Genomic DNA, 57671 nt, shown 5'->3' with positions numbered 1-57671 from the left:
TGAGTTTGGAGGAAGAGTTACTATTGCCGATGGAGTTACAGTTATTGGTGGAGGTAACAATAGTCAACATGCAAATCATGTTACAGGTACTATTGTCGCTGCTGGATCTGTCGCTGCTGCAAAAGGAATGGCAAATCAGGCAAATGCAAGAACCAATGAATGGAACAATGATTTACCCGAAGCAACTACAGCTTCAACAAACGGAATGTTATTATCTAATCATTCGTACGGATGGGGATTAAGAGATGCTTTCGGAAATGTTATCATGGCTCCTTGGCGATTTGGTACGTATGAAACAACTGCTAGAGATTGGGATAATGTAATGTACAACGCTCCATATTACTTACAGATAAAATCTGCTGGTAATGATGGGACTGATAACACGGCTAATACAAGCCCTTTGGGAGGTGCTGGTTATGATAAACTTACTGGGTTCTCGACCGCTAAAAATAATCTGGTAATTGCTAATGCAAATGATGCCGTTATAAGCACAACAGGAGTACTGACGAGTGTAACTATTAATACTTCGAGTAGTCAAGGTCCTACAGATGATTTAAGAATAAAACCTGACTTAACAGGAAACGGAACTTCCGTATATTCTACAGCTACACTTACTGCGACACCTACACCATTAACAAACAGTAGTTATGGTAATGCTACGGGAACTTCTATGGCGGCTCCAAACGTTACAGGAACTTTACTCTTGTTGCAGCAACATTATAAAAACATTACAAACAATTTTATGCGTGCAGCAACATTAAAAGGTTTGGCACTACATACAGCAGACGATGCCGGAACTACGGGACCTGACGCTATTTTTGGCTGGGGTTTACTAAACGCAAAGTTTGCTGCCGAGACAATTACCAAAAACGGAACTAACTCTATTATTCAGGAGCATACTTTACCTTCAGGATCTAGTTATAGTTTTAAAGTAGTTTCTGATGGCATAAATCCTCTTGTAGCTTCTATATCATGGACAGATCCTGCGGGTATAGCCTACTCTGGTAGCACGCCAAATATTGCTACAGCAAGATTAGTTAATGACTTAGATATACGAGTTACTAATGGATCTGGTACTTTTTTTCCTTACAGACTTACATCGGCTACAACAAATGGATTAGGTGATAATACCAAAGATCCTTTTGAGCGCATTAGTATTAATGGAGCGGCTGGTATTTATACTGTTACTATTACGCATAAAGGAACATTGGTAAACGCGCTGCAAAAATATTCGGTAATCGTAACAGGAATTGCATTGCCTACTACCGATTTATACATAAAAGACAGACCTTACGATACTGGTGTACAACCTAACCCTGATTTAGGCCCTATGTGGATAAGCGATGATATCTGGGTAAGACAAAACATCGATGCCGGACTTGTACATCAAAATCCGGAATTTAAATTGTCTTCTCCAAACGGAGTTTATATAAGAGTTTATAATAGAAGTACAAATACAAGTGCATCTGCAAAAGTAAGATTGTATTTTGCCAAAGCTTCTTCAGGATTAACCTGGCCTACTAATTTCGTAAACTTTAATATTGGCCCTATTAAATATGGAGATGAAATAGGAGAAGTAAGTATTCCGTCTATTCCTGCCGGAGGTAATACTATTGTAATGATTCCTTGGTATCCGCCAAATCCAGCAATATATCCTACAGACCAACATCATTTTTGTCTGGCTGCAAGAATAGAATCTCCAAATGACCCTATGGTTGGTGAATTAACAGGTGTAGGTATTGGTGTAAATACTAAAAGTAACAATAATATTGCCTGGAAAAATTTAAGTGTTTACAACTTAAATACAACCGATATTGTTCCTCCAACAACCGTATTTGTTAGAGGTATAAGATCTAAAACTGTAAATCTAAGATTTGTAGATAAAGGCTATAATGAGCAATTAAAAAATAACTTCTTTGATTTAGGCGGAGTAATAGAAGCGACTCTAGATGATAAACTATTTGAAAGAGCTCAGGCAAATGGATCTTTAAAAGGTGTTGAGATTATTGGAAAAAATAAAATTCTGATAAAATCCAGAGAAGCGTCAATTGCAAATTTACCTATTGATTTAGAAGAAACGTTTGCAATATCATTTGATTTTAGAGTTGCAACTGTCTTGCCTGCCGAGGAACAAATCACAGTCGATTTTATTCAGGAAGATGCAATAAAAAGAGAACTTGAAGGTGGAGAACGTTTTGCACTTGTAAGAGAAGGCAAACCGAACACTAAAGCAAATACCGCTCTTGCAACTGAAACTGCCGAATCCCGACTAATTACAATTTATCCTAATCCTACTAACGGAATATTTAAAATAAGTATTACTAGTGAGGAACAAGGAACTTTAAGAATAACTAACATTCATAACGTTACTGTTTTTCAAGAAAAAACTAGCAAGAAAAAAGAATTTAGTGTGAATATAGCCAATCAGATTCCTGGAATATATGTTGTTCAGTTTATATCGAATAACGGAACAGTTACTACCAAGAAAATAATTAAAAACTAATTTCATATTAATTCATAAACCTAGATTAACTCAATTAAACGGAAAAACCACGAATGTACTATTCGTGGTTTTTCTTATTTAATGCATACCATAGTGTCTTTTTAATTACGTAAACACCAATGCAGAATTTTGGCGATATTCTTTGCATCATCAACACCTCGGTGATGTGTTCCTTCTAACGGAATATTCAATAAATGCAAAGCACCATTCATTCCCGTTGGTTTTTGTAAACCGAATTTTTCTGCAAAATGGACTTTTACATTAATGTGCTCCTCTCCCATTGGGTATGAAACACCAAACGACCTACATTGTTTTTTAAGCATATTAAGATCATACTGACCGTAACTTGCCCAAGTATATAAATCGGGTTGATATTCGTCTGCTAATTTTTCAATTGCTTCTTCAAAACTTACTCCATTTTTATCCAGTAAATCCTGAGTAATAGTGGTTAATTCTGTACAAAACGGACTCACACTAGATCGTTGTGGTTTTATCAAAATTCCTTGATTTTTAGTAATCGTTCCTGTTTGAGAATCCAAGACTGCTAATCCAATTTCAATAATCTCATTTTGCTGCCCTTTCGGGACTTCGCCTTGCCAACATGTGGCTTCTAAATCTATGATAATAATTTTATCTGTAGTTTTCATTTTTCTGTTTTTTTAAATATTTTAAATTTCTATTTCATTTAAAAGAGTCTTTATTTCACGAAGATTTCCTTCAATTGACCAATGACGTTTCCGCTACCAGAAATGGTAATTTCTCCAATCTTATCAGCGATTTTCTCCACATATTCCATTTCTTTCAATTTCCACAACATCTCGTTTTCCTCCATCAACTTTGCTGTGTTTAACAAACTTCTTGTTGCGGCAGTTTCTTCTCTTCGCATAATACTATTAGCTTGCGCTTTTTTCTCGGCAACCAAAACCTGATTCATGATTTCTTTCATATCACCTGGCAAGATTACATCTCGGATTCCAGCATCAGAAATCACCAATCCCAACTCATTGATTTTAGTTGTTACTTCATCCAAAATTGCATCGGCAATCGTATCTTTTTTGGTTAACAATTCGTCTAAGGTTAAACCTCCTACGAATGCTCTCAAAGCAAGTTGCATGGCAACATACAATTGTTTTTCAAAGTCTTTGTTATCGACCAAAGCTTTCATGATATCAACAACCTGGTATCTCACAAAGAAATTAATCCTCAATCCTGCTTTCTCTTTCGTTAATAATTCCTGTCCAGAAATCTCAACATGTTGTTGTCTTGCATCAACCGTTTTTACTTCGATAGTAATTGCATTATTCCAAAAATAATGAGTTCCTGCTCTTAATTCGGTTGTAAAAGTTCCGTTTACAAACAACAATGCTTTATCATTGCTGGCAACAATAAATTTTCTTGCGTACAACCTCAATTTAGCGTTCTCCAATAAATTCATTGGAATATTTTCGGTGATATAAATTTTAGATAAATCTACTTTAGTAAATTCATTTTTTACAACACCTTTCCAGAAAGCATATCTACCTGCGGTTAAAACTTCTTTAAAGTTACCGTTTACAAATTGCAATGCAATTTCATTATCGGCAACCTCAACTATTTCTAACATAGAAGCCAATACTTCATTTTGCAACAATATATTCAACTCGTATGGCGCTTGAAATGACAAGCCCATATCATAAATCATAACATTTTTATTACCCAAAATCCAGTGAGAACCATCTTCTAATACTGCTCTCAATTTTCTATTTTCGAATACCAAACCTACTTGGTATGCATTAATTTTAATTCTATTTATCATTTTTATTTTTGTTTAAAGTTTTTTTGGTTTCATGTTTTCCAACCAGTAAAAAACTTAGTTATATTTTCTATTTTCTTGCTTCTAAAATCTTGCTTCTATATTCTAATCTCAGCTATCTTACTTCTATTCTCTTCTTTTCAAAATAAAAAACTTCATTGTCTCTCTCCTCCGAGAAAACGGACGAATAGTTTGTTATTTACTAACTCCAATTGTTTTGCGATTCTATTTTGTGAAGGCAATTCTAAATTCTAAAAAAATTACTAAAACAATCAAACCGAAAAGAAAACGAGTTTTCAAAATACATTTCTATTCGCACTGGTTTTATCATGAGTGTGAAATTTTGGACTTTACAATCCTAGTTTCACAGACAAAGACAAATCAGTTTTCTTTGGCTATGCATCTTTTTAAGAGTGATGCCCTCTAAACACAGATTTTCAGTCTGTTGACTACCAATTGTCCAACCGAATCTGAATTCGGCGCAGGATTCGAACCTGCAGCTTTCTATTGTTCTAACCAACTGAACTATCACATTGCTGTGAGTGGGAATCGAACCCACGACCGATAGAGTGAGATAGTTTTTTGGAAAACCATCAAAACCTCCAAATCAAGTTGCATAGAAAAACATAATACGCTTTCGCGAAAAGTTCTCTACAATGGTGCTATACAGAAACACGCAACAAGACTCGTTTGATATTTTTAAAACCATAAACAATCTAGTCTATGGTTTTCATTATTTTTATTTAAAAGAACGTGTTTTTATTTCCTGAGCAAATATTCAAATCAGACTACGCAATTATTCTGCGTAGCACAAAATCTTATTTTATCCATTCAATTATAGTCGATAAATAGACTTGTCTTACTTCCTCAAATCGTGTTATATTAGGAATATGATTTACTTCTAACAAATATTTAGAACCATCTTTTGCAACGATATAATCATTCCCAATCATATCCATTTGCAAAGTATTTTTAATATGCAAAGTATCTGCAAGCAAATCAGTATCTACAGTCATAAAACCAGCATGATCAGGATGAATAGATTTTAACCAAGTATCACCTTCTAATTTAATTTGCCAATACCTATCTCCTATCATCATTATACGAACAGCTTCTCCATCATAATAAAGTTCAGTAGTTGCTGTAAACTCACTTTCCCATTCTCCAATAAAACGATGTTTGTTTTCGCCACAATGCCAATTTCCCCATTTAGCAACAGTATCTTCTGTTACATTTATAGAAGCTCCTGCACTTATAAATCCTCGAGGTGCGCTAAATCTTGAAAGAGATAAAGCTTTAACCAAACAAGGAATTTTAAATCGACAGTCGAGCATAGCTGCAGCATTAGGATAACAAGCACCTTTCCAGATGGCTAAACCTGATATAAAATCAAAATCATTATCATAAATACCATAATAGACTACTTTATCTACTGGCAACATTCCTATACCATTTGCCTTTTCCATATAAAGGACTTCCTCTTTTACTATAATTTTTGGTATAGACTGATGCCAGATAATGTGTCCTGAGTAACTTGCTTTTATAGTATCATATTCTTCTTGTTCAATACCTACTAAAGCAATTCTATTGTAATTTTGTTTCATGATTTTTATATTTTAATGTTGTTTATAATTTAAACTTTTAATCTGTCACGAGCCCACTAAGCCACTAAGCTTTGATTCATTTTCTTTGCGACTTCGCGTCTTTGCGTGAAACTCATTTCTTATTTCTAGTTTTTATATTCTTTGTCAATCTCTCGCAAAGTTTAAAACCAAGGGTGTAAGAAACTCTAGTTTTACATAAAATAATCCCAAACTTGTCATTTCGACGAAGGAGAAATCTCCGCAAGAAATTAACTCACCGTTTTTTCTTAAATTGTCGAGCTACTCATGGAGATTTCTCCTTCGTCGAAATGACAAAAAATGCGCAGACCACTTTAAACATGAGTTTTTACAAAAGTTATTTACATCCTTAGTTTTAAACTTTTCCCTTTGTCCATTTGCAAAAAAAATTGTCTGAGAAGTAGGATTCGAACCTACGACCTCCCGCGTCCAAGGAGGGTAAACAACCACCGTTATCTTCTCAGTTATTTTGGGTGTTTTCGGGAATCGAACCCTGTTCTTCGGATTCACAGTCCGATATTTTACCAAATAAACTAAAAACACCATTTTTATATTCTGCCTCGAAGCCACTCAGGTTTGATTCCTTTTCATTGCGACTTCACGTCTTTGCGTGAAAATAATTTTGCGCATTATACTTTATCAATCTCTCGCAAAGTCTCAGAGCCGCAAAGTTTTAAAACCTCTGCCCCTTTGTACCTCTGCTCCTTTGAGAACCTTTGTGCCTTCGTGACAAAACTCTTTAAGCTTCTTCTAATTTTAATCGTTTAATTCCAAAATCAGATTTTCTTAATTTACACATTCTACCATCTGAAATATGGTGAAAAACAATACCTTCAATATCATTCTCTGATAAGAACTCTCTTAAATCCTCAAATGCTAAACTTGAAAAGTCAATCACTTCACTACCATGTTTAATTAAAGTATGTCTCTCTAAATTTTCAGGGTTGCCTTGTACTTTGGGTCCACATAATTCGTAAGTTCCATCTGTTTTAGTTTTCAAATTATCAAAACCTTCAAAGAAAAATTTATCTTCAGATTTTGAGCGATTGCATTTTAACCAATGCGGATGATGTCCTGAAATTAAATCTGCATCTTGACAAGGAATAGCATCTACAGGAATTGCTCTACCTTTTTTCGCATCAAACCTTTTAAATAATTCTCCATTAATAATGGCAACTGCCGTACCATCAAATTTTCTTGTTGCAATGGCATCTCCATTTATAACCCATTTATTTTCGGCGTTAATCTTATCAATTACCCGTCCTAAATCATTTGGGTCTTTTGTAAATAGTGTACTTATCTTTTTCATCTTATATTATTTTAATTTGCCCTAAAGGCATTTAGTTTAAACAGTATCAATTCTTTTATTTGTACAGGAAGAGAGATTCAAACTCTCAGAATACTGATTCTAAGTCAGCCGCGTATACCATTCCGCCATTCCTGCATAATTGTTTTTATCTTAATGTAACCAAGGTTAAAAACTTAATTTTATTCTTTTCATTCTGCGCCTTTGTGAGAAAATAGCTCGCTATCTTATCTTTAACAACACTTTGTAAATCTCTCGCAAAGACGCAAAGTCGCAAAGTTTAAAAATCTTTGTTCCTTTGTTCCTTTGCTCCTCTGAACCTCTGAACCTTTGAACCTTTGAGAACCTTTGAACCTTTGTAACTTAGAACCTTAGCAACTTCAAAAAAAATAGCGGCTCATACGGGAGTCGAACCCGTTTCTCCCGAGAGACAGTCGGGAAGGTTAGCCAGTAACCCCAATGAGCCAGTTCCTTCTAGAGAACACTTGTGATTTTGGAAGGGCTCGAACCTTCATTCAAGGTTAATTAACCTCCCTTCTACCAATTGAAATACAAAATCATTTAATTTTTGGGCATAAAAAAAGCACCCGATTAAAGGTGCTTCATAAGATTCAATAAGATATACCTATCCTATTGCCAGTATCTATGCACCTGTATTGTAATAAAACCAAGATCGAAACTCGGGTTTAGCAGTTGTACGTTATATGTGTGATGTTTGAAATCCATTTTATGTATTGTATTATATATTGAAATAATTGTTCTGGTTTGAAATTCGTTTTCCAGATTTTCTTCGGCAAAGATAAAGTCTAAAAAATCAATTATCCAAATCATTTTTTGATTTATTTTACTGATAATCAAATAGTTAAACTTAAATAAAATCCATAAAAATCCCTGTCCGCATACTTAGGCAGATTCTTAATTGTATCAAATGACTGTCTCTCATTAGATTGCTTTTCAAGATTATATTTCGCTATTAGGTTTAATCATTAAACATTTGATCCTTTATTTTTTTAATTATTTTTATTTAAAAGTTATTTTCAGTCCAATTATTAGCACATTGAGCTGCATTTTTATCACATTAAGCGACCCTAATTGTCACATTGAGCGAAGTCGAAATACTTTAAAACAAAAAAAGCGTCCCGATATCAGGACGCTTTTATATTTTTATGTTGAATTTGAAACTACAATTTACACTTCAATTCTATAAAATACATACCACATCCATAGCCTTTAGTAGGGTAAAATCCCTCTAAACGGTCGCTATTTTGTCTTAAAGACAGATAAATATGTAGATTTTTTATTTTCATTTCGAGGGCAAATGTAGGTCTTTTATTAATATAATTATATTTTAACACATAGAAACATAGTTTTCAAAGTGTAAAAAAGACGTTTCACTCAAAATAAAGCGCATAGAACTATGCGGAAAAACCATGATTTTCTAAAAAATATCTTAAGTTTTAAATTTAAATCTATGTTTCTATGTGTTAAATATTACGCTAGGAATTACATTAAACGAATCATATCTATATAATTAGTCCTGAAATAATTATCATTCAGCTAACAATTTTAACCAAAATTTTCATTTAAAAACACCCTTTATGCTTTATTAATTTTATATTTTTGAGAGTATACAAATACAAGAATCTATAAATACAAGTCAATAAAATAGCATGAAAAAACACCTAAAATACATAGATGGAAATTCCGATAAGTTTTGGCAAATAGAAGTTACAGGATTTGAATTTGCAGTAACTTATGGTAAAAACGGAACTTCCGGAACATCCCAAACAAAGAGCTTTGCTACAGATGAGGAATGCCTGAGAGTTGCAAAAAAATTATTGGAAGAAAAAATAAAAAAGGGATATTCAGAAAATGGTGACGTTACTGTAGCTCCAAAACCAAAAACGGCTAAAAGCTCCAATTCTGATGAAGTTTTACAGGAATACGACAATATTATAAAATCTAAAAACATTGATTTAGTATTGCCTTTTTTAAAGGAAAAATCAAAAGGTTATATTGAAGCTCTAAAAAAACATATCAAGAAAAATAGAAGGTTTTGGACACAATATGTAGATTTATCTAAAGAACCAGAATATCTCAAGAAAAATAAAACCAATAACAGTTGGGGATCTTCTTGGGGAACTCGCGGAGATCAAAAACAAAAAGAAATCATTACACTAAGCGCCATCGCATTATTCGATAAAGCAGATATTAATTCCTGGGATGAGGCTTTAAATTTACTTGACGAAATAGACGAAAAAAAACAAGTTTTGGATGTTTTGTTATGGGCAAAACCAAATTGGTTGGGAGCTTTTATTTTGGATAAAATAAAAAAACAAGACTGGGTTGGTTTCAATTATCATACGCTACGTAAACTAGAGGAACACGATTTATTGTCATTTAATCCTGAATTATACGCTTTAACTCTGGCGGCGACTAATGAATGGCGCTCAAAGATGAAGTCTCGAAAATTCATCGAAAATTCATTAAATGACAAATTAACCTATCAAAGGGATATTCCGGAGTTGTTTAATTATGAAACAACTCTTCATAATAATTTCTTTAGAGATAATGATACTCAAAAACATGATGAATTCCAGACATGGGCAGTTATTTATAAATCTTTATTAGACGATAAAAAGATGGATCGCGCGTTTTTTATCGAAAATGCTATCCTGATTCAAACCAAAGAATGGAACAATAACCTGAAATCTTTTTTCAGAAAAAGAATAGAAGAATTTAATGTAACCGCTGATGAACTTATTATCCATCAGGAGAATATATTCTCTTATTTGCATAATGCCTATCCTCCTATAACAAGTTACGGAATTGAGCTTGTTAAAAAAATGTATGAGCATCCGAAATTTAAAACAAAATCTTTTTTTGAATGGCTTGAACCTTTAATGATGCGTAGTGATTGCAAAGCTGCCATAAAAAGTGTGTTGCCTATTTTGGAAAAATTAAATAAATCGAATCCTAAATTAAACAAAAACATAACTTCGATTATTGCCGATGTTTTTGTAATCTCAGATTTGGCTTTACAAGAACGAGCGAGTAAGATAATTGTAAAAATTGCAACCGAAAAAGATGCAGTTCTTAAAGAAAAATTATCTTCTTACACTACTTTGATGCAAGGCAATATTAAATCGGGATTGAGTAAATTTATTGATGATGATGCATTAGTTATTGATGATTCAGTACTTGAAGAATATACATTTAATCCTAAAAAAGAAGATGTACTTATCGAGGAAGTTCAGCTTCCTAATGATTGGAATGATATCGTATTTCAGTTTGGGAACTTCATCGGATCTGAAGAAGTTCTGGACACCGAAATTCTATTGAACGTATATATCACGCAAAGGGATTTATTCCCAGCTGATTATTCGGCACAATTGCAACCATACTTTAAACAACTACAAAAAAGCTATTTTGAAAGTGTAAACAAAGATTTTGTGAAAACCTTTTTGATGGAAAAAATTTTAAACATCGAAAGCAAATTCAATGGTAAGCATAAACATTATTCCAAAATAAATACGCTGTTATTAATGCAATCCTTGCTCATTAAAGTACAGCAAAAAATAAACGAGAACTCTGCTTTACCTCTAATTTCTTTTCCTAGTCATAAACCGTATTGGGTTGCTCCAAAGGTTTTATTAGAAAGAGTTATTGCATACCAAAATACAAATGAAGAAATTGATTTACTGGATTTAAGTATTGCTATTTCGCGAATGCCAAGAGAAAATATCGAAAGCGCCATTCCTTTATTAGATAAAGTAGAAGGAGAACTGAAACAGTTACTATCCTTTTGTTTGGGAGTAAGCGAAAAATTAAACTTAAGTTCCGAATCTCTTTTTTCAAAGGTATTGGCAACAATGGGAAAAACGACCAAAGAAACGGGATTTTTATCTCTTTGGGCTGTAGCTGCAAGAACTTTTTATCCTAATGAATCTTTTACCGAATTTGAAAATACCTATCTAAAAGATGTTCCGTTTGTAGCCGCTCCATTTGTACCTGAAGTTAGATTTAAAGAAAAGTGGAACGAATGGACTAATTATCAAACCAAAGAAAAAGAAAGAACGCCATCTTGGTACGAACTACGTTTCGATTTACCTAATTACTCAAAAATTCCGAATTATTTACTGTACAGTCTGGATATATATCAGCGACCAAATAGTTGGGATTATTTACTCAATTCGGCTGGGAATACTTATTATTGGCATAGCCTAACGCCACAAAATGGAGATGCTCTCGCCATAACATTATTGCATAATTGTGGAACAGGAGATGGTGCAAAACCAGATTTAAAAGGTTTTCTGGATATTATAAATCGTCCTGAGTTTCAATTTTCGGATACTACATTGCTTTTATATGCTTGCAGTTTCTTTCAGGAAAAGAAAGATATCCGATTAATGGCTTCTGAAGTTTTGATTAATTTGGTCGAAAAACAAGCTATAGATATGGAATTATTTGCTCAGAAACTGGCGTTCCTCGCATCTGGAAAATATGGTGTATTCTTGCGATTGGTAGATGGATTAATTGCTATAAAAGATGTTTCGCCATTGCATAACGATGCTTTATTGAAGTTGTTTAATTCCTTTTTTGAGAATCTCGATCTAAAAGATAAGTTACCTACAAACTTCAAGAAAATAATTGAGAATTATCTTGATGTTTTAACCAAAACAAACCAAAAGCCATCATCTAAAGCAATTGTTTTCTTTGAGCAATGGAAAGATAATGCTTCGCTTAAATCATTGATTAAGCAAATTTTAAAATAAAGAAAAATGACAGATTTAGAATATAATTATAAAGGAATTTCGACTTACAGTAAAACCAAAGGAATCAATAATTTGGTTTTGGCACATCAAACCGAAATTGAAGAAGTTAATAATATACCGTGTTTCTTTTGGGGAAGTTTGACTGATCCTTATGTTACCGCAAAATGCTGGAGTACAATTGCCAAAGTAGTTCGTTCTAGTTTTGGTCCAGTTCCGCCAAGTCTTCGTGATCCTATTGTATCGGCAGGAGCAGAACGATTGCGTTTTGAAGGTTTCTCGTCCTGCAATGGAGTTTATGTAAGACTAGATATGAAACCCGAAGCTATAGATGGAGAGTTTATTGCCAACGGAACTACCAATGTCGACTTTAATGATCCGATGCTGAATGCGCTGAACGCCATCCAAAAAAACGAAAAAGTCACTCTTGCCGTTGGTCAGCAAGAAGTACAGGTTATTACTACCAAAGCAAAAGTTACCGAAAAGAAAGTAACCTTACCTATGCGATGGATAAAAGGCTTAACAAGTGTACAGCTTTATCTTGCCGATATGGATGTAAAATATGAATTGAATAAAATCCAGACAATTCAGTTATTCCAAAGTTTACCAAAAGGAAGTGTAAAAGGAGATTTTTTTATTACCAAAAGAGCAGGAAAATTTATGTTCTCGACTCTGGCTACAAATGATAGTGTACGAATTGGCGGAGTACAACGACTACGATTATTAGAAGGTATTCTGGCTATTGTAGATAAAATATACATCTATGAATCCTCAGATAAACAAACTTGTGCGATAGTTTCCGAATTTGGAAAAATGCAGTTATTAATGGCATTTTCTCCTGATTCTTACCGCGGATTTTCGGGTGAGGGAAATGTATTAGAAACCATGACCGAAAACTTACCGATAGAATGGGTTTATGGTTTAAATAGTTTGCTAAAATCGAATGAAACTTTTGACCCAACTATGCTTTCTATCGAAAATGATATCGATTTTGGTACTATGGACAATCTTACTTCTAATTTATCGTCGATGGGATTATTGGGTTATGATTTAAGCGAAAAAGCGCATTTTTACCGACGTCTTCCTTTTAAAACCGAGCGTATTCTATCTTTAAATCCAAGGCTAAAAAATGCCAAAAAATTAATTGATAATGAGGATATCGAAATTGTAGAACGCAGAGCCGATTATATCGAAGCCAAAGTAAAAGGTTCGGGCGTAATACACAAAGTAATTATCGAAGGAGCTAACCAAAGATGCACCTGCGATTGGTTTACTGCATATCAAGGCAAAAGAGGAATTTGCAAACACATTTTGGGTGTAAAAATGACTATTTCTTAAGAAATTAGATTTTACTCTTATAAAAAAATCGCCCTGATAAAACTACCGTTTGGACACAAATATTAGTAAACAATTTTAAACACGAATTTCACGAATTTGTACAAATCTTAATAGATTGATTTAATTAGTGAAATTCGTGTTTGTTTTGTACTTGTGTCCATACGATAGCTGATTCGGGCGATTTTTTATTTTTTAGCTTCTGTCTTAGTTTGCTTTTACTACACTAATTTTTTCTAGTGTTACTTTAGCATCTCCGCCTCCACTCTTTTTTATAATAACTTCAAAATCTTTATCAGAATCTAATAAATTGTCTGAAATATAATAGGCGAAATTAAGTTTTATCCCGCTTTCTGCTGTCGCATGATTCTTATTCATTCCGTGATCATGAGCAACTCCAAAGAAAGTCATTGTCCCAACATATATATCCGGCTTTCCGGCATAACGAAGATAAACGGTGTAATAATCTTTAGGTTCTTTGTAAACTACTACATCCAGATTTAATAGTATCTTAGAATTAATACTTTTAAAAGCTTTATTTGTGCTTTTTGCCAATGTACTAGTTACTTTCTGAGTAAAACCAGTTGACTCAAGTACTTTACCTACTTTCTGTTCCCAAATAACTTCTTCTTTAGCATCCTGAAATGCTATTTTAGTCTTTGCTTTTGTCTCATTTGCCGCTACAACCGGAGTTTTAGATCCATAAAGCAAATTATCATATTTATAATCCAGATTAAAAACGATATCGTAAACTTCCTTCATCGTATAGGTAATGCGATCTCCATTGGGAGCTATAAACTCATAAGGCCAAGAATTAGCTTCTAACTGTTCTAATGTAGGACGCTGACCATATTCTGAAACATCCCAAGATTCCCAAACGCGATCGACCATACTATGATGTAGCCAAAAAACTGGATCAAACCCTGCTGATTCTACATTTGCCATTAAACCTGAAGTATTTGTCTGGAATATTTCATTATAATAGGTTTCACTATTAGGTATTGCATATACCCCTCCTATAAGATTGTGCATATAACCATGCGGAGCACGTTCCATATTTTTACTAAATCCGCCCGTTCCGCTAAAAGAAGGATTTTTTTGTAATTCCGCAAGTGCCAATTGAATATCCTTAAGCTGATTAGGAAGTATTGGTTTACCATTGTTAAGAATAGTATACCTTGCTTTTGCATACAAAGAAGTCGATGGATCTCTTACTTCTTCCGCCAGAATGTTATCTACCGTTTGTGTACTTCCGTAATTCCAATATGGGAGCGCAAAATCAGCTTTTCCGGATAATTCGCGAACAATTTTTTCTAAATACCAAATGTACATTCTATGCCATAACAGAAAATTTAAAGCAGCACTTTCAGATCCATTATGTGTGCAATCTGCCCATGCCCATAATTTATTTTCAATAGTTTGATACTCTGGGCAAAGTTTGTTTTTTCCATTAATTGTATCTGGAACATTATGTATCGCTCCCTGATAATACCAGGAAACACCTTTCTCACAACCCATTTCCCTCATTTTTTTGAAGGCTACATTCATTGCTTCAAGATTTGCTTTTCCATTGGGCGTATTAACATTCCAACGCGTATATTTCGCATTGGCTTTGCTCTGACCATAGGATAAACCTGTAATCAGGATAATTAAAAATAAGTTAGTAATTTTTTTCATTTTATTAGATTTAGGGTTAATTATTCAATTGTTTATTTACATTAAAGTACTTCGACTTCAAAAGTTAAAATCTTAGAATAGGCAGGATTTGCTTTGTCATAAATTTTAAATTTCACAGTCCCATTTCCTATTTTGTTCACTGGAATTACATGAATAGCAATAAATCCTTGCTGATCTGGGTTTAGCTTACTAAAAACCGATCCTTTTGGTATTCCTATCTGGCAAGCTCCATGCTGACACATCGAGCAATCCCATTCTTTAGGAAATGTATTAGAGACGGTTTCCCAAACAAGGAAAATGGGTTTATTAGAAATATTTTCGACTTTAATTTTTGAAACATCTAATCGTTTATTTTTCAATAAACTTTCCTTATTTATTGCATTACCAACCACAGAAAAAGTGGGTTTGTTTTGCGCAAACGTGAAGGAAAAAGAAAGAAGAATAAGATAGCAGCATATTTTTTTCATAACTAGCTTTTTTAAATTTTAATAGAAAACTGGAACAGTAGCCTTGTAATATTCCTTATTAGAAATCGGATCTATAAAATGATACATAATAGATTCCTTCTCCCCTACGTTTTCCAATGAAGTCAGTAATTCAAGACATTCACCCGGCTGAAGCTGTACTTTATATCCATCAGAAAACACCTTTACATTAGTCTCATTTCCATATGCTAACTGAAGTTTTGTATTGGCTGGAAACACTATTTCATGAAGGTATAATCCAGCATTAACCAAACGAAGGAGTACTGGTTCTTTTTTATGTGTTATCGATTGTAATCCTTTATTTTTAAGAACTGTTTCACCATTAATAAAAAAGTAATTAGGCTTATAAATGGGAAGAATTATTGGCTTATTTGTATAATCGTATTCCGTTCCCATAATGGCATCAGTATGCCATTTCGTATCTATTTCGTAACTGCACCAGAGTACTTCGCTCGATGGTTTAACCGCTGCGACATCATTCTCTTTTGGGCGTATAACTATAACTCCAAACATTCCTGCCTGAAGATTAAAAGGGTAATTCTCGGGACTATAATAAAGATAAGTTCCTGCTTTTTTAGCCAGAAAAGAATAAAAACCATGTTCCATATGATGAACAGCTTCTTTTATCTTCATTATTTCATTTTCCTTATTCCGTTGCAAGAATTCAATTTCCTTACAATACAAAGAGACAGGATTTCCTTGAGAAATATTCCAAAAATCAATATTTACACTATCCCCTACCTTCACATCAATATAAGATCCTGGTAAAGTAACTTGCCCCGAAAGCGAGTTTGCAAAGCCAAAGGTTCTTATTTTTAAATTGCTGTTAATAGTCAATTTCCCCGTTGTTCTCCCAATAATTAATCTTTCATCTTGAGAAAACAAAAATGTACTAACGAACAAAAAAGAAAATACTAATATGATTTTATTCCGTCTTTCCATTTCTAAACTCAAATTAGTACCTAACATCAATTATTTGATATTATAATCAAATTTAGAGCTATTTGAAAGTAAAAAACAGCGTATAAACACCTGATTTTGTAGTTAAAATCAAGTTAATTCAAACTACATTTAGGAAAGAAAAAGAGGGATTTAGATTCTTTATTATAAAACAAAATCGCCCTGATATTGGGCAATTTTTGTTTTTATTTGTACAGATCTTCTCGAATCTCGATTAAGGTTTGAATTACTTTTTCTTCATCTGGTTTTTCAGGTAAAGTTGATGTTCTATAATGATTTTCGATAGAAATAATTAAATTATCTGTCATTTCTGGTAAAATCACCATGTTCCTTTTTACTTTTTAAAAATATATCAAACCTAGAAGTAAATTCTGCTATTATGGCTATTTCTTCTTTATCTAATATGATGTCGCTAATTCCGAAATCAATATCATCAATAGAAAATCCAATATCATCATGTTGGAATGAATTGCTTTTTTCAAGTAATTTTTTCTTAATGCCCGCAATGCTATCGGTCAAATCCCGTGTAGTTTGTTTTTTAATCTCATTAATAATTAAAGGCTTGAAGAGTGTTGATATAGTGGGATAAAATTTATTATCCACCGTCATACTAAAATCCAGGTCCTGGAGTTCAAATTTCTTATTACCCGTCATAACTGGTTTACCTGTTAAATAAACCCATCCTGACACTGGTAACAGGTTACCTGGCAGTTTAGCTTTTAGCTTAACTCCTACAACAATTTCGTCTCCATTTGGATAAAAGGTCATTTCAATTAACTTTAGTTTGGCTTTCTGTTTAAGAATAATATCTGGTTTTAAAACCACATCATTATCTTTTAAATATTGATTAGCAGCATGTTCAATATCATTATATTTAATAACTAATGGAAGAAAAGCCTTAACTTCACTTATTGCTTCAGTCTGTTCTTCTAATAAAGGAAGTGAACTTGTCGTGTTGACAATATTATCATTAAAACTAATGTTTCCTTTTATTCCAACATATAAAGCTAAAGTATCTTTATAAACTTTTAGACCAGACAGCGCTACTTTTGAAGGATTTATATTCAATTGATATTGTTTACCATTTGCGAGTGCTGGTAGGCTAACTCCATAGTATTTCCATCTTTCTTTAACAATGTCTTTAAACATATCACATTTAACTTGTTGACTTACAAGATTACTTACATCTTTTTCAATTTCTTTTAAATATTTATCTGTCAATCCAGTCAAGGAGATATAAACATTATCCATAATCTCAATCTGCGGATTTGATATCCAGGAATGTGTTACATTTAATCCAATCTTGGGGCACCAATCTGGTGTAATGGAAAAACTTGTATTGACGAAAAATTGAATTTCTCCGTCAAAATTCTTTTTATTTAAAGTTAAAGTCTTAGGTACACTCCCTTGTAGACCTACGTTTCCTTTGAACGAAATAGGAATAGATATCCTTAAGGTATTATCATCAACATACGATAGTGTTATTTTTTCTTGTTCCTTCAGTTTCAAATCAACATCATATTTATAACCTATTGCTACTGCTGGGCCTTTTGTTTCTATCCACTCATTTGGATGATACAAAGGATTATTTGTCTCTATCCATTCGTTTGGATTATACAATGGATCTTTGGTTTTAAACCACTCATTTGGGTGATAGAAAGGACATCTAAATTTGACTCCAAATTTCTTTTGCCATTTATGTGGATGATATAGAGGATCTTTTGTCTTAAACCATTCATTTGGATGATATAAAGGATTTTTAGTTTTTATTAACTTATTCGGATTATAAAGCGGATCTTCTATTTTTATCCAGGATCTATATTGAAATGTGCCTTCATCAGAATTGCTGTATCCGTTTTTTAATGCATCGTTTAATTTGCTCTCCAAACTGGATAAATCAACCTTTAAAGCAAGTGCAAAACTACTTTCATAGCTAGGTAATTCTACATCCTCAGATAAACGCTCAGGTTTTTTTGTTATCTCGTCATAACTTTTGCAACTTGAAAATGTAATTGCAATTACAAGTATTGGATAAATAAATGTTGTTTTCATAAAATTGATTTTAATGATTAGAAATTGGTAAAGATTATTTACCAGTACTTAATTTTCTTCGATTCCTTTATCCAAACTTATTTTCTTAACTTTAGATAAATTGTATGTTATCCCGAAAAAACTACCGAATTTGAACTGGCTTTGTGTAGGTATAGTTCCAGAATCTCCCAAGTTATAGGAACTACCAACTTGATAATCATCTGCAATTCGATCTACTTTTCCCATAGAAACACCTGCTGAAAAAATAATACGTTCCTGTTTTCCTAATATAGCTCCAACACCTAAAAGCACTTGCAGCTTTTCATCTTGAGTTATTACCGCACCAAAATTAAGAGTTGGGACAATCCAGGAATTCATGCGGATATACGTATTTATAGTAGAGCCAAAAGCCATATCATAATCTCCACTATTCTTTAAAGTGATGATTTTATTACCCGCAGTTGCAGGATCGTCTCTTTTATCATACTCTTCATCATAAAGTGACGTAAAAAATATTCCGGCACTGACATCTATTTTTAGACCACCTTTAATCCAGATATTGTATGGTGTTGATGCGAAACTAAGATCTTCGCTTTTCGTTTCTTTATCAAAACGGCGTAGTTTAAATTCTAAAGCATCAATGTTTTTACCTTGAAGATCGATGGGAAAAGTGTAAATATCTAAATTGATGCTGTATAATTTCTGTATAACTGATTCGATATTTTTTTCAGATTTCTTTTTGGTTTCAAGTAAGTTTTTTTGTGTATCTGAGTAACTAGGAGTATCATCTTCAATATTTTGCAAATTCTTTAATAAACTGTAACTCTTGCTTAATTGTATTTTTGAAGTATTTAGGAATTCTTTCCTTTTGATATTGTAATCATCTTCAACAAGCTTACTTTTTTGTATTAAAATTTCATAAAATCTTTCTAATTCAAAGTTTAAACTATCGATACTTTGATTCAAATTTTCATTTTCTTTGATAATTCTTTTTATAGAATCATTCAGAAAAATGCCTCCTGTAATTTCGCTCTTTGCCCCTTTTTTTGTTTTGTCAATGAGGCTATCTAGTGTTTTTTTTTCATTAAAAAAAGAAACCTCTTTCGTGTCAATTTTATAAGAGTGCTTTAAAGGATTCCAATTTATTAATCTAATAGAGACTACATCTCTAGATCTTACAGAAAGCCATTTACTGTTATCTAAAGCGGTAAATAATGAATCTGTATAAATTGTAATACTTTTTTTGTGTGGCTTACCTAAATCGACTTCTATAATTTTGGTAGTGACCTGACCATAGCCTATTATTCCGAAGAATAAAAAGCAAAGGATAAATAATGTTGTTTTCATGATTCGGAGTGTTTTTAGTTATGCTTCAAATATATTTAGATAACAGTATACCAATCAATTACCCTTTAGGGTGATATTTTTATTTTATTACTTTCTTATGTTTTTTTTGTAAGTTTATTAGATATTTACATTTGTCTTTCCATGTTAATTTCAAATATCACCCGAATGGGTAATTGCGCACAATGGACTTATATCCCAACTTTGTAAAAGAAAATGTAACGCCATGAAAATAAGAGTAGCCATAGTAGAAGATGATAAAAATTACAATCAAGCATTGAAAAACATTATCGATTTTCAGGAAGACATGGAGTGTGTAGCTCAATTTTTTAATGGTAAAAATGCTTTGCAAAAATTAGAAGCCTCAGAGCCAGACGTGGTTTTAATGGACATACAATTGCAGGATTTATCAGGTATCGATATTGTTTTTAAACTAACAGAATTAATGCCAGGTACCACTTTCGTAATGTGTACCAGTTTTGAAAATGACGAAAAAATCTTTTCAGCCTTGCGTGCTGGCGCAAGTGGTTATCTTGTAAAAGGAGATCCTTTGGCTAAAATTATCCAGGCCATTCAGGAAGCACATAAAGGAGGTGCCCCAATGAGTTTTACCATTGCAAAGCGTGTTTTACAACATTTTCAGGAAACAAAAGTACAAGTACAAAGTTTAGCATTACTTACTGTAACCGAAAAAGAGGTTCTTGAATTGCTAGCACAAGGGCTTCTCTATAAAGAAATTGCTGACAGAAAAAATGTCACGATTGATACTATCAAAAAACACATTGGTAATATCTATAGAAAGTTACAAGTAAGTAATAAAATTGAAGCAATTAATAAATTTAACCACAAAAACTAAGAAATCATGGAATTAGAAAAATTACAAGAAAAAGGAATAAACCAAAAAGACTTTTTTATAAAAAAAATTGACAAAAAGATTGAGGATCTTTTTGTTGAAAGATACCGAAATCTAGGCACTAATATTAGTGGATTAACTGAAAGTTTCTTTATAAAGCTGGAAGTATTTAAAAAGTTACTTAAAGATAATCAAAGCAAAAAATATTGCAAGTTTTATTACATTCATAAAGATACTCATTTGAATATCGGCATATGTTTCTCTGATAACGACCAATGTGTTATTATAGAAAAGGAAGATAAATTATTTGACTTATTTGGTGAAACTATAGAGGATGGAAATTTCATAAAAATGAAAAATGATTTTGAGAATGACTTAGGAGGTAAATTATCTCCTCACACTAATGGCATTAAAGACATTTTGACTTTTTACACTTTAGACCAGATTGATTATTATATAACGGAAATGGAGAAATCATACCCAACTATTTATGGCTTAAAATTTAATATGTGGCAATATTGTCCAACTAATATAGATCCTGAACTTGCAGAAGAATTTACAAAAAGAAACAATAGAATTTCTTTCTGCGTTCATGCATTATTTAACAAGAAAAACAACTTATATAGTGAAGGTGCTGGTTATGATTTAGGAAATCTAAGACCTTAAATGAATAATATTTATGAAATAATATTATTTATCACACTATTAAAATCAATGGTTTTGGTTCGAAAATTTAATCTTTCTAGCCAAAACTATTTATTTATTTATCTCCTTGTTACTTTTCTTGTAGAATTATTTTCAGAGGTAATTATTTTATTAGAAAAAAAATGGAGTTTTCAATATACTTTATATTGTATATTCTGCATACTGTTTTTTTGGTTTTATTATTCCAGACAATTCAATAGAAATTTAAAAAAGAAAGTCAATTTACTGTCTGTTATTCTTATGATTTCTATTTTGATATTCCCTAACTTTTTGGGAGAAAGCTTAAATTCAAAATTAATTAGTGTTTTACCCTTTTTTTATATTTTGTACAGTATGTTATGGTTTTACCAAAAAATAGCTTTTCCATCCAAAGACAAAATTACAGACGACCCTAATTTTTGGATTTCATCTGCCTTACTTTTCTGGAGTTGTTTCTTTATTTTTAGAGAAATTCCAAGAGATTTTTTTAATAAGACAGATAAAGATTTTTTAAATTTATTATGGCAATTCTTATATTTTATTAGTAGTATTATGTATATCTTATTTTTTAAGGGCTTAATGAAATATGAAGCAATAAGCAAAAGATCTAAATAAATGAACGAACTACCACACGAAATAAAACTTACCTACATTATTGCCATTATCATAATGCTGTTATTTGTGTGCTTTATAATTATGATGGTGTTTATTTACAATAAAAAGCAATTGATTCAACAGCAAGAAGATCAAATAAAAGAAAGTGAATTCAAAAATCAATTATTACAAAAAGAATTAGAACGCCAAAAAGCTATTCAATTAGAAAGAGAACGCATTTCGCAAGATATGCATGATGATTTGGGTGCCGGAATTTCGGCTATAAAACTTCAAGCTGAGTTTTTAAAGTATAAAATGCCAGAGGAAAGTTATTCGGAAGATTTAGAAGCAATCATAAATACTTCTGAAGATATGAATTTGGCCATGCGAGAAATCCTTTGGAGTTTGAATTCTCAAAATGATACTATCGACAATTTTATAGAATACGTTAGTTTGTATGTCAAACGCTTTTTGGATAAAACCTCCATTAATTTACAATTGGATTTGAAGATTCTTGAAAAAGAAACAGATTTATCTGTAAAAGCAAGACGAAACCTCTTTTTAGTAGTTAAAGAAGCGGTTCATAATGTTTATAAACACAGTCAGGCAAAGAACATCCATATACAATTTGAGCAAACCGATTCTTCTTTTAAAATTACCGTCATTGATGATGGTATTGGATTATCAGATACTACCCTAAAAGGAAATGGTTTGACCAATATGTCTTTACGAATGGAAGCTATAAATGGAACTTTTCAGATCGTTCCTGTACAAAAAGGTTCCCATTTGTTGTTTGTTTATCCATTAATACAACATTAAAATTAATGAAATCTAAACAAACCTAGTTCTTGATTATTCAATTAAAACAAGAAAAAGCATATATTTACGCTTTAGAAAAAAACAATCGTGTATTTTACCGATTACTATTTTTTGAAGAATTTTAAATACCTTTGAATTATGAGCACAGCAACTAAACCAAAACATATTGGCAGAAATATAAGCCGAATAAGAGAGCTTCGAGGGATGAAACAAGAAGCACTTGCAGAAGCAATTGGCGTAAGCCAACAATCTGTTTCCGGAATTGAATCAAGCGAAATTGTTGATGAAGTAAAACTTATAGAAATTGCAAAAGCACTTGGTGTTACTGTAGAAGCTATTGAAAACTTTACAGAAGAATCAGTTTTTAATTTCTTTAATAATTTTTACGATAATAGTACTAATACTGGCGCTCAAGGAAATACAACTAATAATCATTGTAATTTCAATCCTCTTGATAAAGTTGTTGAGCTTTATGAACGTTTGGTTCTGGCGGAAAAAGAAAAGGTGGAGTATTTAGAGAAGTTACTAAAAGGAAAATAATATTTTCTTTTTCTCTATATAATTGAAAAGCGCAAATTTTTAAGGTTTGCGCTTTTTTGTTTTTATTGAAATTGTTCCAACGAAGTTCGGATACTTCGGAGAACGGTACCTTGATATCAGGACACTTTTGTTATACTAAATACAAACTAATATTGATCATACAAAAAAACTACATTAGCCAATCCAATCTTCTATCTTTACTTCTTTAAAATATTTTTCTTTTAGTTCTTTCTTTTTAGTTTCTCCTACATGATCTATTTCATTAGGAATAGAAAGTAACCGACTTTTAATTTCATTTTTCAATTCTTTATTTTCATCAACTACGTTTTCAATTGCAATATATGAAAGGAAAAATCTAAAACTTTTATTTTCTTCTGTCAATGTTTCTAAAAGGTCAATCTGTCTTTTTTCAATTAGCATTTTCATTACAATATCTGGAAAAAGACATCTATACAAATCCTTTAAAATTAGATCTTTACCTAAAATTTTTATAATATCAAGCTTTTGAGATGTTTGCTGCAAAGTTTCAATCTCGTTAGCAATAATTTTAATAAAAACTTCATATTCATCTCTCTCTTTATAACTGTAGATAAGACCATTTATAATTTTTTTTGTTCCATTGATATAAATTGAACCTCTTGAAATATTATAAATAACAAGATATGTTAAGTAATTAAGATTTTTTGAATTCAAGCATATTTTTTGCCACAACAAAAAATTATCCGATCGAGTTCCAAATATATTGTATCTAATAAATTCCTTCACACATATGTCAAAAAATGGTTCTACTTGATAAAATAATATATAATTGATTATCTTCTTCCAAAAATCAGAAAGAGAACTTGGTCTTAAATATTCAAGTTCATAAGGTTGAGAATAAATAATTTTCAAACAATCATTAATTAATTGTGCAGGCAATATTTCAAGTACTTTTACAGGTTTTAATGAATAAAGATTAATATCACCTACTATTTTAACTTCAATCTCTTTTGGAATTTCATATTGTACCAAAACAGTAGCTCTAATCCATCTTAAATCTTTTCTATTTGAATCTATTAAATTCAGAATTATATTCTTCTCATCAGTATTTAATTTATTCCAATATTTAATTGTTAATTTTAAATTGTATAAGCAGAAAATGGAATTATTATTTGACAATATCCTTTTAAATAATTCCTTTCTTATTTCAAAATTATTACCCGTAAATTCAAGCAATTCATCGCTAATCGCCATTTCATAGTCCGTTATCTCTATTTTATTTTGAATTCTCAATTCGATTCTATCTAACCATGTCTCAAATACTTTAATTCCATTGTTAAAAGTTAGATATTTCATAGAAGTTACCATCGTATCGTAATATCTCCCATCATTTAAAAAAATATTAACTGGTAAATTTTTAAAAAAAATAGGAAAAATTTCTGCCCAAATATTCCAGAGTTCGGTAACATCTCTTTTTGAGAACTCTCTCCAATTAATAGACTCTCCAGAATAATCTATTGAAAAATTTGTAATTAAATTATTTGCTCTAATAGCTATTTCTTGCTTAGAAAATAATTCTTTTAAAATATTAAAAATAAAATCTTTGATTTCACTAGAATGAATGTTCCAATTAAGAAAACTACCCCAAATTCCATAGAAAACTACTGTTGGATGATTATCATTAAAAATTTTTTCAATTAAAAAAATTTCATCTTTATTTATTTTCGATAAAAAAAATAATTTTGCAACATGTTTTCGTATGAACACTTCTTCATGGTATAAAAGTGAATTAATTAAATTAGCATTAAACTTATTATAAATTCGACCTTGAGCAACTAATTTATAATAATTAACAAAGCGCCAAACGTCATACAGTTTTACATCGACATTATTTAAAATTTTACTTTCAATTTCTTCTATTTCTTTTTCAGATATTTTATGTCCAAAATAATGTTCGGCGTCATCTCTTTTACAAAGAAATGGAATCTCTTTATTATACCATCTTATTGAACTTGAATCAGTATTTCCACGATTAATAATATTAATGATTTTTTCTTTTTCTTTATCATTATCAATATCATCAATTATACTTATTAAATTAATTGAAGAAAAATCTTCAACTGCTGGAAAAATTGACCTATTTGACAAAAACATTAATTCTCTAATATTCTGTCTAAAGTTTAAATTTATTCTATTATAAACTAACACCAACTGTTTACACGAAAATAAAGAAGAAGTTGGATTAATACAAATAATTGATTTTTTTAAATATTCTATATTTAATTTCTGTTCTTCAAAACTCTTTCTAAAAAACAAGTTTTTCCCTACTTCATAGTAATTAGGGTGAGAAAAAAAATATTTATTACTATCATATTTTAAAAAACCTCTTTCTTCAAAATATGCTATACTTTCTTTAAATCTTTTTTTAATTTTATTCGTTTTAGCATATTTGGGAAATTTAGTTTCATAGTTAAGAACTTCATAAAACTTAGTTTTTTTGAATATTGAATATTGATTATCATCATCTGATAAAATAAAACCTAAATCCTCAATATTAACTCCAATACTGTTATTACAACATATTGACATAATCCCCAAAATTTTTGACTGTTCTAAATTATCTTTTAATAAATTATTTGAAATATCATTAGCATTATGTCGAGCAATACTTATTAATTCAGTTAACGATCTAGAATTTAATTTATCTGAATCATATCTTGACAAATAATTTAACTGACCTACTTGAATTTTATGCTCTGTTTCTTCTCTAATATATTCACTAACTTTTTCGACTATTAGTTTATTAACCTTTTGAGCTTCTGAAAATTTTACCCAAAAATTCAGTATCAATTTATTATCATCTTCTGTTAAGTTAATTATGTTTTCATGTATTTTTTCAGAAAAAGCCTCGTCTAAAATCTCAATTTTACTTGTAATAATTAATTTATGGTTTAATGCTAATTTTTTTGATAAGTCGATTATTTTGTTTTTAATATCATTTGATTCACTCTTTGGTTTTATGTGACCAAAAGGATCTTCAAAAATTAAAATTTTATCTTCCTCCCTATTCTGATTAAAAAAATTTTCAATTTGGAAAAACTCGCTCGAAACCGATACCGAATTGTATCCTATATCTATAAAATCATTTGCTATCTTTTTAGCTAATTCTGTTTTACCACATTGTGATATTCCAGTTAGTAATAACAAATTTGAATTATTTAAAATCTCTAAAGATTGAACTTCTTCTTTTCTCGATATATAATTTTCAGTTACAGCATATCTATTAACCTTTGATTTGAAAATTAAGTTCTTTAAAGTCGGAATAATGTCTTCTTTTGAATCTCTACCTTTTTTTACAATTTCAAGTAGTTTTAGATACAAATTTTCTGAAAGCGACTGTGGTATTGAAAATTTTTTATTTAAACAATTTAAGATTTCATTATCTACCTTTTCTTCTCCTATTTTTTCCCAAATCAAGGTATTATTTACTAAAACTTCAATGTCTGATTTATTCAATTTATTTGATATCTCCTCACAAAAAGCTTTTCTTTTGATATCTAATTTAGTATCCTTAAATTTTATTCCTTTTAGCTCATTTTTAAATTTCAAAATATCTTGTACAGAAATACTGTTACTATTGGAATCAATTACAGGAAATTCTTTTAAAAACATTAAAGCTTCATCATTACATCTTGAACGAGTAACAAATAAACATTTTGTCTTTTTCTCTTTAACTCTTAATAATAAATTATTACTGCTACTTCTTTCCTGAAAATGAGATAGCCATTCAATAATCTTTGAAAAACCAATATTATTTCTTTCTCTTTTAATTTGTATCTCAATAGAATTACGATTTTCATCTACGAAAGTAATATCTTCACTTCCAATTTTTTCGACGTATAATTTTGATTTAAAATCATTACAATGTAAAAGCGCGAACAAAACCGTCACTTTATATTGATATTCATAACCTTTAACACCTTCAGTTGCTACACTCATTTACTTAAATTTAAAAAGAAAAAAACTTATCATTATCTATTATGTAAGTATAAATTAACAAATAAAAAACCTTAAATCATCATACTAAATGCGTTTAAACCCACTTTAAAAAATATTTTTCTTATATCGTCTTAAATTACCTCCTGCTTCAGTTTAAGGTTCTAAAATTGATCATAATGAATGTGGCTTTAGTCGAAAATGACAAGTTTGGGATTATTTTGTGTAAAAACTAAAGTTACTACTTACACTCTTGGTTTTATTTTATTCTATGCTGAAAATTTCTAAATTTTATCCTCTGTCCCTTTGCTTCTTCGCGCCTCAGTTCCTTCTGTTCCTCTGTCCCTTCTATTTCTTTGCTCCTTTGCATCTCTGTTCCTTTGTCACTTTGCAACTTTGCAACTTTATTCCTCATCAACTTCTATTGGCTTTTTATTGCGTGTTACAATTTCCCAATTCTCTTTTTGATAGGGGTTATCTATTTTATCAATTTGAACTAAAAACCTTAATTCTCCTTTGCGGTCCTCGTCCTTATCAATTAAAACTCTAAATCCGTATCCTTTTATTTTTTCGATATATTCGTTGTCTAAAGGATTGTTTTGATAATAATTTATTGCAACATTAATTTCTTTTGAAAACTGCGTATTCTTACCTAAAAATTCTAATAATTGTAAAGCAGTTTCTTTTTTAAATTCAGTATTATCTATTTTATCTGGTTCTACTTTATAAAACGTATTAAACTCTAATATTAAATTATCACAACCTCCTACACTTGCATTAATTAGAGTATCATTCTTTTTATATATTTCTTCGATAGTTTCGGTATAATTATGCATTTCGATACTTCTGGTACGTTTTTCTACTCCCGGAATAGCATTAAAAATAGTTTTCGATTTTAATTTTGCCAATTTGCAACTTGACAAATACGATTCTTCATATAGATTACCATTCTTGTATATAAATGATAATGAAGTCGATTTTAAATCTTCTACCGAACTAGAATATGTTCTGAAATTTTGTGTAACCTTAATTTTAAATTTATTTCCAACAAAATTTGCTTCATCAATTATATTGTATGAAAAAGGTGCATATCCCAGAATACTATGGGATTCTTTCTCCTTAATTTCATCTTTCATAATATAGAAAACAAAATCTTGATTTGTGTTTGCATTTCCTCCCAACATTCCTTCAGATGATCTGTTAACTACATAATCAATTATTCCGTCATTATTAAAATCTCCTTTTTCAAAAATTGAAAATGAAACTGTATAAGGATCCCCATCATTTACAAACGAAACATAATAAGGCGATTCGGATATTTGCATCTCCTTGTATTTTTGTTCGCCAATTTCTACGTTTATAAGCCTTTTTAAAAATTTACTTTCTATTTCGGTCGGAATTACTTTTTCCTCTTCTGGTTCTACAGTCGAAATGGTGTCTTTAATACTCTTTTTATGTACTGCTTTTACTTCTTTTTTACACGAAAATGCTAAGACGATAAATATTAGAAGAATTATTTTATTACTTTGAAAGTATACTGATTTACAAGTCATTAACGAATCTGTTTTTTATTTGTTAAAATATTTAAATTTAATTGATTTTTTGGCAATTATTATTTGCAACACAGTTTCAAATTAACAAATAAAAAACCACAAACTCACATGATAAATTTGCGAATTTGTGGTTAAAACTAATTAAATTATAATTCTAAATCCCAAAAAAAGTTTTTAGCATTCCTAGTAGTTTCTTCTGCAACTATAATTCCCGAAATTCCTTTAAACTGTGCAACTGTTGCTGCAACAAAAGGAAGAAAAGCAGGTTCGCAACGGCGTTCGTGGTATTTTTTCAAGAGAGAAACAGGTGTGTTTTTTGGCAGCATAAATGGCGCATCGGTTTCTATCATCATTCTATCCAGCGGAACGTATTGCATCACTTCTTTTAAATGATTAAAACGTTTACTGTCTGATATTGCTCCTGTAAAACCAAGATACAATCCGTTATCGAGATAGGTTTTGGCTTCTTGCAAACTCCCTGTAAAACAATGTACCACTGCTTTTGGTAATTGTGGTAAATACTCTTTTGTTATACCCATAAATCGAGTAAAAGCTGCTCTTTCATGTAAAAACAAAGGTTTCTGAACCTCAATCGCCAATTCTAATTGGGCTTTATAGCATAATTCCTGTACATTTCTTGGCGAAAAATCACGGTCAAAATCGAGTCCGCACTCGCCTACCGAAACAACATGTTTCTGCTTTAGTAAATTTCTTAGCCTTGAAATGCTTTGTGCATCAAAACTCTTCGCATCATGCGGGTGAATTCCTGCTGTAGAATATAATATTCCTGGATATTCTTTTGCTATTTCAGCCGAAGCTTCACTATTTTTTACGCTTGTGCCTGTAAGTATCATTTGCGATACATCGGCATCTAATCCATTTTGTACGACATCGTCTATGTCGTTATGGAATTGTTTATTGGTTAAATTAATTCCGATATCTATATATGTATTCATTTTTTTTTAAGTTGTAAAGATTCTAAGAAACTAAGGTTCTGAGTTTTTAGTTCTTTGAGTCTTTCTATTATTATTTTTGTTTTTTGTCATGTAGGCACTAAGTTTTTTTCTTTAGTTTATTTTAATCTCGCAAAGCCGCGGAATCGCAGAGTTTTTATTTTTGCCACAGATTAATAAGATTAAAAGGATTTTAAAAATCCGTAGAATCTGCAAAATCTGCGTGAAATAATTCTTTGCGTGCTTCGCGTAAATCTTAGCGAACTTTGTGGTTAAATGTCTTTGAACCTTTGAACCTTTAAAAAACCAACTATTTTCCCATACTAAACTACCGCGACTTATTAGCTGCGCAGGAAGGATTTGAACCTCCGTCTGTTGATTGTTTTTTATTTATTTTGCTACAAAATTTATTTGTTTCGCTTTGTATCTCATGTTGTGTTAGACGCACTGCTGTGCGTCTCTACACAGCTACACAGGAAGAACTTGAACTTTTTGGATTGTCATTTATCGACAGAGCGAAACCTCTACACCTTTGCCTCTTTGAACCTTTGCACCTTTAAAAATCCCCATAATATACCTGGAAGCATGGTAATTTCAGGTCGTTTCTCCAGGTATCTACTACTTGGTTTCTATCATCGAGAGCAAACTCTACAAAGTATTTATCTTTGATAAAATCATTATAGATTTCGGTTTTTATGATAGAATCTTTTCGGCTATCCTGACTTTTTCGCATGATTAAATCATCGAATTCTATTGCATGTTTTTCAAGGAAACGCAACGTCGGTTCTTTGTATCTATCTTCTCTTCCTGAAACTAACAATATTTTATAACCCAGTTTCTTATAATTCCTCAACACGTTTGCAACTGGTTCATTTAATAAATCCTGATCACACTTACTTGCATCAAAAGGATTTCTCCCGTTCATCAATGCCAATGTTCCATCTAGATCACAGATAATTGCTTTTGGTAATTCTGGATTTTGGATTGCGTATTCCAAATTTTTGCTCACTTTCTTTATCGGTTTAAAATCAAACTTCTCTTTAGTTTTTTGTAATTGATGGTACATGTTTTCAATCACCTTTTTTGGTACTTTTCGTTCTCTTTTATCATTTCGAATCAAAAGTTCTGCTAATGGCAAATCAAATACTTTGAATTCAATATTAGCCATTTCCGAGAAATCATTAATAGGTTGTTTGATGTATTCTAACTTTACGTTACAAGTATCCAGAATCACATTCCATCCATTTGAAAGCAAAGTTTTGATTTGTCCGTTAATAATTTTCGAAATCATACTTTCAACTGCGGGATCCATAACTTCCTGAAACTGCGAAAACCTGATTTCATCACGACTTACTCTCATCGTTTTAGGTTCAGTTCGCACTTTCCACTCGGCGAAAGTACTTTTTCCCGATGCTGGACAACCTGTAAGTATCGTTAATGTTGGTGTTTTTTTCATTTTATTATAATCTTGGATCTAATGTTTTTTCTATTTCTTCGTTGTTAATTCGCTTTAAAAGCAATAAACGCATCAGGTAATTTTCTTCTTCTAAATCTTTATACGGAATCTGAAGCATTTTCTGGTTGATTTCCCAACCATTTATTGATTGTTCTAACTTCTTCTTTACATTTCTTTTTTCTAAATAATGATCGAAATCCTGATGGAAATTCACTCCATAAATCATCGTTAGATAATTGTTGTTTCTGACTTTAAAACACGGTGGCAAATTTTTAATATAATTCTGAACCGGTTTAATCATGATGCCTTCTTCATTCTCTGTAGTCAATTTTTCAAAAAATGAATAAATCTCCTTTAGCTTTTCTTCTTTATTAGAACTGGTAATTTCTAAATATAAAAAAGCATCATCGTTTACCAATTCATAAGTTAAATTAGAGTTTGGTATTATTTCTTCTCCAAAACTACTAACCACTTTTAAAATAGTGAAAGGTTTAAAATGCAATTCAGCTTCATTTCCAAATGTATCAATTTGATTTTGAAATACTTTTAATGATTCTTCTTGTTTGGTTACATCTGGAATTTTTATAGTTGCCAAAGCTTCGTATTGACGCACAATATGCGATTTATGTTTGCTGCCAAATTCCTTTTTAGTAAGCTGTTTTTTATCTGAAATGTATTCGGTAAATAATTCAGATTCTCTTACATTTTTCAGCTTCTCAAGCAATCCTGAAGATTTCAAATACTCATTATGGGTTTTTAAAGCATCATAATATCCTGTAAATTCTTTCTCGATTAATCCAGCTCCCAAAACTTTCCAAGGCAATAATTCTGAGGCTATCAAAATGGTTTCGAAATCAGGAAAAGTAATGCTCATTTTCGCATGTAAATCCTTCAAACTATTTATTGCTTTTTCTACATCGATATGATCCATTTTAAAACCATTTCGGGAAACAAAATAAGTTTCTTCAAGGTTTCTTTTTAAATAGATTGTGCAATACGAACCCATGTATTTTTTCTGAACCACAAATTGAGTTACCCCTTTTTCCAAATAATAATTGACAGCTTCTTCAATGCTTTCTATTTCATTTTTTGTCTTGTTTTTTGGCGCCGGCGAAATGGTTGGCGAAAAATCGTTTATCTTATTTTTGCAAAACCACTCTATTCTGTTTCTTACTCTATAGTCTAACATCTTTTACTTTTTTTGAATGATTACTGCACTTGTTGGGTAAACTCCTCTTACACAATCTCCTACTCCGTAATAGGTTTTAGGATTTGGAAAAATCTCGTCAATCAACTTTACAAATTCAGCGTTTGAAAGTTCAAAATCATGATCATCGTGTCTGAATTCCTCTGTCAGTTCATAATTTACATTAAAATCTTTGTCTGGCGTTGTTACAAATAATTGAGTAAACTGTGTGTTATCAAGAATCCAGATTAGCAATGCTTTAGCTTCTTCAATTGAATTATGCTCAATTACTTCACTCAAAATAATCTGGCTTTCAAAACCTTTAAGTTCTTCTAAACTTTCGACCCAATGCAAGTTCTCTGCATTTTCTATCGCGCTGATTTTATCAGCAATATGTTTAAAATCTACTTCGTCATACGCATGATATTCTTTTGTAAATCCTTTTTTTAACAACATCTTAAAATATTGCAATTCACCACAACCAAAATCTAAAACAGGTTCGTCAAAATTGATTTTGCTACAAATAAATTCTTTTCTGGATTGATGTGTATCTGTAAAAACAAATTGAACTTTATTATCAAAATACGCTTCTAATTGTGGTTTGAATTTTTCGAACTGAACAGGAGAACGCATGATTCTTTTTATAAAAAGATAAAACACAAAATACGGAATGCCCGAAATATTGGTTAACATCGTGATATGCTTTTGAATAAAATGATCATCGATATACGTGTAAACTGCATATTTATTGGTAAAGTTCGAAAACAAAGCTACGAGCGAAAATTTCTGCAAAGATTCTCTAACGGTTTTACCTTCTATTTTTAATTCGAAATTATTACCAATTTTATGTTTTAATGAAATCCCATCAATGTATTTTGACAAAAGATAATTTCCGTTTTTATACCAACCCGAATCGATGAAAAAAGTAGCAACTTCAATAGTCCCTTTTTCAGAATCAACCTCATCGTAGTTTTTATTCAACCAGGAAATCGTTGTTTCACCTAAACTTGAATTTTCTTTATACAAATGATTAAAAAATTCGGTTGCCATATTCAAGGCTAATAACGGACTGCAATAACTCTGAAAATCAATTTGATTTCCTTCTTCTGGCAAATAACTATTTTTACCATCTAAAAAAACGCAATGATATTCATTCTTTGAAACAGCATTTCCTACTAATATCCCATTTTTTAATTCTTTTAAATAAAGACCCTGATCCGTATTTGGATTTTTGTAAAGGATATCTAAAAAGTATTTATTGTCTGATTTAAGTTTTATAATCATTGTGTTTATTTTTGTTTGACAAATATAGCTTTGTCACTACGCAATTATTTTGCGCAGTTAAATTAAAATTTTAATCTTCTTGTTTATTAAATGGTTTTTCGAATGTTGGTCTGATCATTTTCCAGATAATATCCGAATAATCTATACTATCCAACATAGCAAATAATACTCCCGGATACTCACAAGTAAGGAAATATAAAGCAGTTTCTTTACGGGAATCTAAGACCTTAAAATCTGCTTTACTATGATTTTCAATTGCCTTATATTGGTTTTCTAAATCGGCTTTAGTTTCTTTCACCCAATCAAAAAATTCATCAGGAACTCGTTCTAAAACTTCTTCTATAGATTGGTTAGTTTTTAAATATTCCCAAATGTTCAAATTAGAAACTTGTGTAAGGATTCGGTGCAAACGAAGGTATTCTTCAAATTTAATTTTTAATCTAAAGTTATTCGAATATTTAATAATAAAACCTTCTTTGTTAGCGATATCCATTTCTTTTAAAGTCTGAATATCTTTGATTCCGTTATATCTTTCGACTATAGGAAATCCAATATCTTCCAGCGGAAATTCGTCTCCCGATTGTGTATCGATAATTGCCAATAAAACCAATTCTTCGGAAGCGCCATAATCTAAAACAATTCGGTTTTCAGGATAAATAATCTCAAATAAATAAGTTTTGCTTTTATCCAATAATGTCCACGAATCTTTATATTTCCCATGCAACATTTCGTTTGCTTTATCGGATTGATCGCTTGCAAATGAACCTCTGCTTGCTATAAACGGAATCTCATCTATCCAATATAAAATCCCCATCGAACCATCTGCTTTATCATACACTTCAAAAGTTGTATCAGGAATTATTTGATTTTCCATTTCTCCTAAATTAAAAAACTTAGGAAATGGTCTTGCAACAACTTCAAAATTTTCATCTAGAATCAATCCTCTACAACTTAATGTAATCTCATTCCATATTCTTTCAAATTGAGCACTTTGTGTATAATTATAAATATATAAATCATAATCAGGGTGTTTATTCACTCTGATATAATTTTTGGATATCATCTCTTTTAAAAGTACTGTATTCATTTCTTCTTTTATTTAAACAAAGATTCAAAAATTAGTGCGCAGTTATTTTGCGTAGAAAAAAAGAATCTTATTTTGAGTAATCGAAATTACTCGTAAACATTGATTTATTTTATTTTGTGACCCTGATGAGATTCGAACTCATATTCCCTTTCGGGCATTGCGGCTCTAAATACGCTTCCCTACTTTCCTTAACGATTTCGGTGCTTCTGTAAATTCTACCCATTAGTCCGCGCGGGTCTAACCGGAATATCCGCAAACTCTACAGCTAGTAATTTTTCTGTAGGCTTTTCCTTTTAAGCTACAAGGCCTTTCTTTTTGATGATACAAAGGTTTGTAGTTGGTGCGCAGTTATTTTGCGTAGTAAGAAATATAAAAGAAATACATTTTGTTGACATAATAAGATTCATAGAGGTTAGTTCTCTTTTTTATTATTTAGTTTTTACTTATCTTAATAATAACAAAAGCAACCTTTAGATAGGTTGCTTTTGTTATTTAATTATACATCTAACTAATTAAAGTGGGTACGAAGTTAGTAGGCAATTGCCAGTGCATACGATAATTTCATTAGCAAGAACACTTCGTCTAGTCTTCATTTCTTGCGTAAACTAAATAAAAATCATTATTAATTGATTTAAGTATTTCACCAATACTTTCTTTTGTTACTAAATAATTATAAGTAGTATTTTTAAAAATCAAATCACAGTCCATTTCTCCTGTTGTATCAATCAACAATTCAATTTCATCTTGAGTTGGAATTTCTTCAAATATAATATTTAGACAAAATTCTTCGTGCTTATTTTTGGTTATATAAATAATTCTCATGTTTTTGGTAATATGATAAAGTAAAGCTCTTATTATATACGGTAAGTGTTTATTAATATCCATAATTAAAATTTTGATTTTGGGTGAACAAGGGACTTTAGCTAAAATATAAGTTTTGGCTAAAGCGAATTAGATAAACTTTATTTTCCCTCCAGCTAAAGCAGGAGGCAATTCAATACATTATTTAAATCTTTATCGGCATCTTTGTCAAAGTTTTAAACTTTGACAAAGTTTTTTTGACAACTGAAGAATTAAAATTTCTCATTTACCATATCAATACATTCATCATTACAAGTCAAGAAACCATTTACAGATTTGAACTCTCCAAAATTATGAAGCACTTTTAGCCAATACTTAATATATTCCTGTAGCACTACTTTATCATTTACAGTAATTGTTTTTCTATAAATAAACACTTTTAAATCATTATAATGGTCTACTAGTTTCTTCTTGGTATATATTTCAATGTCATTTTCAATTAAAGCTATATTTTGTCCAACATAAAAAGCAATAATTTTCCAAATATCGGTATCACTTGTATTCTTCTGATTAAATTCTGAAAGTGAAACAAAATCTATTTTGCTAAGTGCATCCAATTTCAAATTAAAATTATGGATTCCTTTTATAATGGGGCGAATCTGAGTTCTGTATTCAGTTCGTGTTAACATTGTCAAAACCGTACGAACTGCTTTATAGATTGCCAGGGTTTTATTTCTTATATGCTTTCTGGTTATCAATAAAGGATAATCTTGCTGATGAAAACTATATGTTTCTAACAATGCATTATTGAGTGAATCAATCCATGATTTTGTAAAAATAGTATCCGAAATTTTTCCATCTTCAATAACTGCTAAGGTTGCATTCCAATTCAAATTATATTCTTTAGAAAGAAAAAGTACTTTGTTTTTTCTTTCTTCTTGCGTTTTAGGCATTTCTTCTTTTGTAACAACGATAATCACATCCTTGTCTGTAGAATCATCAGAACCATAAATATAATACGGATATGGAAAAGTATTTTTCATTGTTAGTTGTGTTAATTTGATGATACAAAGATTTCAACAGTAGTACGCAATTATTTTGCGTAGTTAAAAAAGAATCCTATTTTTGGGTAAACTAATGCTATGAATCTAAAAGAAAAATATACTGAACTGCTTATAAATATTGGTTTTGAAGAAAAAGAGATTCAGCGTAATTGGTTGGATTTAGAAAAGACATATTCCAATAAATCAAGACATTACCATAATCTTACTCATATTGCTGATATGGTTAAATGTTATGATACTTACTTGCAAAAACTAGAATTCCCAAATGAAGTTTTGTACGCTATCTTTTATCATGATTATATCTATAAAAGCTCTAAAAAAGATAATGAACTCAAAAGTGCCGAATACGCGTTGTCTATTTTACCTGAAAATATATCATTTGATAAACAATTGGTTTTTGATGCTATTTGTGCAACGAAGCAACATCAACACCATATAATTGAGGATATTAATTGGCTAATAGATTTTGATTTAAAAATTCTCGCACGAGATTGGGATGAATATCAAATATACTTTGAGCAAATAAGGAAGGAATATAGTATTTATCCTGATTTTCTATATAAACCTGGACGTGCAAAAGCTTTGAAACATTTTCTTGAGAATGAATTTATCTACCAGACAGAGGAATTCAAAAGTTTATATGAGGAAAAAGCGAGAATTAATATAGAGAAAGAGATTGCATTATTATTGTAATGCGTGAGGGATGGGAGCGGCATCCTTTTTTGGGCTTTTCGCCCAAAAAAGATACAGCGTACAGCCCGACCCGCCTTTTTCGGCGGGACACGCCCATATTAGGCTAAAACTGTTGATTAGATAATAACTTCTGTTTATCTTCCTGTATAATTAGGACAGCCAAAGCATTTTACGCTTAAGTTAAATTGGTACGTTAGTAAAACTTCATAAACGCCTCCTGTTCTACCCATACTTGATGTATTTAAATCGTAGGAAAGCCCTAATTTTAGGTTTTGATATTGCAATCCTGTAAAAAGGTTTATTGAGGTAAGTAACTCTCTGTTTATTCCGTTTTTTGATGGATTGGTAACTGCTGTTGCTCCAAAAAATATTTTTTCGAACTGGATTGATGTTCCTAAATCAAATCGATTGTAGTGTCCTTGTTGCATATAATTTGAGGTTATAAGCAATTTGGTTTCATACGGTAAGAATAACACATCGACATAATCTGCCAGAAGGAATTCGTAACCTGAACTTAGTGAGAAAAAGGTATCCAGAGGCACATTTCCGTTTGCTGCAAAGGAAATATTAGGTCTGTTAAGGTGTTTCATCGATAAACCAATCCAAAGGCTTTCGGTATTAAAAACCATTCCTGCCGAGAAATCGAAAAAACTGACTTTGTCATTTTTTAACATCGGATCTATCGAACTTGAATTTATAACTCCTGTTCTTATATTAATTTGATCCTCGAGCAATAAGTTTTGAAATGCAAATGACTTTAATCCGAAACCAGCTTCGATGGCTGGTCTAAAATACCAAGTATCATTCAGCTTTACTCTATAAGCATAATTGGCATTTATTTGCGTGTAGTTATACTTGGTTAGATTCTCTCTTTGGTTTAAAACACTTATACCATAACCGCTATTGATATTTTCGTTCCAAGTATTTACAAACGCATAATCGGTATCTATTTTTAAATCCAGATCTGGCCATTGTTCGCGGTGAACGATACCTGCATATGTTGTTTCCATAAATCCAGAAAAACCTGGATTTAATGTTTCTGGAATTAAAAAGTATTGTGTGAAAATTGGGTCTTGTGCTCTTGTTTCTGAAAAAAAGCAACAGGTAATAATTATTGTAATATATAGTTTTAATCTCATTGTAATCTGTTGCTTTTATTTAAGTAATGTGAATGCTCCTTTTTCGGTTACGGTATGGTTGTAAAAGGTTTTTGCAGTGATTTTAAAATAATAGTTTCCGTTTTCGGCTGGATGATTTTTAATTTGTCCGTTCCATCCACTAATATTTTTTCCTGTTTCGGAATATACAATTCCTCCCCAGGTATCATAAACATCGAGTGTGATGTTTTCAAGACCTAAAAATACGGGTGCAAACGTGTCGTTATAACCGTCATTATTTGGTGTAAAAGCATTTGGCATTACTAAACTATATCCTTTTTCGACTACTATTGTAGAGGTGTAACTATATTGGCAACCAAACGGATATGTTACAGTTTGTTTTATGGTATAGGTTCCTTCTCTGGTATAGATATGTTTAGGATTTTCTTCGTTTGAAAAATTTCCATCACCAAAATCCCAAGATATGTTTGTAAAATCTCCTGTTGCTAAGTTTGTAAATAAAATTGGATCGTAAATAGAATATAAATCATAAACATCTTTAGCATATGAACCTGTAGAATAATTGGCTATTCCTAAAACTGGTTTATTAACATTATATGGGAAATTTGCTGTACAACCAAAACTATCGGTGACACTAAATATGATTAAACCATTATTCTCGGTATTCATAATCTCATTATTAGGACCGGAAACAACTCCATCGGACCAGCTTAAAGTATAAGGTGGAATCCCTCCTTTTACGTGTCCTACATAAGTTTGATGTACATATTTAGTATTACAATCAAAATCTGTTAGGACTTCTATCGTTGGCGTAAGTTGGTCGAATCGGGTAATTTTCCATTCTTCAGATTTTTTACAACCATTAGCATCTGTAACAGTAACTGCATAAGTACCTGGTGGAATTTTAGTCAAATCTTCGGTTTTTGCCCCATTAGACCAAGTGTAGGTAAATGGAGGTAGTCCTCCGGTAACAACTAAGTTGATTTCTCCCGTGTTTGCATCAACACAATCTAATGGATTTAAAACATCGGCTCTTATTTCTAACAACAAAGGCTCTATTATAATAAAGGTTTCTTTTATTACACAGGCTTTACCATCGGTAATTGTTACGCTATATTTTCCTGGGCCTATATTATTACGTTCAATTCCTGCTGTAGAGTTATCATCCCAAACTAAAGAAACTGGCGCTTTTCCTCCTACAAGGTTTAATCGGATATGACCATCATTTGCTCCAAAACAAGAAACGTTCTTTACATCTGGGTTTATTGTAAATACTGGTGCATTATCTATAACAATAGGAAACACTTTTGGACAACCTAATGCATCTGTAATTGTAATGATATAGGTTCCTGCTGACAAGTTATTTTGTACTAAACCTGTTCCTAAATTGCTCCATTTTATGATATATGGATCTCCTGTTGTAAAGGGAACTCCTCCTGTAATACTATTAATGGTAATAGATGCATTAGCATAATTATAACATGCAATTTCAGTTTTACTATAATTTAAACGTATTTCGTCGTTCTGAAGTAATACAACTTGCAATTTATCGATACAATTAGAATTATCTGTAACGGTCAAATCATAAGTACCTGCTGCAAGATTTTTTAAATTCTGAAGATTACTTCTAAATCCGTTTGGTCCTGTCCAGCTATATCGGTAATTAAAAACTCCTGGAGATGTTTCGGTAAATCGACCTCCTGTTGTACTTACATTAATTTCACCTGTATAATATCCGTAACATAAAATATCAACTTGACTCTCCAATTTTACCTTTAATAATGGCGGTTCGATGATTTCATAACTTCCTGTAAGTATATTACAATTATTAACTTCGGTTATTGTAACTCCATAAACTCCAGGTCCTAGATTATTAGGGTTTCCTGTAGTTGCTATGTAAGGGTTTCCGTCTTTTGTCCATACATATGTATATGGCTGTGTTCCTCCTGATGTTGATAAATAAATACTTCCGTTATTAGATCCGAAACAAGTTATATCGTTTTTACTTCCTGAAAATTGAAATAATCCTGGCTCACTAACATAATACGTCTTTGTAAATGGGCAATTGCCATTATCAATAACTCTTAAAGTATACCCTCCGGGTTTTAAATTAGCAATATCTTTATCGGTACTTGTAAATCCGTTAGGACCTGTCCATGAAAAAGTATAAGGGGTTGCTGTTGCAAAAGGAATTCCTCCTGTTACATTTATTGTAATAGAAGCATCGTTTGCTCCAAAACAAGTACTGTTTTTTGTTGTTTCGATTACCTTTATTAATGGATCTACTGTTACTGTAATCGTAAAATTAGGTCCAGGACACACCTTTGATATTGGCGATACAGTGTAGGTTACTGTAGCAGGATTGGCGGTATTATTTATTAAATACTGACTAATATTTGTTCTTGGAGAAAATTCTGCACTTGCTCCTGTTACTGCTCCTGCAGGAGAAACTACTGGCGTTGACCAAACATAAGTTGTTCCTGCTGGCACATTATCTATTCCGTTAGTAACTGGCGTAACCTGAAAACTATTGCCGCTACATATTTTTAACGTTTTATCTTTTATAACTGGAGAAAGAACTAGATCTACAGAAAAAGGGGCTGTTTTTGTTGTAGTTCCACAACTATTGCTAACACTAAAAGTAGCTACATAGTTACCACTAACTGTATAATTTATTGGCCCTGGATTGAGTAATGTAGATGTGGAAGGTGTTCCTCCTGGAAAACTCCATAGATACGTAATTTCAGAACTTGGTGAGCAAGTTTCTTCTACTGTTCCAACAGGGTTAATTGTTGCTGAATTACAAAAATCTGAAATTGGTTTTAGGGTCGTAACTGGCGGCTTTTTTACTGGAATTGCTTTTATAATCTCTCGCACTATTCCGCATGAATTTCTGGTTGTTAACCTTACATAATAAGTTCCTGGCATTGTAAAATTAAAAACAGGATCCTTCGATGAAGAATAAGTCCCATTTGCAAAATTCCATTGTCCTTTTCCTAATCCTGGTACTGATTCTTTACCACAATATCCTTCGTAATAATTAGTAACATCCCAATAATAACTTTCGGTTCCGCAGCTAAAACTTGTGTCTGTGGTATTCGTTATCTGAATATTGGTTGAAGCACACGCATTACCAAAAGTAAAGTCTGGCTGCAATACAGGCTCAACACATATAGTTCTTGTTGTTTCAGTACCAACTCCACAAGGCGTTGTTGCATTTAGCTTGATTGTGTAGGTTCCTGGTGCTGAATATACATGATAAGGATTAACATCCCTAGAAGTACTTCCATCTCCAAAATCCCATGTGTAAACATTAACTGTGCTACAATTATTGGTATATCCCGCATAAGTATAATTGCTAAAACTAACAGCTGAATTAACACATGCTATGCTTTGTACGCTAAAATTTGGTTGGGGTACATCTAATATCTTTATAGGTCCAGCCTTAAGATCTGTAGTTCCACAAGATGTCATTATTGTTAAGCTAACTGTGCTTCCGTTTGTATCACAATTTGCTCTTGTATATTTATGTGGTATAGGAAAATTTCGAGAAGCCTCTGGATTTGCTGCATTATAATATGGAGAACTTTCTAATTGTCCTTGCGAATAAGTATCGCTTGTTCCATCGCCATAGTTAACATAATACTGAGTATCTGAAGGATTAAGCCCCCATGAACCAATAGCAAATGGCATTGGGTCAACAGGAATACATAAATTGATTGTATTACCCGGAGCTATAAGTGCTCCTATTGGGTTATTGGAATTTTTAACAACATAGGTAATAGAATTGCTACAACTATTATTGCCTATTGCAGTTATTACCATATTAAAAGAACCTAATTTCTGGTACTCATGTGTTTTAGGAAAAACAACGTTAGTTTCGGAGTTACCATCACCCCAATCTACGTTATAAGATGTAATACATCCTATAGAAGCAGAATTATTAGCAACACTAATACTGTATTTAGGATTTGAGTTATTGTCTCCACATCGCTCAAAAGGTTTTAGTGAACCTGGAGCATTTGCATTCCCAAATTTTAAATCTGGTTTTTGCTTTACCGAAATAACTTTTGTTACTGTATTAGAGTCCCCATTAGCATCTGTAACGGTTAAGCTTACGCTAAAGTTCTGAAATCCGCAACCAACTGCATTAAATAAGTGACTTGGATTACTATTGGTAGAAGTGCTTCCGTCTCCAAAATCCCATTTATAGGTATAAGGAGCATTACCGCTTACAACTGGATTAAATGTTACTGGAGTTCCAGAACAAGTTCCGTCATTGGTAAAATTAAAATCGACATTGGGTGGTAAAACTAGACTTTTGTAATCTTTATTGGTGGAAAAATTACTTTTATCGGTTGTACTAAAACCATAAACTGAACTTGTGATTATAAAAAAAAAATGTAGGTGTAATAAGTAAAGTTTCCCCATATGGTGTAAATCAAATTTTTAAGGTCGCAAAAGTAGGTGCGTTTTTCTTGGAATCAAAATTAACACTAGTAATAATCTCTTCTTTTTTTAATTTTTAAAATGAAAAATATTCAAAATATTAGCATTATTTCTTATAATTCTGAACATCAATAGGATTTCTTTTTTTAAAGTATAATTTCATTTTATTATAAAAACTATCTTTTTTGTACGCAAACCACTTGCGCAGCAAAATCATTAAGCTTATTTTTATCACAAAAGTTGATTTGCGTGAGGGATAGAGGCGATATCCTTTTGTGAAGTGGAACGAAACAAAAGATAAAGCCGAAAGCCCGACCCGCTTTTTCGGCGGGACACGCCCAAATAATTATTAAACAAATTAATCACGCAATATCAGGAGCGAAGTCGCAAAGTTTTTTAAGCTACAGATTAAAGGATTAAAAGGATTAAAAGGATTCAAAAAAAATCTGCAAAATCTGCAAAATCTGCGAGAAAAAAACTTAGTGCTTTCGGGTCTTTACAGCAAAACACATACTATGTCACAAAACAAAAATGCCTTAATTCGCTATAAAACAATAGATAAGTGTCTGCAGAATCAATACAGAACCTGGACTCTTGATGATTTAATCGAAGCATGTTCGGATGCTTTATTTGAATATGAAGGCCGCGAAAACCGTATAAGTAAGCGTACGATACAAATGGATATTCAGCTTATGCGAAGTGAGAAATTAGGATACAATGCTCCTATTGTCGTTTATGATAAGAAGTTTTATAAGTATGATGAGGAAGATTTCTCGATTACTGATATTCCGCTAACGGAAACGGATATGAATGTTTTGACTGAAACGGTATCGATGCTAAAACAGTTTAAGGATTTTTCTTTGTTTAGCGATGTTTCGGATATTTTGCAGCGTTTGGAAGATAAAATCTATTCGGAGAAATCGCATACTAATTCGGTTATTTATCTGGATAAAAACGAGAACTTGAAAGGTTTGCATTATCTGGACGAAATTTATCAGGCTATTGTCAAGAAGATTGTTCTGGTTATTACTTATAAATCTTTTAAATCGAGAGAGGAACAAAAATTCAATTTCCATCCTTTTATTTTAAAGGAGTTTAATAATCGTTGGTTTTTGATTGGGAAGAAAAAAGGTTCACAGCCTATTACCAATTTGGCTCTTGACAGAATCACCAATATCGATTTTGATTTTAACCTACCTTATATAGAGGAAAATTTTGATGCCGAAGAATTTTATAAAGATGTGGTTGGGGTTACTGTAAACCAAGGCATGAATGCAAGAAAAATAGAACTTTGGATCGATAAAGAAAATGCGCCTTATGTTTTGACAAAGCCTTTTCATGCTTCGCAAAAACTAGAAAAAGAAAATGAGGACGGAAGTATTATTATTACGCTAAAACTTAAAACTAATTATGAATTTGAGCGTTTGCTTTTGGGTTTTGGTGACGGATTGGAAGTTATTAGCCCCAATGGATTGCGATTGAGAATAAAAGATAAACTTAGGAAGGCTTTACTTAAATATGAGGATTGATTATTCTTGTTTTTAAATCGAAGAATTATCTTTCAATAACAATAATCTAAATTCCTAATTTACTGGCCTGATGTTGTTTTTAGAATATTGGAATAATAAAAATTTCAAAAAAAACATTATATTTCATTCAAAAAAGAACTTAACAGACTCTATTTCAGAGCAAATTTTTAATTAACAAAAAAATATTTTTAGAAATACTATGCATGCATAATATTTTTTTATTATATTTGAAATCGATATAGTTGCCAACAAGACGAATTCGATTTTAATTAATGTATAAGATATTATCTAAGTATTTCACATTAAAATTAAATAATCAAATACAATCTACCAAATGAAAGAAAAAACTATAGATTATATTTTACGAGCAACATGGCAAGCTGTATCAAGGATGTACAATGAAGAGGCTGCAAAATATGATGCGACAATGGCAACTGGTTTTGCGTTATTGAGTATCGATAAAGAGGAAGGTACTCCATCGACGGCATTGGGTCCCAGAATGGGAATGGAAGCTACTAGCTTAACCAGAACGCTTAAATCTATGGAAGACAAAGGATTGATTGTTCGCAAGAAAAATCCAACCGATGGCCGAGGGGTTTTGATTTATCTAACTGATTTTGGAAAAGAAAAAAGAGACTTATCTAAAAATACTGTCTTGAAGTTTAATGAAACAGTTAGAAATCACGTTTCTGAAGAAAAATTAAAACATTTTATTGAGGTGGCAGAAATCATAAATGAATTAATACAAGATAAAAATATATTTAATCAAACAGAAAAAATAGAAAATGAAACGCACAATTAAAAAAGTTGCCGTAATTGGATCCGGAATTATGGGTTCAGGAATAGCTTGTCATTTTGCTAACATTGGTGTGGAAGTTTTACTCCTAGACATCATTCCCCGTGAGTTAACAGAGGCCGAAACTAAAAAAGGCTTAACTCTGGAAAGCAAAGTAGTAAGAAACAGAGTTGTAAACGAACATCTTGCTAACTCATTAAAATCTAAACCCTCTCCTATTTACAGTCAGAAATTCGCAAACAGAATTACGACTGGAAATACGACTGATGATATGGCAAAAATTGCCAATGTTGATTGGATTATAGAAGTTGTTGTAGAACGTCTTGATATTAAAAAACTAGTATTTGAACAAATCGAGAAATTCCGTAAACCAGGAACTTTAGTAACATCTAACACATCTGGTATTCCGATTCATTTTATGAGCGAAGGAAGAAGCGAAGATTTCCAACAACACTTCTGCGGAACTCACTTTTTTAACCCTGCGCGTTACTTAAAATTATTTGAAATTATTCCTGGTCCAAAAACTTCTACTGAAGTATTGGATTTCTTAAACGAATACGGATCTAAATTTTTAGGAAAAACTTCGGTTGTTGCTAAAGATACTCCGGCGTTTATAGGAAACAGAATTGGTATTTACGGTATCCAAAGTTTATTCCACTTAGTTAAAGAAATGGGATTAACTATTGAAGAAGTTGATAAATTGACTGGTCCGGTAATTGGTCGTCCAAAATCGGCTACTTTCCGTACTGTTGATGTAGTTGGTTTGGATACTTTGGTGCACGTTGCCAACGGTATTTATGAAAACTGCCCAACAGATGAGCAACACGAATTGTTTAAACTTCCTGATTTCATCACAAAAATGATGGAGAATAATTGGTTAGGAAGCAAAACAGGACAAGGTTTCTACAAAAAAGAAGGTAGAGATATCCTTACTCTTGACTTAGATACATTAGAATATCGTGCTGCTAAAAAAGCAAATTTTGCTACGCTTGAACTAACTAAAACTATCGATAAACCAATCAACCGTTTTAAAGTTCTTGTAAAAGGAAAAGATAAAGCTGGAGAATTTTACCGTAAGAGTTTCGCTGGAATGTTTGCTTATGTATCAAACAGAATTCCTGAAATATCAGACGAATTATATAAAATTGACGATGCTATGAAAGCTGGTTTCGGATGGGAAAATGGTCCTTTCGAAATTTGGGATGCTATTGGTGTCGAAAACGGAATCGAAATCATGAAAGCAGAAGGGTTAGCTCCTGCTGCATGGGTAAACGATATGTTGGCATCTGGAAGCAAAAGTTTCTACTCTGTAAAAGAAGGTGCTACTTATTTTTACAACATTCCAACAAAATCACAAACTAAAGTTCCTGGTCAAGATTCATTTATTATCCTGAACAACATTCGCGAAAGCAAAAAAGTTTGGAGCAATAGTGGAGCAATTATCCAAGACCTTGGAGATGGAATTTTAAACTTAGAATTCCAATCTAAAATGAATACTATTGGTGGCGATGTACTTCAGGCTATCAATAAAGCAATCGACTTATCTGAAAAAGAATATCAAGGTTTAGTTATTGGTAACCAAGCAGCAAATTTCTCTGTTGGAGCTAATATCGGAATGATTTTCATGATGGCTGTTGAGCAAGAATATGATGAGTTAAACATGGCTATCAAAATGTTCCAGGACACTATGATGCGTGTTCGTTACTCAGGAATTCCTGTTGTTGTAGCTCCTCACGGAATGACTTTTGGTGGTGGATGCGAAATGAGCTTACATGCTGATAAAGTTGTAGCTGCTGCTGAAACGTATATGGGATTGGTTGAATTTGGTGTTGGTGTACTTCCTGGTGGTGGTGGATCTAAAGAAATGGCTTTAAGAGCATCTGATTTATTCCGCAAAAACGATGTGGAATTAAACGTTCTTCAAGAGTATTTCTTAACTATTGCTATGGCAAAAGTGTCTACTTCTGGTTACGAAGCTTTTGACACTGGGCTTTTACAACATGGTAAAGATATTATTGTGGTAAACAAAGACCGTCAGATTGCCGAAGCTAAAAAACACGCATTGTTAATGGCTGAAGCTGGTTATACACAACCTATCAGAAGAACTGATGTTAAGGTTCTTGGTAAACAAGCATTAGGAATGTTCTTAGTAGGAACAGATCAAATGGAAGCTGGTAAATACATCTCTGAGCATGATAAGAAAATTGCCAACAAACTTGCTTACGTTATGGCTGGTGGTGATTTATCTGAAGCTACTTTAGTATCTGAACAATATTTATTGGATATCGAACGTGAAGCTTTCTTATCTCTTTGTACTGAGAGAAAAACATTAGAAAGAATTCAATATATGTTAACTAAAGGAAAACCTTTGAGAAATTAAAAGCCCCCTAACCCCCAAAGGGGGAACTGGTCGGTTTTATGAAATATTAATTTAAAATCCTATTTACCCCTAATAGGAATTCCCCCTTCGGGGGCTAGGGGGCTAATATGAAAACAGCATATATAGTAAAAGCATACCGTACTGCGGTAGGAAAAGCACCAAAAGGAGTTTTTAGATTTAAAAGACCTGATGAATTAGCAGCAGAAACCATTCAGTATATGATGGCTGAACTACCTGATTTTGACAAAAAACGTATTGATGATGTTATGGTAGGAAATGCCATGCCAGAAGCTGAACAAGGTCTTAACGTTGGTCGTTTAATTTCTCTTATGGGATTAAAAGTAGAAGATGTTCCTGGTGTAACTGTAAACCGTTACTGTGCATCTGGACTTGAAACTATCGGAATGGCAACTGCAAAAATCCAATCGGGAATGGCAGATTGTATCATCGCTGGTGGTGCCGAAAGTATGAGTTTTATTCCGATGGGAGGTTACAAACCAACTCCGGATTATAAACTTGCTGCCGAAGGTCATGAAGATTATTACTGGGGAATGGGTTTAACTGCTGAAGCGGTTGCTAACCAATACAAAATCTCTAGAGAAGATCAAGATGAGTTTGCTTATAACTCTCACATTAAAGCATTGAAAGCGCAAGCTGAAGGTAAATTTGATAAACAAATCGTTCCGATTACTGTTGAGCAAACTTTTATCAATGAAAATGGTAAAAAAGAAACTAAATCATACGTTGTAAATAAAGATGAAGGTCCACGTGCTGGAACGTCTAAAGAAGCTTTAGCTGGTTTAAGACCTGTTTTTGCTGCTGACGGAAGTGTAACTGCAGGTAACTCTTCTCAAATGAGTGATGGTGCTGCTTTTGTTTTAATCATGAGCGAGGATATGGTTAAAGAATTAAATCTTGAACCTATCGCTAGATTAGTAAACTTTGCTTCATCTGGTGTTGAACCAAGAATCATGGGTATCGGACCTGTAAAAGCAATTCCGAAAGCCTTAAAACAAGCAGGATTACAATTAAAAGATATTGATTTAGTAGAGTTAAACGAGGCTTTTGCTTCTCAATCATTAGCAGTTGTTCGCGAATTAGGTTTAAACCCTGATATCGTAAACGTAAATGGTGGTGCAATTGCTTTAGGTCACCCTCTGGGATGTACTGGTGCAAAACTTTCTGTTCAATTATTCGACGAGATGAAACGCAGAGGTAGTAAATACGGAATCGTTTCTATGTGTGTAGGAACTGGACAAGGTAGCGCTGGGATTTACGAGGTATTGTAAGCCCCCTACCCCCCCAAGGGGGAATTAATAAATACATAAAAAAGATAAAAAAATAGTTTAACAATTTACACCCTACTCACCCCTAGTAGGATTCCCCCTTCGGGGGTTAGGGGGCTGATATGAGCGACAAAACAAGAGGAGGTCAATTCCTAGTAAAAGAAACAAAGTGCGAAGACATCTTTACACCAGAAGATTTTTCGGAAGAGCAATTAATGATGCGTGACTCTGTAAAAGAGTTTGTAGACAAAGAAATTTGGCCTAACAAAAATCGTTTCGAGAAAAAAGATTACGCATTTACAGAAGAAAGTATGCGTAAAGCTGGAGAACTTGGACTTTTAGGAGTTGCAGTTCCAGAAGAATACGGTGGATTAGGAATGGGATTCGTATCGACTATGTTAGTTTGTGATTACATCTCGGGAGCTACAGGTTCATTCTCGACTGCTTTTGGTGCTCATACAGGTATCGGAACTATGCCAATTACTTTATATGGTACTGAAGAACAAAAGAAAAAATACGTTCCTAAATTAGCGTCAGGCGAATGGTTTGGAGCTTATTGCTTAACTGAGCCAGGAGCTGGATCTGATGCAAACTCAGGAAAAACAAAAGCAGTTTTATCTGAAGACGGAACACATTACAAAATTACAGGACAAAAAATGTGGATTTCGAATGCAGGTTTCTGTAGCGTTTTCATCGTTTTTGCTCGTATTGGTGATGATAAAAATATTACAGGTTTCATCGTAGAAAATGATCCGTCTAATGGAATTTCTATGAATGAAGAAGAGCATAAATTAGGAATCCGTGCTTCTTCTACACGTCAGGTTTTCTTTAATGATACTAAAGTTCCTGTTGAAAACATGCTATCTGAAAGAGGAAATGGTTTCAAGATTGCAATGAACGCATTAAACGTTGGTCGTATCAAATTGGCTGCTGCTTGTCTTGATGCTCAAAGAAGAGTAACTACTGGAGCTGTAAAATATGCTAACGAAAGAATCCAATTTAACACTGCGATTTCAAGTTTTGGAGCTATTCGTTATAAATTAGCTGAAATGGCAACTAGCGCTTACGCTGGTGAAAGTGCTTCTTACCGTGCAGCAAAAGATATTGAAGATAGAATTATTGCTCGTGAAGCTGAAGGTTCTACACATCAAGAAGCTGAATTAAAAGGTGTTGAAGAATACGCAATTGAGTGTTCTATCCTTAAAGTTGCCGTTTCTGAAGATGTTCAGAATTGTGCTGACGAAGGAATTCAGATTTTTGGTGGTATGGGATTCTCTGAAGATACTCCAATGGAAAGTGCTTGGAGAGATGCTCGTATTGCTCGTATTTACGAAGGAACAAACGAAATCAACAGAATGCTTTCTGTAGGTATGTTGATCAAAAAAGCGATGAAAGGTCATGTTGATTTATTAGGACCTGCAATGAAGGTATCTGAAGAATTAATGGGTATTCCATCTTTTGACACTCCTGATTTCTCTGAATTATTTGCTGAAGAAAAAGGAATCGTTGCAAACCTGAAAAAAGTTTTCTTAATGGTTGCTGGAAGTGCTGTACAAAAATATGGCCCAGACTTAGATGCTCACCAACAATTATTAATGGCTGCATCTGATATTTTAATCGAAATCTATATGGCAGAAAGTACTATTCTTAGAACTGAGAAATTAGCCAAAAAAGAAGGAGAAGCTAAAGTACAAGAGCAAATTGCTATGGCAAAATTATACTTGTATAAAGCTGTAGATATTGTAACTCAAAAAGGAAAAGAAGGTATTATCTCTTTCGCAGAAGGAGATGAACAACGTATGATGTTAATGGGATTACGTCGTTTTACAAAATACACTAATATGCCAAATGTAGTGGCACTTAGAGAAACGATTACTTCAAAATTAGTTGCAGAAAACGAATACTGCTTCTAAAATCAAAATAGTTTTTAGTCAATTTTAATTTGTTTAAACCGCACCTGTCCCGAAAACAGTGCGGTTTTTTTTATTATCACAAACAGTAGAAATGCACAATAATGTCTGCGCAAAAAAAGAGACGCACTGCTGTACGCCTCTACATTATCAACCTAATAACTCCTTAATTATTTTTTTTGCCACAGATTACAGGATTAAAATGATTAAAAAAATCAGTACAGATTTTTCACAACTAACGATTAACCATTCACAATTTACAATCAATAATTAACTATTAGGCTTCATAATCAAATCATGATCTCCTTCTGAACTAAGATTTAAAAAGCGCTCATATTCCCTCAAAACATCGGAGATGATTCCATCTTTACTCAAATATTGAATATCATATCCTTTACGATGATCTCCAAAATAAGTAATTGGTTGAAAAATAATTTCTAAATCCATATCGGGAGTATTTTTTTCTTTTAGTAATGTTTCAGAAACAGTTTGTCCCTGAGCCATAACACCATATTTAAAGTTTCGCAATTCATCATATTCTATTTCTAACTCGATGGCTTGTTGGGGCGAAGAAAAATAATTTATATGTGCTTCAATATTGTTTTTAGCCAATTCAATTACTAATTCTTCAAAAGCTTTTTTTACAGTTTCATTCAAAAATTCATGAATATCTTTCTTTTTAGAGACCGTCACAATCTTTTCTAAATGTTCCTTCCAGTTAGTGTTATTCCAATTTAAACTTCCATGCGAATATTTTTTCGCACTATATTCACTATCTACAACCAATGCTTTCCACAAATTATAACATAACAGCAACATAATAATTCCGAAAGGTAAAGCGGTAATTAATGTCATTGTCTGAAGAGAAGCCAAACCACCAGAATGTAACAAACTCAAAGACAGTAGTGACAATAAAACACCCCAAAAGATACTTTGCCATTTTGGTGAACTTACAGCTCCTTTTGATGCTATACCATTCATTATAAAAATCCCCGAATCTGCTGATGTGATAAAAAACACACAAATAATCAGAATCGATAAAATATTCAAAAAGGTAGTAAACGGGAAATAAGTAAAGAAACTAAACAACAGTGTGTCTGGATTTTTAGCAAATACACTTAAAGCCCCATGTGCTATATGCTCATCTATCCATACGGCACTGCTTCCGAAAACAGTCATCCACAGAAAATTAAAAAAGGCAGGAATAAATAATACCGCTAAGATAAACTCGCGTATAGTTCTTCCTTTAGAAATTTTGGCAATAAATAATCCAACATAAGGTGCCCAAGAAATCCACCATGCCCAATACAAAATTGTCCACTTAGAAAACCATTCCTGACTTCCTTTTTCGTAAGCATAAGTATTAAAAGTTAGCGATATAAAATGACTGATATAATGTCCTAAACCTTCAGTAAACGTACTTAGAATATAAATAGTTGGTCCGAAAACAAGTATAAACAACATTAATAAAACAGCCATAAGAATATTTAACTCACTAAGTTTTTTAACGCCTTTTCCTAAACCTGAAATAGCCGAAGAAACAGCAATTATCATCACAACCAAAACAATAATAATCTGATAATTAAAACTAGATTCTGGAATTATATGAAGACTTACTAATCCAGCACTTAGCTGCACTACACCGAAACCTAGAGTTGTCGCAATCCCGAAAAAAGTACTGCACAGACCAAAAACATCTACAATATTTCCAAACTTTCCGTGAATTCTACTTTTTAAAATCGGATAAAATCCACTTCGGATTGCAAGAGGTAAATTGTGTCTATAAGCAAAATACGCTAGTGAGAGTCCTACAACACCATATATAGACCATGCGTGAAAACCCCAATGGAAAAAAGTATATAATTGTGCTTCTTTCGCTCGTAAATTTTCCGCCAAATTAGCATTGGCTGGCGTTGCGTAATGTGCCATAGTTTCACCTACTCCAAAATACATCAACCCAATTCCCATTCCGGCGGCAAAAAGCATTGCTATCCAGGAAAAGAAAGAATATTCAGGTTCTGAATCATCTGCTCCTAATTTGATTTTACCAAATTTGCTAATGGCTAGTGTGACTAAAAACAAAACAAAAATCGTCACCAACAATACATAAAGCCAACTTAAGTTTTTAAATATTATGTCTTTTGCAAAATTAAGTGCCTGCTCAGCATCTTTTGAAAAGAAAATGCAAAACAATGAAATTGCAATAATTATGGTTAAACTTGGTAATGCAACTGATTTTGTAAAATTGGTTTTAAAGACACTTGAGCTTGTAAATTTATTCATGGTAATTTTTTTTTTCACTGTTATTATCTAAAGTAAATCCAAATTTTAAATTCGGATTGAGGAAGTTTTTATAAGTATAACTTTGATAATTTGTATACAGAAGAATTGTAAATTTAAGGAAAAAGAAATAATTTCTCCCTTAAAACACTATAAAACTTCCTTTGCAAAGCAAAAACTGTAACAAATAAGCCTAATACTGTGTATCTATTTGATTAATATTTAGTTTGAAATGTTCTATATTTAGCATTCAAAAACCTATTAAAAACTAAAAATTCTTAAAAAATGAAAAGATTAAAACCGATTATTTTCTTTTTCTTGTGCTGTTTTACCACAAACTCTTTTGCACAATCAGGAAAAAAAATTGACGTTATTGCTTATTATACAGGTGATGACAAACTTATTGATCAATATGATGTAAGCAAACTTACTCACATAATCTTTAGTTTCTGTCACCTAAAAGACGGAAAACTAAGCGTAGATACTCCAAAAGATTCTCTTTCAATAAAACACTTAGTTGGATTAAAAAAAACTCATCCTAAGCTTAAAGTCATGCTTTCATTGGGAGGTTGGGCAGGATGCGAGCCTTGTTCTGAAGTTTTCTCGACTGCACAAGGAAGAAATGTTTTTGCTAAATCGGTAAAAGAAGTAAATGATTATTTTAAAACTGATGGTTTAGATTTAGATTGGGAATACCCAGCAATTGAAGGTCTTCCTGGACATTTATATCAAGCTGCAGACAAACCAAACTTTACTGAACTTGTAAAAGCATTGCGTACAAGTTTAGGTAAAAAACATGAACTTAGTTTTGCTGCCGGAGGTTTTCAAAAATTCTTAGATGAATCTATAGAGTGGAAAATTGTTATGCCATTAGTAGATCGCGTAAACATAATGAGTTATGATTTAGTAAACGGATATGCAACTATAACTGGTCATCATGCTCCTTTATATGGTGGAACTCCAGACGCTCAATCTACAGACAAAGCCGTGTCTTATTTATTAAAACTAGGAATTCCAGCTAATAAATTAGTAATTGGTGGTGCTTTTTATACTAGAATATGGAAAGATGTTACTAATGTAAATAATGGTTTATACCAACCAGGAGTACATATCGAAGGCGTACCTTTTAAAAACTATGCAACTACTTTTACAGAAGCTAATGGATGGAAATATTTCTGGGACAATAAAGCAAAAGCAGGTTATTGGTATAATGAAAAAGAACAAAAATTTGCAACTGGAGATGATATTCCTTCAATAAAAGAAAAAACAGAATATGCTGTATCTAAGAAATTAGGTGGAATCATGTTCTGGGAATTACCTTTAGACACTTTCAAAGACGGAATGGTTGATGCCATTTATGAAGTAAAAACTAAAAAGTAAGAATTACAATAAAACAAAAATGCGTTAACAGTTTCTTCAATTGTTAACGCATTTTTTTTGGACTAAAATTCCCCTTTTTAGTTCACTTTAGATTTTTCAATTTCTCCAATGAAAGGAATAGAATCCAAAATTTGGCTACGAATCGCAGTTTGTAAATAAACCTCTAATTGTATAAATTTAGCTGCATTAATAGCTCCTATTGCCTTTTTGGCCTTAGTATATGTTTTATCATATAATTTTTCATACCCAAGATTACTTTTTAATGTTCCTTTTGCTAATTCATCCGCTTTTGCATCAGTAAGAGTAGCATAATTTGTAGCATAATCATCAACTACCTTAATTATATTTTGCCCCAAAGCTTTACGTTCTACTTCATAATCATCATATATTTTTTGAAAGGCTGCAGTTTGTTCATCTGACAAATTCATATATTGCTTTACAAGATCTGATTTTGATTTTCCGTAAATACTCTGAATAACATCTACATCTTCTTTTGCCAAAGACTGAGCAAAAGAATTTGCTGAAACTACCAATAACAATGCGATAAGGAACTTTTTCATAATTTAAGATTTAAAATTTATAATAATTATTTGATTTATTGCGAATTAGCTTTATTACATCACAAGGTTTTAGGTTCAAAAAAATATTGAATGCAAAAATAAAAGCATGATTAATTTATTTTTTTACGAAACGCATCATTGCAATATCACCTGAGATAAAATTCAACGTTTTACCATCATCGGTAACATCGTAAGAAGTTATTTTTTGCAAAGTGGTCATAAAAACCTGCTCTCCTTGATTATCCTGACACATCATTTTGGTAGTAGCTAATCCATCTCTAAAATTAATGCTATAACCATCTACATTTAATTTTCCTGTAAAAGAGTTGCAGCTATTATTTCCAGATACTCTATTTTCTTTTGTATCAAAAGTTATCGTTGGTTTTTTATTAGGATATAAACCATCAAAGGCAATTCTAGGTCCTGTTACGTAATTTAACTCCCAAGTACCATTAAGTTTTGATGTAGAATCTGTTGTTGTAGTTTTATTTTGAGCAGAATTACATGAAAATAAAACAATCCCAAATGCAGCGAACATTGCTATTTTTTTTATCATAATTTAAAGTTTTAAGTTTTATAAACAATTATCAATGAATAAGTTTAGCATTATTTACTATTAAATACACATACACGAATTTAAGCAATATTTCATCTCCTTTTGTAAATTTAAACTTATTTTTCATTTAATACAGAAACGTATTTTAACTTTCAGATCATTTTCATTCAATAATTTTAAACTAACTTTACTTTAGATTTAAACAAAAACACATAATTATGAAAAAAATAATTCTATCTCTTGTAGTAATTGCTGCAGTTATTATTGGATGTAAAACCAAAAATAATACTGATGATTCTAAGAAATTAACCATCGCACTAGAACCTAAAAGTAACAGTTCGGTATCTGGTACAGCAACTTTCGTAGAGAAAAAAGGAGAAGTAACTTTCGTAGCAAAAATCAGTGGTTTAAAACCAGGAGTTCATGCAATACACATTCATGAAAAATCAGATTGTTCGGCTGCCGATGGAACTTCTGCTGGAGGACACTGGAACCCAACATTTAAAAAACATGGAAAATGGGGTGTTGGAGAATATCACAAAGGAGATATCGGAAACTTTACTGCAGATGATAAAGGAAACGGTACTATTACACTAACAACAAACGAATGGTGTATTGGTTGTGGAGACGCAAGTAAAGATATTTTAGGAAAAGGATTAATCGTACACCAAGATCCAGACGATTTTACAACTCAACCTACAGGAAATGCAGGGGCGAGAGTAGCTTGCTCAGCAATTATAAAATAATTATATAGATTTTAAAAAACCATTTTATTCACAAAGTAAAATGGTTTTTTTATTTTAATCAATCATCAAATCATAAAAAAAAGATAGCTTTGTAGCTTCAAATTAAAGTAATGATTAACCCTTCGGCAACAGGTTGGATAGATAAATTTTTTAGTGAACAAAAGTTCCCAGAACAAGTAGTAACTGAAACTAGCAATTCCTTTTATCAAAAAGTCAGAGCGACAGGATTTATTTATGGACACATAATAACAATAGAAACTCCTGTTCCTATTAAAATAAAAGGCTGGTTTAAAACCGAAATTTCCAAAGTAGCTTTATTGAATACTTTATACGGGATTTATTCTCTTACCAAAAACGACAATAATTCGGAACGTTTTATTAAAGAAGCATTAGCTTTTTATAATCAGATGAATCCTGAAGGTTTTAACCTCTTCAAGATATTACTCCCAAAAAGTAGTGATTCTCTAACATTAGAGGATATAATCGATGAACGAGTTCAGACTAATGATAGTATTATTAGCAAAAACTTCACTCATTTAGTTACAAATGCGCTCCTATTTATAGATGTTTTGGCATTTCGCCAATATTTAATTCATGGATCAATTCCAGAAAAATATCTCAAGAAAATAGAAGAAACTGTAATGAGTATTGTAGCATTGGCTTTAAAAACCAAAACTAATAAATCTCAATACGATGATTTATTGATTAAACTTTTTGAGGCATCAATACGCTACAGCAAATTTTCGAAGGTTACGGTTGGAACTTTAGAGACATTACAATTGCATCATTTTTCCAACGAATTAGAAAGATATTATTTAATAGATATGGCCGGAATGGCTCTGTGGAGCGATGGCGTTGTAGAAAACGAAGAAGCTTATTTTTTACATACATTAGCCCATATTTTAAATGTATCTGATGATTTTGTTTCCGAAAGTATCAAAAGCACCGATGCTTTTATCAACGAACATAAAAAAGAAATTCCATATTTTAATTACTCCAATCCTGTCAAGCATTTTTATGATCAAATGACTATGGGGGTTATTACACTTATAAAGCGTAATAAAAACAGATTAATTAAGGAAATTATCCAAAGCAAGGAATTAATGCTTCTTCTGGCCTATTCTACCCGTAGAGATTTAGATGCTAGCGAAAAGAAGAAAGTAAAGAAACAATTATTGGATATTTGTAAAACGATTCCATCATTAACAATATTCTTACTCCCGGGCGGAAGTTTGTTATTACCAATATTAATTAAGTTCATCCCTACTCTATTGCCATCGGCATTTAATGAGAACTTAGATGAAAACGAATA

41 protein-coding genes and 5 tRNA genes (2 of these 46 only partly in view) are annotated in these 57671 nt (G+C 31.9%); 16 read left to right on the top strand and 30 right to left on the bottom strand.

Annotated features, from left to right (window positions below; all coding sequences use genetic code 11):
- A protein-coding gene (locus AC3IPI_RS13240) for a S8 family serine peptidase (protein WP_489153222.1) crosses the window boundary here: on the top strand, positions 1–2503 show its 3' portion. The gene continues 407 nt to the left of window position 1, outside the view; the window shows 2503 of its 2910 coding nt (coding positions 408–2910); its start codon lies beyond the left edge, outside the window; it ends in the stop codon at positions 2501–2503.
- A 101-nt stretch (positions 2504–2604) separates the two neighbouring features.
- On the opposite strand, the gene AC3IPI_RS13235 is transcribed toward AC3IPI_RS13240, so the two are convergent.
- The 10 genes from AC3IPI_RS13235 to AC3IPI_RS13190 all read right to left on the bottom strand — a co-directional run bounded on the left by AC3IPI_RS13235 (position 2605) and on the right by AC3IPI_RS13190 (position 8054).
- Positions 2605–3150: a 3'-5' exonuclease gene (locus tag AC3IPI_RS13235; protein WP_489153220.1), complete on the bottom strand. Its 546-nt coding sequence runs from the start codon at positions 3148–3150 to the stop codon at positions 2605–2607.
- Between the two features lie 50 nt (positions 3151–3200).
- On the bottom strand, positions 3201–4298 hold the full coding sequence (locus tag AC3IPI_RS13230; RefSeq protein ID WP_489153218.1) for a slipin family protein: 1098 nt from the start codon (positions 4296–4298) through the stop codon (positions 3201–3203).
- A gap of 815 nt (positions 4299–5113) precedes the next feature.
- The gene (locus tag AC3IPI_RS13225) at positions 5114–5899 is read right to left on the bottom strand and encodes a hypothetical protein (RefSeq protein WP_489153216.1); all 786 of its coding nucleotides are present in this window, start codon (positions 5897–5899) and stop codon (positions 5114–5116) included.
- Positions 5900–6309: 410 nt separating this feature from the next.
- Positions 6310–6381: transfer RNA gene (locus AC3IPI_RS13220), tRNA-Pro, on the bottom strand.
- 8 nt (positions 6382–6389) lie between these two features.
- Positions 6390–6460 (bottom strand) — tRNA-His (locus AC3IPI_RS13215).
- Between the two features lie 196 nt (positions 6461–6656).
- Positions 6657–7226, bottom strand: coding sequence for an RNA ligase 1 family protein (locus AC3IPI_RS13210; protein ID WP_489153214.1), 570 nt, complete (start codon positions 7224–7226; stop codon positions 6657–6659).
- Between the two features lie 62 nt (positions 7227–7288).
- A tRNA-Leu gene (locus AC3IPI_RS13205) sits at positions 7289–7361 on the bottom strand.
- A gap of 255 nt (positions 7362–7616) precedes the next feature.
- A tRNA-Asp gene (locus AC3IPI_RS13200) sits at positions 7617–7689 on the bottom strand.
- Positions 7690–7711: 22 nt separating this feature from the next.
- Positions 7712–7782, bottom strand: a tRNA-OTHER gene (locus tag AC3IPI_RS13195).
- A gap of 71 nt (positions 7783–7853) precedes the next feature.
- On the bottom strand, positions 7854–8054 hold the full coding sequence (locus AC3IPI_RS13190) for a hypothetical protein (protein WP_489153212.1): 201 nt from the start codon (positions 8052–8054) through the stop codon (positions 7854–7856).
- Positions 8055–8893: 839 nt separating this feature from the next.
- Here AC3IPI_RS13190 and AC3IPI_RS13185 point away from each other — a divergent pair.
- Positions 8894–11998, top strand: a complete 3105-nt coding sequence (locus AC3IPI_RS13185) for a DUF6493 family protein (RefSeq protein WP_489153210.1) — start codon at positions 8894–8896, stop codon at positions 11996–11998.
- A gap of 6 nt (positions 11999–12004) precedes the next feature.
- Positions 12005–13333: a hypothetical protein gene (locus AC3IPI_RS13180; protein WP_039113968.1), complete on the top strand. Its 1329-nt coding sequence runs from the start codon at positions 12005–12007 to the stop codon at positions 13331–13333.
- 204 nt (positions 13334–13537) lie between these two features.
- Here AC3IPI_RS13180 and AC3IPI_RS13175 read toward each other — a convergent pair whose 3' ends face one another.
- From AC3IPI_RS13175 to AC3IPI_RS13150, 6 genes are all read right to left on the bottom strand, one after another.
- Positions 13538–15007 (bottom strand): tyrosinase family protein, encoded by a 1470-nt coding sequence (locus AC3IPI_RS13175; protein WP_489153208.1) that lies wholly within the window; start codon positions 15005–15007, stop codon positions 13538–13540.
- Positions 15008–15048: 41 nt separating this feature from the next.
- Positions 15049–15474, bottom strand: coding sequence for a hypothetical protein (locus AC3IPI_RS13170; protein ID WP_039113998.1), 426 nt, complete (start codon positions 15472–15474; stop codon positions 15049–15051).
- A gap of 18 nt (positions 15475–15492) precedes the next feature.
- Positions 15493–16434, bottom strand: coding sequence for a multicopper oxidase domain-containing protein (locus AC3IPI_RS13165; protein ID WP_489153205.1), 942 nt, complete (start codon positions 16432–16434; stop codon positions 15493–15495).
- Between the two features lie 203 nt (positions 16435–16637).
- Positions 16638–16760, bottom strand: coding sequence for a hypothetical protein (locus tag AC3IPI_RS13160; protein WP_489153203.1), 123 nt, complete (start codon positions 16758–16760; stop codon positions 16638–16640).
- Positions 16750–18504, bottom strand: coding sequence for a DUF4403 family protein (locus AC3IPI_RS13155; protein WP_489153201.1), 1755 nt, complete (start codon positions 18502–18504; stop codon positions 16750–16752). The genes AC3IPI_RS13160 and AC3IPI_RS13155 overlap by 11 nt, the downstream gene beginning before the upstream one ends.
- 48 nt (positions 18505–18552) lie before the next feature.
- The gene (locus AC3IPI_RS13150; protein WP_323490683.1) at positions 18553–19830 is read right to left on the bottom strand and encodes a hypothetical protein; all 1278 of its coding nucleotides are present in this window, start codon (positions 19828–19830) and stop codon (positions 18553–18555) included.
- A 223-nt stretch (positions 19831–20053) separates the two neighbouring features.
- On the opposite strand from AC3IPI_RS13150, the gene AC3IPI_RS13145 reads away from it, so the two are divergent.
- The 4 genes from AC3IPI_RS13145 to AC3IPI_RS13130 all read left to right on the top strand — a co-directional run bounded on the left by AC3IPI_RS13145 (position 20054) and on the right by AC3IPI_RS13130 (position 23317).
- Positions 20054–20683 carry a response regulator transcription factor gene (locus AC3IPI_RS13145; protein ID WP_489153198.1) on the top strand — a complete coding sequence of 210 codons (630 nt, stop codon included), beginning with the start codon at positions 20054–20056 and terminating at the stop codon, positions 20681–20683.
- 6 nt (positions 20684–20689) lie between these two features.
- Positions 20690–21346, top strand: coding sequence for a hypothetical protein (locus tag AC3IPI_RS13140; protein ID WP_489153196.1), 657 nt, complete (start codon positions 20690–20692; stop codon positions 21344–21346).
- 633 nt (positions 21347–21979) lie between these two features.
- On the top strand, positions 21980–22777 hold the full coding sequence (locus tag AC3IPI_RS13135; protein WP_489153194.1) for a sensor histidine kinase: 798 nt from the start codon (positions 21980–21982) through the stop codon (positions 22775–22777).
- A gap of 138 nt (positions 22778–22915) precedes the next feature.
- The gene (locus tag AC3IPI_RS13130) at positions 22916–23317 is read left to right on the top strand and encodes a helix-turn-helix domain-containing protein (RefSeq protein ID WP_489153192.1); all 402 of its coding nucleotides are present in this window, start codon (positions 22916–22918) and stop codon (positions 23315–23317) included.
- 174 nt (positions 23318–23491) lie between these two features.
- Here the strand turns inward: AC3IPI_RS13130 and AC3IPI_RS13125 are convergent, their stop codons facing one another.
- The 9 genes from AC3IPI_RS13125 to AC3IPI_RS13085 form a co-directional block, all read right to left on the bottom strand.
- A complete protein-coding gene (locus AC3IPI_RS13125; protein WP_489153190.1) occupies positions 23492–27295 on the bottom strand; it encodes an nSTAND3 domain-containing NTPase in 3804 nt (1267 codons plus the stop codon).
- A gap of 401 nt (positions 27296–27696) precedes the next feature.
- Positions 27697–28845, bottom strand: coding sequence for a hypothetical protein (locus AC3IPI_RS13120; RefSeq protein WP_489153188.1), 1149 nt, complete (start codon positions 28843–28845; stop codon positions 27697–27699).
- A gap of 146 nt (positions 28846–28991) precedes the next feature.
- Positions 28992–29801, bottom strand: coding sequence for a TatD family hydrolase (locus AC3IPI_RS13115; protein WP_489153186.1), 810 nt, complete (start codon positions 29799–29801; stop codon positions 28992–28994).
- A gap of 553 nt (positions 29802–30354) precedes the next feature.
- The gene (locus AC3IPI_RS13110) at positions 30355–31254 is read right to left on the bottom strand and encodes a phosphatase domain-containing protein (protein WP_489153184.1); all 900 of its coding nucleotides are present in this window, start codon (positions 31252–31254) and stop codon (positions 30355–30357) included.
- 4 nt (positions 31255–31258) lie between these two features.
- On the bottom strand, positions 31259–32443 hold the full coding sequence (locus AC3IPI_RS13105; protein WP_489153182.1) for a DNA ligase-like domain-containing protein: 1185 nt from the start codon (positions 32441–32443) through the stop codon (positions 31259–31261).
- A 3-nt stretch (positions 32444–32446) separates the two neighbouring features.
- Positions 32447–33724: a class I SAM-dependent methyltransferase gene (locus tag AC3IPI_RS13100; protein ID WP_489153180.1), complete on the bottom strand. Its 1278-nt coding sequence runs from the start codon at positions 33722–33724 to the stop codon at positions 32447–32449.
- Between the two features lie 70 nt (positions 33725–33794).
- Positions 33795–34811, bottom strand: coding sequence for a T4 RnlA family RNA ligase (locus tag AC3IPI_RS13095; protein WP_489153178.1), 1017 nt, complete (start codon positions 34809–34811; stop codon positions 33795–33797).
- A gap of 582 nt (positions 34812–35393) precedes the next feature.
- Positions 35394–35696: a MafI2 family immunity protein gene (locus tag AC3IPI_RS13090; protein WP_039118983.1), complete on the bottom strand. Its 303-nt coding sequence runs from the start codon at positions 35694–35696 to the stop codon at positions 35394–35396.
- A gap of 188 nt (positions 35697–35884) precedes the next feature.
- Positions 35885–36655 carry a hypothetical protein gene (locus tag AC3IPI_RS13085; RefSeq protein ID WP_489153176.1) on the bottom strand — a complete coding sequence of 257 codons (771 nt, stop codon included), beginning with the start codon at positions 36653–36655 and terminating at the stop codon, positions 35885–35887.
- 99 nt (positions 36656–36754) lie between these two features.
- Here AC3IPI_RS13085 and AC3IPI_RS13080 point away from each other — a divergent pair, with 99 nt between their 5' ends.
- Positions 36755–37369 carry an HD domain-containing protein gene (locus AC3IPI_RS13080; protein ID WP_489153174.1) on the top strand — a complete coding sequence of 205 codons (615 nt, stop codon included), beginning with the start codon at positions 36755–36757 and terminating at the stop codon, positions 37367–37369.
- 134 nt (positions 37370–37503) lie between these two features.
- Here AC3IPI_RS13080 and AC3IPI_RS13075 read toward each other — a convergent pair whose 3' ends face one another.
- Both AC3IPI_RS13075 and AC3IPI_RS13070 read right to left on the bottom strand, forming a co-directional pair.
- Complete coding sequence (locus AC3IPI_RS13075; RefSeq protein WP_039113949.1) at positions 37504–38508, bottom strand: PorP/SprF family type IX secretion system membrane protein; 1005 nt, start codon at positions 38506–38508, stop codon at positions 37504–37506.
- 15 nt (positions 38509–38523) lie between these two features.
- Positions 38524–42918, bottom strand: a complete 4395-nt coding sequence (locus AC3IPI_RS13070) for a PKD domain-containing protein (protein WP_489153172.1) — start codon at positions 42916–42918, stop codon at positions 38524–38526.
- A gap of 533 nt (positions 42919–43451) precedes the next feature.
- On the opposite strand from AC3IPI_RS13070, the gene AC3IPI_RS13065 reads away from it, so the two are divergent.
- The 5 genes from AC3IPI_RS13065 (at position 43452) to AC3IPI_RS13045 (ending at position 50840) form a co-directional block, all read left to right on the top strand.
- Positions 43452–44465 (top strand): helix-turn-helix transcriptional regulator, encoded by a 1014-nt coding sequence (locus AC3IPI_RS13065; RefSeq protein WP_409416000.1) that lies wholly within the window; start codon positions 43452–43454, stop codon positions 44463–44465.
- A 334-nt stretch (positions 44466–44799) separates the two neighbouring features.
- The gene (locus tag AC3IPI_RS13060; protein WP_039113946.1) at positions 44800–45267 is read left to right on the top strand and encodes a MarR family winged helix-turn-helix transcriptional regulator; all 468 of its coding nucleotides are present in this window, start codon (positions 44800–44802) and stop codon (positions 45265–45267) included.
- On the top strand, positions 45251–47641 hold the full coding sequence (locus AC3IPI_RS13055; RefSeq protein WP_039118978.1) for a 3-hydroxyacyl-CoA dehydrogenase/enoyl-CoA hydratase family protein: 2391 nt from the start codon (positions 45251–45253) through the stop codon (positions 47639–47641). The genes AC3IPI_RS13060 and AC3IPI_RS13055 overlap by 17 nt, the downstream gene beginning before the upstream one ends.
- A 107-nt stretch (positions 47642–47748) precedes the next feature.
- Entirely contained in the window at positions 47749–48930 is a 1182-nt protein-coding gene (locus AC3IPI_RS13050) for an acetyl-CoA C-acyltransferase (protein ID WP_039118976.1), read from the top strand.
- Positions 48931–49049: 119 nt separating this feature from the next.
- Complete coding sequence (locus tag AC3IPI_RS13045) at positions 49050–50840, top strand: acyl-CoA dehydrogenase FadE (protein WP_409415998.1); 1791 nt, start codon at positions 49050–49052, stop codon at positions 50838–50840.
- Positions 50841–51107: 267 nt separating this feature from the next.
- Here AC3IPI_RS13045 and AC3IPI_RS13040 read toward each other — a convergent pair whose 3' ends face one another.
- The gene (locus AC3IPI_RS13040; RefSeq protein WP_489153168.1) at positions 51108–53120 is read right to left on the bottom strand and encodes a BCCT family transporter; all 2013 of its coding nucleotides are present in this window, start codon (positions 53118–53120) and stop codon (positions 51108–51110) included.
- Positions 53121–53402: 282 nt separating this feature from the next.
- Here AC3IPI_RS13040 and AC3IPI_RS13035 point away from each other — a divergent pair, with 282 nt between their 5' ends.
- The gene (locus AC3IPI_RS13035; protein WP_489153166.1) at positions 53403–54497 is read left to right on the top strand and encodes a glycoside hydrolase family 18 protein; all 1095 of its coding nucleotides are present in this window, start codon (positions 53403–53405) and stop codon (positions 54495–54497) included.
- Between the two features lie 77 nt (positions 54498–54574).
- Here AC3IPI_RS13035 and AC3IPI_RS13030 read toward each other — a convergent pair whose 3' ends face one another.
- Positions 54575–55057 carry a hypothetical protein gene (locus AC3IPI_RS13030; RefSeq protein WP_086894820.1) on the bottom strand — a complete coding sequence of 161 codons (483 nt, stop codon included), beginning with the start codon at positions 55055–55057 and terminating at the stop codon, positions 54575–54577.
- A gap of 115 nt (positions 55058–55172) precedes the next feature.
- Entirely contained in the window at positions 55173–55613 is a 441-nt protein-coding gene (locus AC3IPI_RS13025) for an META domain-containing protein (protein WP_039113936.1), read from the bottom strand.
- A 218-nt stretch (positions 55614–55831) separates the two neighbouring features.
- Between AC3IPI_RS13025 and AC3IPI_RS13020 the strand changes: the two genes are divergently transcribed.
- Both AC3IPI_RS13020 and AC3IPI_RS13015 read left to right on the top strand, forming a co-directional pair.
- On the top strand, positions 55832–56359 hold the full coding sequence (locus AC3IPI_RS13020) for a superoxide dismutase family protein (protein ID WP_039118973.1): 528 nt from the start codon (positions 55832–55834) through the stop codon (positions 56357–56359).
- Positions 56360–56469: 110 nt separating this feature from the next.
- Positions 56470–57671: the 5' portion of an LETM1-related biofilm-associated protein gene (locus AC3IPI_RS13015; RefSeq protein ID WP_489153163.1), read on the top strand. It continues 1 nt past the right edge of the window; only the first 1202 of its 1203 coding nucleotides appear in the window; its start codon is at positions 56470–56472; the stop codon is cut by the window's right edge — 2 of its three bases fall inside, at positions 57670–57671.

The organism is Flavobacterium sp. GL_143 (assembly GCF_057834355.1).
Note: the sequence above shows the minus strand (reverse complement) of the source record. Positions and strands in the feature narration are given on the sequence as shown.

What these genes read in the sequence shown, in the direction of transcription:
- AC3IPI_RS13185 (WP_489153210.1), top strand. Translation starts at nt 8,894, where the DNA reads ATGAAAAAACACCTAAAATACATAGATGGAAATTCCGATAAGTTTTGG.
- AC3IPI_RS13160 (WP_489153203.1), bottom strand. Translation starts at nt 16,760, where the DNA reads ATGACAGATAATTTAATTATTTCTATCGAAAATCATTATAGAACATCA.
- AC3IPI_RS13105 (WP_489153182.1), bottom strand. Translation starts at nt 32,443, where the DNA reads ATGTTAGACTATAGAGTAAGAAACAGAATAGAGTGGTTTTGCAAAAAT.
- AC3IPI_RS13230 (WP_489153218.1), bottom strand. Translation starts at nt 4,298, where the DNA reads ATGATAAATAGAATTAAAATTAATGCATACCAAGTAGGTTTGGTATTC.
- AC3IPI_RS13175 (WP_489153208.1), bottom strand. Translation starts at nt 15,007, where the DNA reads ATGAAAAAAATTACTAACTTATTTTTAATTATCCTGATTACAGGTTTA.
- AC3IPI_RS13165 (WP_489153205.1), bottom strand. Translation starts at nt 16,434, where the DNA reads ATGGAAAGACGGAATAAAATCATATTAGTATTTTCTTTTTTGTTCGTT.
- AC3IPI_RS13100 (WP_489153180.1), bottom strand. Translation starts at nt 33,724, where the DNA reads ATGATTATAAAACTTAAATCAGACAATAAATACTTTTTAGATATCCTT.
- AC3IPI_RS13110 (WP_489153184.1), bottom strand. Translation starts at nt 31,254, where the DNA reads ATGAAAAAAACACCAACATTAACGATACTTACAGGTTGTCCAGCATCG.
- AC3IPI_RS13135 (WP_489153194.1), top strand. Translation starts at nt 21,980, where the DNA reads ATGAACGAACTACCACACGAAATAAAACTTACCTACATTATTGCCATT.
- AC3IPI_RS13070 (WP_489153172.1), bottom strand. Translation starts at nt 42,918, where the DNA reads ATGGGGAAACTTTACTTATTACACCTACATTTTTTTTTTATAATCACA.
- AC3IPI_RS13030 (WP_086894820.1), bottom strand. Translation starts at nt 55,057, where the DNA reads ATGAAAAAGTTCCTTATCGCATTGTTATTGGTAGTTTCAGCAAATTCT.
- AC3IPI_RS13035 (WP_489153166.1), top strand. Translation starts at nt 53,403, where the DNA reads ATGAAAAGATTAAAACCGATTATTTTCTTTTTCTTGTGCTGTTTTACC.
- AC3IPI_RS13065 (WP_409416000.1), top strand. Translation starts at nt 43,452, where the DNA reads ATGTCACAAAACAAAAATGCCTTAATTCGCTATAAAACAATAGATAAG.
- AC3IPI_RS13130 (WP_489153192.1), top strand. Translation starts at nt 22,916, where the DNA reads ATGAGCACAGCAACTAAACCAAAACATATTGGCAGAAATATAAGCCGA.
- AC3IPI_RS13125 (WP_489153190.1), bottom strand. Translation starts at nt 27,295, where the DNA reads ATGAGTGTAGCAACTGAAGGTGTTAAAGGTTATGAATATCAATATAAA.
- AC3IPI_RS13080 (WP_489153174.1), top strand. Translation starts at nt 36,755, where the DNA reads ATGAATCTAAAAGAAAAATATACTGAACTGCTTATAAATATTGGTTTT.
- AC3IPI_RS13115 (WP_489153186.1), bottom strand. Translation starts at nt 29,801, where the DNA reads ATGAATACATATATAGATATCGGAATTAATTTAACCAATAAACAATTC.
- AC3IPI_RS13020 (WP_039118973.1), top strand. Translation starts at nt 55,832, where the DNA reads ATGAAAAAAATAATTCTATCTCTTGTAGTAATTGCTGCAGTTATTATT.
- AC3IPI_RS13170 (WP_039113998.1), bottom strand. Translation starts at nt 15,474, where the DNA reads ATGAAAAAAATATGCTGCTATCTTATTCTTCTTTCTTTTTCCTTCACG.
- AC3IPI_RS13075 (WP_039113949.1), bottom strand. Translation starts at nt 38,508, where the DNA reads ATGAGATTAAAACTATATATTACAATAATTATTACCTGTTGCTTTTTT.
- AC3IPI_RS13150 (WP_323490683.1), bottom strand. Translation starts at nt 19,830, where the DNA reads ATGAAAACAACATTATTTATCCTTTGCTTTTTATTCTTCGGAATAATA.
- AC3IPI_RS13055 (WP_039118978.1), top strand. Translation starts at nt 45,251, where the DNA reads ATGAAACGCACAATTAAAAAAGTTGCCGTAATTGGATCCGGAATTATG.
- AC3IPI_RS13095 (WP_489153178.1), bottom strand. Translation starts at nt 34,811, where the DNA reads ATGAATACAGTACTTTTAAAAGAGATGATATCCAAAAATTATATCAGA.
- AC3IPI_RS13180 (WP_039113968.1), top strand. Translation starts at nt 12,005, where the DNA reads ATGACAGATTTAGAATATAATTATAAAGGAATTTCGACTTACAGTAAA.
- AC3IPI_RS13120 (WP_489153188.1), bottom strand. Translation starts at nt 28,845, where the DNA reads ATGACTTGTAAATCAGTATACTTTCAAAGTAATAAAATAATTCTTCTA.
- AC3IPI_RS13090 (WP_039118983.1), bottom strand. Translation starts at nt 35,696, where the DNA reads ATGGATATTAATAAACACTTACCGTATATAATAAGAGCTTTACTTTAT.
- AC3IPI_RS13225 (WP_489153216.1), bottom strand. Translation starts at nt 5,899, where the DNA reads ATGAAACAAAATTACAATAGAATTGCTTTAGTAGGTATTGAACAAGAA.
- AC3IPI_RS13235 (WP_489153220.1), bottom strand. Translation starts at nt 3,150, where the DNA reads ATGAAAACTACAGATAAAATTATTATCATAGATTTAGAAGCCACATGT.
- AC3IPI_RS13025 (WP_039113936.1), bottom strand. Translation starts at nt 55,613, where the DNA reads ATGATAAAAAAAATAGCAATGTTCGCTGCATTTGGGATTGTTTTATTT.
- AC3IPI_RS13085 (WP_489153176.1), bottom strand. Translation starts at nt 36,655, where the DNA reads ATGAAAAATACTTTTCCATATCCGTATTATATTTATGGTTCTGATGAT.
- AC3IPI_RS13140 (WP_489153196.1), top strand. Translation starts at nt 20,690, where the DNA reads ATGGAATTAGAAAAATTACAAGAAAAAGGAATAAACCAAAAAGACTTT.
- AC3IPI_RS13045 (WP_409415998.1), top strand. Translation starts at nt 49,050, where the DNA reads ATGAGCGACAAAACAAGAGGAGGTCAATTCCTAGTAAAAGAAACAAAG.
- AC3IPI_RS13050 (WP_039118976.1), top strand. Translation starts at nt 47,749, where the DNA reads ATGAAAACAGCATATATAGTAAAAGCATACCGTACTGCGGTAGGAAAA.
- AC3IPI_RS13155 (WP_489153201.1), bottom strand. Translation starts at nt 18,504, where the DNA reads ATGAAAACAACATTTATTTATCCAATACTTGTAATTGCAATTACATTT.
- AC3IPI_RS13190 (WP_489153212.1), bottom strand. Translation starts at nt 8,054, where the DNA reads ATGATTTGGATAATTGATTTTTTAGACTTTATCTTTGCCGAAGAAAAT.
- AC3IPI_RS13145 (WP_489153198.1), top strand. Translation starts at nt 20,054, where the DNA reads ATGAAAATAAGAGTAGCCATAGTAGAAGATGATAAAAATTACAATCAA.
- AC3IPI_RS13060 (WP_039113946.1), top strand. Translation starts at nt 44,800, where the DNA reads ATGAAAGAAAAAACTATAGATTATATTTTACGAGCAACATGGCAAGCT.
- AC3IPI_RS13040 (WP_489153168.1), bottom strand. Translation starts at nt 53,120, where the DNA reads ATGAATAAATTTACAAGCTCAAGTGTCTTTAAAACCAATTTTACAAAA.
- AC3IPI_RS13210 (WP_489153214.1), bottom strand. Translation starts at nt 7,226, where the DNA reads ATGAAAAAGATAAGTACACTATTTACAAAAGACCCAAATGATTTAGGA.